The sequence below is a fragment of the Streptomyces sp. NPDC048277 genome (assembly GCF_040652235.1).
In the GTDB taxonomy this organism is placed as follows: domain Bacteria; phylum Actinomycetota; class Actinomycetes; order Streptomycetales; family Streptomycetaceae; genus Streptomyces.
Genome location: NZ_JBEZLQ010000037.1, coordinates 57,540 through 100,041 on the forward strand (window position 1 = coordinate 57,540; position 42,502 = coordinate 100,041).

The following is a 42,502-nucleotide window of genomic DNA, read 5'->3' on the forward strand; positions in this document are numbered from 1 at the left end:
AGCGCCTGCTGCTTGAGCCGTCACTGGTCGTGCGCGACAGCGTCTGCGGGCCGGGCGGCGGCGCTCCGGAGATCGCCTTAGTCAAGTAGCCGCGTCCCAGGCCGATTGCGGGCGCCTCGGTCCCGCCGGGGATGTCTCCGCCCGGGGTGCCGCCGCCGGGCAGCCGTCACCACAGCGGCCGAGCCGAACAGGGACCGGCGGGCTCTCCGCCTCTCTCCGCAGGGCCCTGCCTGCGAAGGGTCCCTCGAAAAGCCCCTCGAAAGAGCCCTTTCTCCCTTTCCTCTCCTTCTCCTCCTCCCCCGCCCCGGCCCGGCGTCCCCGCCGGGCCGGGTGGAGCCGCACGTCACACCCGTAACCCTCGGAGGATTTCCATGGTCAACCGAACGGCCGCCGCGGCCCTCGCCACCTGCGCGACGCTGATGGTCGCCACAGGCTGCTCGTCGGGCTTCGGCAGCAGCACGAAGACAGAGCAGGACTCCAGCTCCAAGCAGCACCTGACCGTGCTGATCGCCAGCTCGGGCGACGCGGAGACCAAGGCCGTCAAGGACGCGGCGGCGGCTTACGCGAAGGAGTCCGGCACCACGGTGACCGTGGACGTCGCCAAGGACATCAACCAACAGCTCGCCCAGTCCTTCGCCGGGCACAAGCCGCCGGACGCCTTCTACGTCAACTCCGACCAGTTCGCCAACTACGCCAAGGGCGGCTCCCTCTACGCCTACGGCGACCAGGTCGAGGACGCGAGCGACTTCTCCCAGCAGCTGCGCACCTCCTTCACCTACGACGGCAAGCTGATGTGCCTGCCGAAGGACACCTCCACCCTCGCCCTCGCGATCAACACGGACCTGTGGAAGAAGGCCGGGCTGACCGACAAGGACTACCCGACCACCTGGGCCCAGCTGAAGACGGTCGCCGCGAAGCTGACCGGGGGCAAGGTCACCGGGCTGGTCACCAACGGCGAATGGGCACGGCTCGGCGTCTTCATGAAGCAGGCCGGCGGCTGGATCACCGACGCCGGCCAGACGAAGATGACCGCCGACAGCACGCAGAACGCCGAAGCGCTCACGTACGTGCAGTCGCTGCTGAAGTCCGGCGTCATGAAGTACGCCAACCAGGTCGACGCCAACTGGGGCGGCGAGGCCCTCGGCACCGGCAAGGCCGCGATGACCATCGAGGGCAACTGGCTCACCGGCGGCATGAAGGCCGACTACCCGAGCGTGAAGTACACGGTGGTCCCACTGCCCGCGGGGCCGACCGGCAAGGGCACGCTCGCCTTCAGCCAGTGCTGGGGTGTGGCCGAGGAGAGCGCCCACCAGGCCGCCGCCGTGGACCTGGTCAAGTACCTGACCTCCAGCGCGCAGCAGGTGAAGAACGCCGCCGCCTTCGGCGTGATGCCCTCTCGTACCAGCGCGCAGGCCGAGTACGCGAAGCAGAATCCTTCCGCCAAGGCGTGGGTCGACGCCAGCGCCTATGCGCAGGGGCCGGTCACCATAGCCGGCTTCGACAAGGTCCTCACCCAGTTCAACACCGACCTCGCGGCACTGAACACCGCCGACCCGAAGAAGATCCTCGCCGACCTGCAGAGCAACGGCGAACAGGCCCTCACGAAGGGCGAATGAGCCGCCATGTCCCCCCGTGACACCACATCCGCGGTGGCAGACGGTAGCTCCCAGACGGCCGACTCGCCGGGCGCACCTGACGCGCCCGGCGGGCCCGGCCCGGCCGCGGCGCCCCACGCCAAGCCCGCCCCGCGCGTGGGGCGCCGCGCCGAAGGAGCCTGGGGCTGGCTGTTCGTCAGCCCCATGGTCGTCGTCCTCGGTCTCTTCCTGGTGCTGCCGACCCTGATGGCGCTGTGGGTGAGCCTGCTGCACTGGGACGGCCAGTCCAACCCCTTCAGCGGGCAGGCGAAGTTCGTCGGGCTCGACAACTACCGGGCCCTGCTCACCCAGGACGGCCTCGACCGCACCCTCTTCGCGACCTCGCTGCGCAACAACTTCTACTACGTGCTGCTGACCGTTCCGTTGCAGACCGTCCTCGCGCTGGCACTGGCGCTCATCGTCAACCAGCGGATGCTGCGCGGTCGCGGCGCCCTGCGCACCGCGTTCTTCTTCCCTTCCGTGACCAGCTCGATCGCGGTCTCCACCATCTTCCTCTTCCTGTTCCAGGGCAGCGGCGCCGTCAACACCCTGCTGTCCTGGCTGGGGGTGAAGGGCCCGAACTGGTTCAACGACCCGCGCGGGGTCCTCTCCCTCCTACTCGGCGGCCTGGGCATGGTCGACGCCGGCCACCCCTCGGGCGCCCTCGCCGACCACTCCTTCATGGGACTGTCCTGGTTCGAGTGGCTGTCCGGACCGTCCGTCGCCATGTGCACGATCATCATGCTCGCCGTGTGGACGACCTCCGGCACCTTCATGCTGATCTTCCTCGCCGCCCTTCAGGGCATCCCCCGGGAGCTGGAGGAATCGGCCGCCATCGAGGGCGTGAACCGCTTCCAGATGCTGCGCCACGTCACACTGCCCGCGCTGCGGCCCGTCCTCTTCCTCGTCCTCGCCCTGGGCACGATCAGCACCTGGCAGGTCTTCGACCAGGTCTACGTCATGAGTCAGGGTGCCCCCGGCAACACCACCCTCACCCCCGCCTTCCTGTCCTACTCGACCGCTTTCGGCGACGCCGACTTCGGGCAGGGCGCGGCCATCGCGTTCCTCCTGCTCGCGCTGATCCTCACCATGACCGGCCTGCAGCGGTACGCGCTGCGCGAGCGTGCCGTCCGCCCCGGGAGGAAACGATGACCTCAAAGTCCGCGACCGACAGGTCCGTGCCGTCTGTCCGGTCGCAAGGGGTTCCCGTGCTCGGCCGCTTCCCGGTGCCGCTGCGGGTCCTCGGATACACCGCGGTGGCCGCGATCGGGCTGCTGTACCTCATGCCGTTCGTGATCCAACTGGTGACCGGGTTCAAGACCGACCCCGACGCGGCCGCGCACCCCCTCGGCCTGATCCCCACCACCCCCACCACCGCGGCCTACCAGCGGCTGTTCGGCCTCAGCCGGGCCGGCGACGGCGTGCCTTTCCTGCGCTGGCTGGGCAACTCGGCGTTCATCACCGTCGTCGTCACCGTCGGACGCGTGCTGTTCGACTCGATGGCCGGTTATGCCCTCGCCCGCCTGCGCTTCCCCGGCCGCACCCTGCTGTTCGGCTTCGTCCTCGCCGTCATGGCGGTGCCCGGCGTCGCCCTGCTGATCCCGCGCTTCCTGGTACTCAACACCTTCGGGCTGTTCGACACCTACACCGGCATGATCCTGCCGCTGCTGGTGGACGCGGCGGGCATCTTCATCATGAAGCAGTTCTTCGAGTCGGTCCCCCGCGAGGTGGAGGAGGCGGCACGCGTCGACGGCGCGGGCGTCTTCCGCGTCTTCTGGTCGGTGGTCCTGCCGATGGCCCGACCCGCCCTGATCACCCTCACGATCCTCTCGTTCCAAGGCTCGTGGAACGAGTTCACCCACTTCCTCGTGGCCACCCAGTCCAGCCAGTACGAGACCCTCACCACCGGCCTCGCCCGGCTCGTCTCCGGCGGCCTCGGCGGCGGCAAGCAGTACCCCCTGAAACTGGCGGCTGCCCTGCTGTCCACCCTGCCCGTCGCAGCCCTCTTCTTCTGCTTCCAGCGCTACTTCGTACAGGACGCCAACGCCGGGGCCGTCAAGGAATAGCGGTAGGGGCAGGGGGCCGGGCAGGGTGCGGTTTCCCCCAGTCCCCTGGCGTACAACGGATCCGGATTGCGGGGTCAGCCCGCTGTGAACCCCATGACCTCGCTCTCGCTCGCCACCCACAGTCGGCTGCCGGACGTCACCGCGCTCCACGGCTGCGACAGCGTGTCCACGGTGTAGGGGAGCTTCCAGACCCGCTTGCCGTCGTCGAGTGCGTAGCCGTACACACCCGGAGCGGAACCGCCGTTGAGGCCGACGAGGACGAGTCCCGAGAACGTGCCCAGGACGGCGTACAGGGCCTTGCCGAGGTCGGCGGTCTGCCAGTGGCGGGTGCCGGAGGTGAGGTCGTAGGAGGTGAGCGGGCCGTGGGCGGCGGTGATGTCGGTGCCGGCCGGGGGCTCGGGAACGGTGAAGAGGGTCGAGCCCAGGGGGACGAGCTGCTGCCGGTCCTTGGGGCTCTGCCGCCATCGGGTGCTGCCGTCGGAGGTGTCGAGGGCGGCGAAGGAACCGCTCGCGAGGCTGTTCTGGAAGAGCGCGGTGCGACCGTCGGGGCCGAGCCGGGCGGTCGCGGTGAGAGAGACGTTCTGGATGGCCTCGCCCGGGTCCAGGCCCGTGGGGACCGTCCAGAGCGCCCGGCCGTCGGACACGCGCAGGCCGACCAGCCGGGCCGTGTCCGCGCGCAGGGTGAGCGCCAGGCGGGGGCCGGGGTTCACGCCGAGACCGTAGACGGCGGGGGTGTATTTCCACACCTGGTCACCGGTGCGGGCGTGCAGTGCGCGGACGGTGCGGGTGCTCTCCGTGCCTCCCGGCTCCCGTGCCACGCACAGCAGGACGTCGCCCAGCGGATGGACGACGGTGCGCGCCGCCGCGTGCTGCCAGCGGACCTTGCCGGAGGAGTCGAGGGCGTACAGGCGGCCGGTCTGCTCGGAGGTGACGTACACCCAGCCCCGCGTACCGGGGTAGGCGGTGAGATCGCCGGCGTCGGGCTGGGTGTCTCCGGGCGGGGCGAAGTGCCAGCGCTCCTTGCCGGTCGTCAACTCGCGTGCGTGCAGGGCCCCGTCGATCTCGATGACGTACACGGTGTCACCGGCCGTCGCGGTGCCCGCGTTCCCGTACGGCGCGCTCTGCCAGGCCGCCTTGCCGGTGTCCGGGGCGAGCACGGCCGCGCCGGCGCCGTCCTTGCCGGTGGCGAGGAGCCGGCCCCCGGCCGTCTTCCGCACCTGGGTGAAACCGTCGGGGAGCGCCTTGCTCCACAGCTGCCTGGGTGCCGCGGGGGTGTCGCCCGAGCCCTCGCGCGCCAGATACCAGCCCCCGGCCAGCGCCGCCGCCAGTGTGCCGCCTGCCGTGGTGAGCACGCGGCGCCGCCCCCACCGTGGGCCCGCACCATGGGTGGCCAGGTCCGTGCGCACTTTCTCCTCGCGGTACCGCACCTCCCGCTCCACGTCCTGCGGGAGCCAGCCCGCACCGGGCAGGTGCGGGGCGCCGAACAGCCGTGCCAGATCCGCCACTTGGGGTCGCTGCCGCGGGTCCTTCGCAAGGCAGGCGGCAAGCGCCGGGCGCAGCCCCGCGGGAACGGCGGACAGGTCGGGTTCCTCGTAGGCGGTCCGGTAGAGGAGGATGTGCAGCCCGCTCGCCCCGAAGGCTCCCCGGCCGCAGGCGGCGAAGACCAGGGTGGCGCCGAGGGAGAAGACGTCGCCCGCCGCCGTGGGGGTTCGCCCGGCGATCTGCTCGGGCGGCACATAGCCCGCGGTGCCCAGGACCTGACCGGTCTCGGTGAGCCGCTCGCCGTCCACCGCGCGGGCGATCCCGAAGTCGATGACCCTGGGGCCGTCCTCGGTCAGCAGGATGTTGGACGGCTTCAGATCGCGGTGCACCAGCCCGGCCGCGTGGATGGCGGCCAGTGCCTCCGCGAGTCCGGCGGCCAACCTGCGGACCGTCTCCTCCGGCATCGGCCCATGGGTGCTCACCGCCTCGGTCAGGGACGGCGCGGGCAGATAAGCGGTCGCCAGCCAGGGCTGGGGGCTGTCCGGGTCGGCGGCCAGCACCGGCGCGGTGAACGCGCCGCTGACCTTCAGCGCCGCCTCGGCCTCGACCCTGAACCGCTCGCGGAAGCGCGGATCCTGGACGTAGCTGTCCCGTACGACCTTGACGGCCACCGGCCGTCCGGCCCGGGTCGCCGCGAGGTACACCCGTCCCATGCCGCCCGAGCCGAGCAGCCGCAGCACCTTGAACGGGCCTACCGTGGACGGGAGTCCGGTGTCCGCCTCGGGCGGTGCGGTCACGCTCCGGCCGCCGCTCCGTAGACCCGGACCAGACCGCCGCCGGCGAGGAACACCATGTCCTCCCGCACCGCTACGGCCCAGATGTCGACCCCCTTGGCGATCGCGCTGCCGATACCGGACGACCCGGAGGACGAAGCGGAGGACGACGCGGACCCGGCCTTCTCCTGCAGCGCCCACAACTCCTTGCCGTCCGAGGTGCGCAGGACCAGCGCCCCGGCCGGACCGTCCGAGCCGGCGCCGCTCGTCGCGGTGTACGACAGGGGCGTGAACAGCACCGCGGTGACGTCCGCGGAGGCGGCCAGGGTGGGGCCGAACTCCAGCCCGGGTGACAGCGTCAGCGGACTGGTGATGCTCCAGCGCACTTTCCCGGTACGGAGTTCGACGGCGTGGACCTGGGTGAGATCGTTGGTGAGCACCAGGTCCCCGACGACGGAGGGCTGCGTGGCCGCGGTCATCGGAACCGACCAGCGCCGGGTCCCGGTCTTCGCGTCGTACGCCGCGAGCCCGCCCTTGACGTTCACCGTGAGCAGCAGGTCACCGGCCGCGGTGAGCGCGGAGGTGAGCTGTCCGCCGGCGGACTGCATGTACGCCGGGAGGTCGCTGTCCGGGTCGGCGGGCACCTTCACGGACCACCGGGACCTGCCGCTCGCCGCGTCCAGCGCGTGGATGGTCAGACCCGTGTCCGTGTCCTCGGTGTAGTAGAAGCCGTAGCCGTCGGCGGCGTAGCGCACGCCGTACAGGGAGGTGGTGGTGAGGGGCTGCCGCCACAGGATGCGTCCGGTCTTCACGTCCACGGCGATGACGTGCTGCGCGTAGTTGTAGTCCGGCGTCGCGCTCGGCGAGGCCAGGTCGAAGCCGCCCGACAGTGCCTGGGAGAGGCAGTACGCATTGCTCCCGTGTGTCGCGAGGATCGAGACCAGGTACTCGGAGGCGCCCAGGGCGGCCTTCGACTTCACCCGTGCGGTGGCCGGGCCGACGATCGAGACGTAGTACTTGCCGGCGGAGCCGAGGGCGGTGCTCATGGCGGAGACGAGGATGCCGCCCTCCACCGGGCCGAGGACCCATCCGCCCACCCCGATGGGATCGTTTCCCCGGGCGGTCCCGCCCTGTGACTGGAGCGAGCCGTGCTGCCAGCGGACGGCGCCGTCGGCGGCGGCGAACGCTGCGGCGGCGTAGCCGCCTTCGTACAGCAGCAGGGTCTGCCCGTAGCTGTACAGCCTGGGCGTGGTGATCGTGAGCGGCGGTGCTTGTGCCCACAGCGGCTTCGGCGGGTCGGTCAGCTTGACCGTGCGTACGTCGCTGCCCAGCGGTTTCCCGGCCCCCTTGGCCTTCGGGGTGCCGTCGGAGCGGCCCGCGAGGTACGCCGCCAGTCCCGAACCCGCTGCCACGACACCCAGCGCGGCGAGCGAACCGATGAGCAGCTTGCGGCGGCCGGGGTTCGCGACGGCCGTGTCGGCCGTGTCACCGGGCGGTCTCGCGGGCGGCGGTGGCGCCACCGCCAGGAGCTCGGCCTCCTGGGATCTGCGTGTCCACTCCTCGCGCAGCGCCGGGAGGTGCAGATGGCGGGGGTCGGCCGGCGCGAGCCCGGCCAGGACCTCCTCCAGACCCGGCCGCCGTGACGGCGACTTGTCCAGGCAGCGCGTCAGTAGTGCGTGCAACGTGCGCGGTACGCCGTGCAGATCGTGCTCGGCGGTCATGATCCGGTGCAGCGAGCTCTCGTCTCCCGGCCCGAACGGCCCCTCCCCGCAGGCCGCGTACACCAGCAGACCGGCCAGTGCGAAGACGTCCGCCTCCGGGCCCGCGTCATGCGAGGAGGCGATCTGCTCGGGCGCCATGAAGGCGGGGGAACCGATCGCGGTTCCGGTGCCGGTCAACCGGGTCTCGCCCGACTCCAGTGCCCTGCTGATGCCGAAGTCGATCACCAGGGGGCCGTCCGGGGAGACCAGTACGTTGCCCGGTTTGATGTCGCGGTGCACCACGCCGGCGGCATGGATGACCTGGAGCGCCTCGGCGAGCGCCGTGCCCAGGGCCCGTAACGCCTGCTCCTGAAAGCTTCCGCACAGCCGGACGGCCTGGTCGAGGGTGGGAGCCGGCACGTAGGAGGTCGCGATCCAGGGCCGCGGCCCCTCGGTGTCGGCGTCCACCACCGGCACCGTGTACACCCCGCTCACCCGCCGGGCCGCGGCCACCTCCCGCCGGAACCGGCTGCGGAAGGCCGGGTCGTCCGCGTACTCCTCGCGCACTCGCTTGACCGCCACCAGCCGGCCCGACGTCATCCGGCACAGCGACACCACCCCCATCCCGCCGCCGCCGAGTTCCCGCATCACGACGTACGGGCCGATGGTGGCCGGCAGGACGGCCGTCGGCTCCTCCCCGCCCGGCAGCTGGACGGTCGCGTACTCCGAACCCGGAACCCCGGCACCGCCACCCGGTTGCTGCACTGTCATCCCCGTTTCCCCCGTGGATCTCATTACCGCACTACGGACCCGGACGTCCAGCTTTCCACTCCCGGTTCCCGACAGGACGGTCTCCCCCGGACCGACCGGTCACAACCCTCCACAACCCGCGCCCCGCGCGGATCCGGTCGCGGTGCGGGTGCCGTACAGCCACCGCGCAGTGGTCGGCCGTGAACGCGCTTGTACGGTCCCGCTCAGAACCGCGAAGCTCGGTCGGCGGTCGTTCCGGAGCCCCGGCTCAAGTCCTGGCGAGCCGTCAGCGCGGCCCTCTAGTGGCGCAACAGCCAACGCCAGCGCGGCTGTTCGAGCACGACCGACGCCACGGCCAGCGCGGTAGCGGCGACCGCCGCCCACGTGGGCCACGCGAACCACGGCGCCACCGCTGCGGCGGCCACTTCGAGGAGCACGAGCAGGAGCATCGCCGCGCCGGGGATCGCCACCGGCGGGTCGAAGGGGCGGTCGCCGGGTGTTCCGACGACGGCCGGCAGTCCGATCAGCACGACGAGCGCGGCGGCCGCGACCGCCCAGTCGACCCGGTGCAGCGCCCACGCGGTGGCCGTCCAGCCGATCAGTTCGGTCAGGAACCGCAGCCCGGAGGCGGCGTTGACGCGGTTCGGGGAGCCGGCGGCCTGGGTCATGATTCCTCCCCGCCCTGGAGCGGCGCGGGGGCGGCGCCCCCGCCGATGGCGGCCTCGGCCCGCATGCCGTTGATGAGCGTGTCGACGACGAACCGGTAGCTGTCGGCGGGGTCGCGCCCCATCTGGAAGGCATCGTCGCTCTCGAGGCCGACGAAGCCGTGGATGACGGTGCGCAGGGCCCGGACCGCGTCGATGGCCCGCTCGTCGGTCAGCCCGAAGCCGGCAACCGCGTCGAACAGGATCTGCACCGCTTCGTGGGCCACGGCCTGGTATTCCTCGTCCTCGGCACGCGGGGCGCGAACACTGGCGGCGTACCGGCCCGGGTGGTCAAGGGCCCACTTCCGGTACGCCTCGGCGATCGCGCGGACCGCGTCCGGACCGGACCGGCCGACGGCGGCCCGGGTCAGGACGGCGCCGATGTCGCGGACGGCCTGGAGGCCGACGCCCCGCTGGAGGGCGTCCAGCGAATCGATGTGCTTATACAGCGACGGTGTCCGCACCCCGACCCGCTCGGCAAGCAGGCCCATGGTCAGGCCAGCGAAGCCGACCTCGTCGGCGAGTTCCGACGCGGCCGCGATGACCGTGGCCCGGTCGAGTCCGGCCCTAGGCACGGGCCGTCTCCAGGAACGAACGCACCAGGCCGACCACTGCCGACGGGAACTGGACCTGCGGGTAGTGCCCCGCCCCCGGGAGCATCTCGAGGCGGCCGACGCCCTGCGGCAGCGCGGCCACGATGGCCTCGCCCTCGGCCTTCGGGTCACCCCAGTCGGGATCGAGGGTGCCCATGACGACCAGAACCGGGCAGTGCACGTTGCCGAGTTGGGCACCGGCGTCGGCGGCGCTGTTCATCTGCTTCTGCAGGGCCTTCATGCGGCCCGGCTCGTGCAGCATCGCGTCGGTGCGCTCCAGGCTCGCGGCCCAGTCCGCCGGGCGCGGCTCCGGGGTCGCGATCTCCAGGTACCTGAGCCACTGCTTGTGGCTGCCGAGCACCGCGACGGCCGAGATCGCCGCCGCGCCCTTACGGTAGCGGGACACGCCCAGCGCACTCAGCGAGTACTCCACCTTGCGGGTGAACGGCGCCAGTTCGACGACGGCACTCACCAGAGCCGGCGCCTTGGCCGCGGCGATCGTCGCGGCACCGCCGGAGATGGAGTGGCCGACCAGCACCGCGGGACCGCCGAGGTGCTCGATCAGCGCGATCAGGTCGCCGGCGATGTCGGTACGGGTGTAGGACGGCCACGTCGCGGTCGATTCGCCGCTGCCTCGCAGGTCCACGGACACGACCCGGTAACCGGCGGCCACCAGCTCCGGGACCATGAACCGATAGGCGTCGCGGCTCTGGCCGATCCCGTGCGCCAGCACCATCAGCGGCCCGGAGCCGGTCACCTCGTAGGCGAGGGTGCCGCCTTCCACGTTCAGGAACTCAGTCATGCCGACCTCCGCAGCTAATTCCAATAGCCAAAAAGCTACTCTCATTAGCCAAGGGGGTCAAGGCCGGTCCGCGAGGATCCGTGATCCGTGGAAAGCCCGGCGCGACGGGAACGGCGGGGGCAGTGCGGGCGGGGCCCGCTGGAGGCACACGAACTGCGCCGTCTGCGCGGCGCAGACCTGGACGCGTACATCGAGCACATGCGGCCGCCGAACGGCAAGATGCCGCTGCCGTGACCGTCGTGGCTGTCGGCGCCGTTCGGACAGGTGAGCGACGCACCGGCCGACGATGCGCACCCGGCACGGCCGGCCGGACACCCGTAGGGCCGGCCACTGGACCCCGCCCGTGAATCCCCTACTCTCACCGGACCATTGATTAGTCCGATCGGTCGATCTATGATTCCAGGGATTGAGCCGCTTCAACCAGGCGCTGCCGCCGCTCGGCGCCCGGTACTGTCCGACGCCGGGCCGGCATGAGCAGTCCGGCGAGAGAACACAACCCCTTCCGGGTCACAGCCGGTTGTGAGAGCTGTGAGCCCCCAGGCAGGAGACATCTGTGTCTGAAGCCGAAAACAAGCCCGTGAATCCCTCGGCCGTCGGGACCGGATTCCGGGTGACGATGATGTATCACCCGAGCCACCACGTATCGGATCTCGGTGAGGCCGAACGCTGGTTCCAGCGGGTGTTCGGACGCCCCAGCACAAATCTGTCGGCCACGCTGGGCGGCGCCACACCGCCACCGGGGAGGCGCATGGACTACTCCACGTTCACCTCGATCAACGACGTGCTGTTCGACACCATCGACCCCAAGCTCTACATCGTCGACGGCGTGCAGCGCTATCCGACGGTCGACAGGCCGCACCTGAAGGGATTCGGGTGGTACGTCGACGAGGTCGCGGAACTCTACCGTGCGCTGAAGCACCACGGTTTCCGGCTGATCGGCCAGAACGACAAGGTCGCCGAGGGCGACGATCCGCCCACCGCCGGCGGGATGCCGTTGTTCTTCACCGTGCCCGAAGACGCCGGTCTGCGCTACGAGTTCCTGCCCCGGATTCCCTTTCCGCTGGATCCGCGGATCAAGCCGGACTGGGTGCTCCCGGCGGTGTCGGACCAGGACCCCCTCGGTATCGAACGGTGCTCCCACCACACCGTGCTCACCGACGCCCCGGAACGCCAACTCCGGCTGTTCGTGGACGTCCTAGGCGGCAAGGTCGTCCACCACGGACGCAACGAGACCATCGCGACGACGAGTACCTACGTGCATCTCGCGGATGCGGTCTACGAGTTCGCCGTGCCCGACACAGGCACCGCGGCGCACGACGACTGGTCGTCGAACGCTCCCAAGGACACCTACCACGCGATCACCTTCAAGGTCGCCGATCTCGGACGCGTCGAACGTCACCTCAAGGCCGAAGGCATCGGAATTCGAACCCGCACGGACCACGTCATCGTGACCGATCCGGCGACGAGCCTCGGCGTGCCCTGGGGCTTCGCCGACGCGCTGGTACCGGGGGATCCCAGAGGGGAGTAAGCCCCCGCTTCGGTTCGGGTCGTCAGGAATTTCCGAGAAACGAGAGCATCTGTGAACGGAACGCATATCAACGACCGCGCCCTCCTCAAGGGCAAGACCGCGCTGATCACTGCCGCCGCTTCGGGCATGGGCCGGGCCGGGGCCCGGCTGTTCGCGGCCGAGGGCGCGCACGTCATCCTCGTGGACCTGAACACGGCGGGTGCCGAGGAGGTCGCCGCCGAGATCGTGGCAGGAGGGGGCTCCGCCGAGGCACACGGGGTCGATCTGCGCGACCAGACGGAGCTGGACCGGTTCCTCGACACGGTCAGGTCGCAGCACGACGTCATCGACGTACTGCACAATCACGCCGGCATCACCGGCCCCCGCGAACTCGAATTCGACGCCGCGAGCTGGAACGAGTGCATGACGCTCAACGCCTGGGTGCCGGCTTATCTGACCCAGCAGTTCCTGCCCCTGCTGCGCAGGTCGGACGCCGCTTCGGTCATCTTCACCGCTTCCACGGCAGGAGTGCGGGGCGTCGCCGGGCTTCCGGTCTATGCGGCGACCAAGGGCGCCGTCATCCAGTTCATGAAGTCGCTCTCCCTCCTTCTCGCACCCGAGGGAATCCGCGCCAACGCGATCTGTCCCGGTGGCACGGACACGGCCGGAATGCGGGCGGCCTTCCAGGAGGGCGCCGTCGACGCCTCGTTGTCGGCCATCGCCACCACCATCCCGCTCGGCCGGGTGGGACAGCCGGAGGACATCGCGACCGTCGCCCTGTTTCTCGCCTCGGACGCGTCGAAGTACATGACAGGCACCGTGATCCCGGTGGACGGCGGGGCAACGGTCTAGGCACAGGAGAAGAAAAATGACCGACAGCAGGACATGGCCGCACCACGAACTCGGCAAGGAACTGAGCAACTGGGGGCGCTGGGGTGACGACGACGAGATCGGGACGCTGAACTTCGTCACGCCTGAGAAGCGCGTCGCCGCGGCTCAACTGGTCAGAACCGGCAAGAACTTCGACCTCGGGATGCCGTTCGACAAGGACGGCCCGTTCGGGCCCGGCGGGTTCCGCACCAACCCCCAGCACGTGATGACGTTGCTGCCCTCGGACACCGCCGCCTGCCCGGACGGCATGATCTCCGCCGACGACATGGTCGTACTCGGGCTGCAGGCAGCCACTCAGTGGGACAGCCTCGCCCACGTCGGATACGGCGGGCTCTTCTACAACAACGTGCCCGCCGCCGCGGTGAACAGCTTCGTGGGCGCCGCCAAGAACTCCTTCGCGAAGGCGGTGGAGCACCTGATCTCCCGCGGTGTGCTGCTCGACATCGCCGCGCTCAAGGGCGTCGACCGGCTCCCGGACTCGTACGAGATCACCGCGGCGGACCTCTCGGCGGCAGAGGAGCGCCAGGGCGTACGCGTGGAATCCGGTGACATCCTGTGCATCCGCACCGGATCGTACAAGTGGTTCCTGGAGGGCGACCGGGAGCACTTCATGGGGGACGAGCCCGGTCCCGGCCTCGACACCTGCCGGTGGCTGTACGAACGCGAGGTCGCCGCGCTCGCCCTGGACAACTGGGCCTGCGAGGTCTACCCGTGTCCCATCGAGGGCGCGATCATCCCGTTCCACCAGGTCACCATCCGCGACATGGGCCTGACCCTCGGCGAGATGTTCAACTTCGAGGGCCTCGCCGCGGACTGCGAGCAGGACGGCGTCTGGGAGTTCCTCTTCTGCGCCCCCGGGCTCAAAGTGACCGGCTCGGTCGGCTCCCCGATCACGCCCATGGCACTGAAGTAGGCTCTCCCCGAGAGGCTGCAGGGAAGGGGACCGCCGGCCCGCCCGATAGGGGATGCGGACGGGCCGGCGGCGTGCGGTGCGGTCAGGTCAGCTGACCGTGCGGTAGGCGTCGATCAGCGTCTGGGTGACGCGGTTGCCCCCGGTGTCGGTCGCGGTGGCCTTGAAGGAGACGGTGCCGGGTGTGGCCGGCTGCGTAAGGGTCACGGACCGCCTGCCGTCGGACGCTGTGTGGACTGCTGAGCCCTTCCAGGTGTGCCCGCCGTCGTACGACACCTGGACGGTGAGGGTGCGCAACGCGCCGGGGGCGGCGGCCGCGCCCCGGATCACCAGGGGAACGGTGATCCGGCTGCCCGCCCTGGCCGTGCTGTCCAGGCCGAGCCGGGGAGTGAACCGGACGACGGACAGGGGCATGGTGCCGGATCCGGGACTGGCGACGGGCCTGACGGCGAAGTCCCAGACGACGGAGACGCGGGTGCCGACGTGGTACACCGAGGCACTGCGGGAGGCGTCGACGGCCAGCCGGTAGCGGGCGGGACGGTCCGGGAACCCACTGCCGTTGAAGCAGTCCTCCTTGCGGTCCGCGACCACGGTGCCACCCGTGGAAAGCCGTGCGTGGACGGTGATCTCGGAAGCCTCGGGGTAACCGGCATGCCCGGCGCCGTCGTCGAACATCCCCAGGCAGATCCAGTACGCCTTGCCCTCGTAGGTGCCCGCGCCGTCGGCGCTGCCGAAGGACGGACCGAAGACGGCGGTGTTGAAGGTCTCCCGGTAGGTGTGGTCGGCCCGGTAGCGCCGGACCTGGGTCTGCCACGAGCCCAGGTCCCGGTGGGTCGCCGTGTCCAGGTAGTTGTCCAGCTCCCAGCGCAGGTCGGCCCCGGTGGACAGGTAGTGGATCCCGGAGACGGGCGCCTTCCGGGTGGCTCCTTCCACGGGACCGACGGCGAGGGCGAGCGCGTCCCAGCCGGGCACCTCCCAGCGGGTGTACGGCGTAGCCCGGGTGCCCGCGGCGACGGAGCCGACGGACATGACGACCTTGGCGAGTCCGTGTGCGGAAACCCTGCGGTCCAGGCCGGTGAACATGGTGCCCCTGCGGGTGACGACCAGGTCGTACTGCGGATCGGCGGCCCCGCGCTGCCAGATACCGCCGAACTGGACGATGAAGTCCTTCGGCGGGGCGCCGGGACCCGCCTGGGCCGCGAAGACATGCGTGTAGTCGTCCGTGAGGAGTGCGCCTGCGTAGTCGGTCGCGCCGCGGGCGGAGAAGGCCATCTGCGCTCCGCGCAACCGAGCCCCGGCGTCGGGGGCCCTGACGTGAACGGGCTTGGCGGTGCGGGCGTCCAGTGTCAGGGTGCGGTCACGGTCCATGACCAGCTTCGGGGTCACCAGCCAGGACACCGCGCCGCCCTGGGCGGACGGCAGGATCTGCGCGTCCAGTGTGTAGCGCCCCTTGGGCAGCCGGACCGTCACCACGCCGTCTTGGTCCTTGTCACCAGCGTCGTACGGGCGGTAGAGACGACCGCTGTCCAGGCCGCCGATGGTCAGGTCGGTGTCTGGGGCGGGCTTCCCGTCGCGGCCGGTGGCCCTGATCGTCAGGGTGTACGACTCCGCCTCGCGCACCACCCCGACCGGGGTGCGGACCGACTGGCCGTCGCCGGTCGCCGTGACGGCGGCGGACCAGGGCCCGTCAGCGAGCCCGTCCGCACGCGTGTCGGCGGTGACGGTGGCGTCGGCGGTGCCGTCGGCCGGGACGGTCAGCCGTGCGGGCGACAGGGTGAACACCCCCGTGGTGACGGCCCTGCCGCCCGGGGCGACCCGGTCGGTGAGAGCAAGGTCGAGGGTGACCGGACGGTCGCCGGTGTTGCGGTAGGTGACGGTACGACGGACTGGCTGGTCGTCGCCGTGCGGCCACAGCTGGACTCCAAGGTCGGCGGAGGCCGGCTCGGTGGTCACTGTCTGCCTGATCGCCCGGGCAAGATCGACGCGTCCCGCTCCCACCGCGTAGGCACCCTGGCCGGGCAGCGGTTTCGCGGAGGCCAGCAGAGCCGCCTTGATGCGCTGCCCGTTCCAATCAGGGTGTTCCTGGGCGACTATGGCGGCGGCACCCGCGGTCGCCGGGGTGGCCATCGAGGTGCCGGAGTAGGTGACGTAGCCCGGGGTCGCCTCGTCCTCGTCACTGCTGTGGGCGGCCTTGGCGGCGGTGATGTCGACGCCCGGCGCGGAGATGTCGGGCTTCAGGGCGGAGTCGGCCGTCGGCCCGCGGCTGGAGAAGTCGGCGAGCTTGTCATCGTGATCGACGGCGGCCACGGCCAGCGCCTGCTCCGCGGAGCCGGGTGAACCCATGGTCGCGTCGCCAGGGCCGTCGTTGCCCGCGGCGATGGTGAACAGGGCGCCCGAGGACTTCGACAGGTCGTTCACCGCCTGCTCGATGGGGTCCGCTCCGGCGAAGTCGGTGCTGCCCAGGCTCATGCTGACGATCTTCGCCCGCTGCTGTACCGCCCACTCCATGCCGGCCAGGACCCCCGGAGTCGCTGCCGCCTCCGTCATCGCCCAGCACCTTGCCCGCCAGCAGTCGCACGCCGGGAGCGACACCGACGTACTTCCCGTCGCTCCTGGCCCCGGATCCGGCCAGAGTGGAGGCGACGTGCGTGCCGTGCCCGTCCTTGTCGTCCGTGCTGCCGCTGCCGGAGAAGTCCTTCGTACCGGCGATGACGTGCTTCAGGTCAGGGTGGGTGGCGTCGATTCCGGTATCCAGGACCGCCACGTTGACGCCCTTGCCGTCGTAGCCCGCTTTCCATGCCTCGGGCGCCCCGATCTGGACGGGGCCGCCCTTCGGGTCCGGCGGCTGGACGGCCGTCGATGCCTTCGCCGTCGAATGCCGGACGGCTGCCAAGTGCAGGGCGGCCTGCGGCTTCCAGCGAGCGTCGAGCCAGATCCGCCCGATTCCGGGGGCGGTCGTCAGGCCCGGCGTCCCTCCGGTGAGCGGACCGGTCAGCGCCTCGAACACCCGCGCCGACCGCGCCTTGGACACGGTCATCGACTCCCCGCCGATGACGGGCAGTTGGCGTCGTATGTCGACGTCGGCAGCCCGCAGCGCCCGCTGCGCGCCGCGCCGCGCCTAATCCCGCGTGTACGACACGATCAGCGGCACATCGTGCCGGTGAGCGTCGTCGTAGCCGGCCGCCGCAAGGCCCGTCACATCAAACAACCGCCGGTCCAGACGGCCGTCCGCAAGCAGCCGGCCCACGTCGACCGGGACGACGTAGGTGTGCCCGGCGAAGCGCCGCACGGAGACCGGCACGCCAGCGCGTCCGGTGCCACGCTCGACCTTCGTCACCCGGCCCCGCGCGTCCAGGGCCACCCGATCGCCAGTGATCAGCGTGATCCGCTCGACGCTGCGGTCCGCGCCGATCCCCGCGTGCCACAAAGCCGATGGTGCCGCCGCGGTCGCCATCGGTGTCCATCCCCCGGTCAGGCTCACCAGAGCGACCGCCATGGCGCCCGCGAGCGCCGCCCTACTCCTCAAGCCGTTCCTGCGCGCTGTCCGCAATGTGGATTCCTTCCGAACGGGTCTGTGCCGTCACGACATCTGTCGATGCCACAACTGATGCTGAGGAGGCGGGAGTTGAATGGCAGCCCCGTTCATCAGGTCATTCAATCGAGCGGAGATCCGCAGGGTTGTCCGACGCGGTGGCTCATCACCTCTGTCATCAATGCCACATCTGTGTAGGAGAAGTGACGCCGGATCAGCGCGAGCCATACGTTGGCGAGGACCGGAACATTGACTTCAGCCATGAGGGGGTGATCGGATCCGTGGGGCGTCCGGAGAGACCGCTGGACCCGTCGGCCGGTCCCGTGCAGCGCCTCGCGCACGAGCTGCGGGAACTGCGCAAGGCCGCCGGCAGCCCGTCGTACCGGGCCATGGCCCAGGCGGTGGACTTCTCGGCCGCCACGTTGTCCCAGGCGGCGGGGGGAGAACGGCTGCCGTCGTCAGCCGTCGTCCAGGCGTATGCGCGGGCCTGCGGCGCGGATCCCGCGGAGTGGGAGCCACGGTGGAAGGCGGCGGAGGCCGAGACCGCGCTAGCCCGCGGAGCCGATGGTCTGGCACCGTACCGGGGGCTGGCGCCGTTCGGGCCGGACGACCACGAACTGTTCTTCGGCCGGGACCGGCTGATCGGAGAAGTACGAGAGCTGGTGCGCGGGCACCGCTTCGCCGTGGTGTTCGGCCCGTCCGGCAGCGGCAAGTCCTCCCTGCTGCGCGCCGGACTCGTCCCCCGTCTACGGGACGAGATCGAGAACCTGGATCACCCGGCGACGCTGCGGATCGTCACCCCTGGAGCCCAGCCGGCCACTACGCATGGACGGCTGCTGGCCCCGGCGGCTGGCGAGCCGGAGACCTGGTTGGTGGTGGACCAGTTCGAGGAGGTCTTCACCCTCTGCCGGGACCGTGCGGAGCGGGTCCGATTCATCGACCTGCTCCTCAGCGCGCGCGAGCCGGACTCCCGGCTGCGGGTGATCGTCGCGGTACGGGCGGACTTCTACGCCCGGTGCGCCGAGCACCGCGGACTGGCGGACGCACTACGCGGCTCGGGGCTGCTGGTCGGCGCGATGACGGCGGACGAACTCCGCGAGACGGTGGTCAAACCGGCGCAGGCCGCCGGACTCCTGGTGGAGCGGGAGCTGACCGCACGGATCGTGGCAGAGGTCCTGGACCGGCCCGGCGCCCTGCCGATGCTCTCCCACGCACTGCTGGAAACCTGGCGGCGGCGCTGGGGCCGACTGCTGACACAGGGCGCGTACGACTCGGCCGGCGGAGTGTCCGGAGCGATCGCGGCGAGCGCCGAGGAGGCCTACGGGCGGCTGTCCGCGGAACAAAAGTGCGCCGCCCGGCAGCTGTTGCTACGGCTCATCGCCCCCGGAGAGAACACATCCGACACCCGGCGCCCGCTCCTTGGGCCCGAGCTTCAGGACTGGACAGACCCTTCGGTGCCGTCCGTGGTCGAACGGCTGGCCGAGGCCAGGCTGTTGACCGTCGACGACGCGGGTGTGCAGCTCGCCCACGAGGCCCTGATCACCTGCTGGCCGCGGCTTCGGGACTGGCTGGAGGAGGACCGCGAGCGGCTGCGCCACCACCGGCGCCTGACCGGAGACACCCGCGCCTGGCTGGAGACCGGCCGTGACCCCGGGAGCCTGTACCGGGGCGCCAGGCTCGCCCGCGCACAGGAGATCTTCGCGGACGACGAGCGGGCCGACGGGCTGAACAGCGCACTGACCACCTCGGAGAAGGCATTCCTCACCGCCGCGGCCGAGGCCCGCTCAGCGGAACGCCGGACCGTCACCCGCACCACCCGCGGGGCTCGGCTGCTCGTCACCGCGCTCTGCGCAGTCGTGGCCGTGGCGCTGATCGTCGGCCAGAGCGCCTGGCACGATCGGCGGGACTCCGAGCGGCAGCGCACGGACACCACCGCCCGCGGCGTCGCCGCGACCGCCGACGGGATGCGCACCACCGACCCGCGAACCGCGATGCTGCTCGGCGTCGCCGCTTGGCGGATCTCCGCGCTGCCCGAGACCCGCCGCGCCCTGCTCGGCTCGCTCAGCCAGCCCGAACTGGACGTATTCACCGACCCCGCGCCCGGAGACCAGCCTCAGCGCGTCCTCACCGACTCCGGCCGCACCCTGTTCAGCGCGGACGGCCGCACCTGGCGGACCTGGGACATCGCCACGCACCGCCTCACCGCCTCGGGAAGGCAGCCGGACGGGGAAGTGACCGCCGTCGGTCCGGACGGACGGGTGCTCGCCGTCTCCACGGACGCCGGTGTCCGGTTGTGGGACACCCGTGAGAGACGGTGGACCGGCGCCCCGCGCCCGCTGCCGAGTTCCTCCCGTACGGCCTTCGGGGCCGACGGCCGTACGTACCTCACGAGCGACGCGACCGACGATCTGGTCCGGCTGCGCTCCGTCGCGGACGGCCGCGTGCTCTTCGAGACCAGGGCCACCGGTCCGTGGAACGCGACTCCCAGCGCGGACGGCCGGTTGCTGGCCGTCTGTGCCGCCGGACGGGCACCGCAGGTATGGCAGACGGACAGTCGCCGCGCCCTACCGGGTTCCTGGGCACAGGCCCATGGAGTCTGCCGTGGCTACGACGGGGGGCTCGTCCTCGGAGGCGGGACCGCCGGACGTACGGGCGGGGCACATGCCACGGTGCCGGAGACTCCCCCGGACGGGCGCCTCGCCGCCGTCACGGAGACCGGGATCCGGGTCTGGGACCTCCGGACCAATCGCCGGATCGCGGACATCGACGACCCCGGCACCCAGTACACCGCCTTCAGCCCGGACGGGGCCTTCCTGGCCACGCTCGGCCAGGAGATCAGGGTGTGGCGGCTGTCCGCCCCCGGCACCCCGGTGTTCCGGCACCCCCTGCCCAGCCAGCACCTCTCCGGCGACCTGGTCTGGGACCCCGCCCGCCCGGTCCTGCGCTACCGCGACGACAGCACCGTCCACTCCCTCGACCTCGAGGCCGCCGTCACCTCCCCATGGCGCGAACGCCCCCTGGACGGCACACTGCTGAGCCCGGACGGCCGTACCCTCGCCACCGCCGAACGTTCTGGAACCCGCTACCGCTTCCAGCTGCACGACACCCGCGACGGACACCTGTCACGGACCCTGCCGACCGTACCCCTGCCCGTCCTCCGGCACTCCGCACGCCCGCTCAAGCCGCAGGACACCGTGCCCCTGATGGCATTCAGCCCCGACGGCACCGCTCTCGCCTACGGCGTCTCCGCCCCCGACGGCAAGCCCGCCTCCCAGCGGTTCACGGTCTGGGACCTGGTCCGCGGCCGTACCCGGTCCGAACTGGACCTGGCGGCGCCCGAGTCCTTCGCGCCGGTCGTCCCCCTCGCCCTGGGCCCAGGCGGCCGGACCCTGTACACCGCCCGCGCCTCGGACAACACCCCCCTGGGCAACGAGGTCTGGGACACCCTGCGCCACCGCAGGACCAAGATCCTGGCCGCGCTGGCCAGCACCGACCTGGCCGTCCGCCCCGACGGCGGTCTCCTCGTCGGTGACGACCGTGCCGCCCGGCTGCCCGCCGGCGCCGTGACGGCCCACGCCCTGGGGCAGGGCGGCACGACCGGCGCCCTCGCCTTCAGTCCCGACGGCTCCCGCCTGGCGGTGGGCGACTGGACCGGACGCGTCGCCCTGTGGGACAGCGACCTCCGCCACTCACCAGGATTACTGCGGAACGTCTTTCCCTCCCCCTTCGTCGACGGCCCGGAAACCGTCAGCGCCCTCGCCTTCAGTCCCGACGGCCACACCCTGGCCGTCGGCGGCGACTCCGGCACCCTCCAGCTGTGGGACACCGCCACCCGGCAACCTCTCGGTGGCCCCCTGACCACACCGGGCGAGCCCGTCGACACCCTCGCCTTCAGCCCCGACAGCGGCACCCTTTACACAGGCAGCGCGCACGTCCCGCTCCAGCGGTACACCGTCGCCCCCTCCGACGCCGTAGCCCGGATCTGCGCCCGCGCCAACGCCGCCCTGAGCAGAGCGCAGTGGCGCACCCGGATACCCGACGAGCCCTACCGCGTCCTCTGCGCTCCGCCGCACACCGGCTGACCCGGGTACGGACACCGCGTCCAGGCGCTCGGACGAGCCAGGCGAGACAGCTGCAGGGGGTTCACCTGGCCGCAGCGCCCTGAGCGGACCGCACGAGTTCGTCGGCGATCCCCCTGAGTGACTCCAGTACGACGGAGACGCCGCTCCGGATCGCGTGTTCGGGACGCATGAGCACATCGATGTTCGGTACGGCCCGGACACCGCTGAGCGGGCGCAGGACCACCCCGGAGCCGACCGACGGCGCGGCCGTGTATCTCGGCAGCAGCGCGACCAGGTTCCCCTGAGCGACCATCGCCGCCGCGGTCGCGAAGTCGTTGATCCGGTGCACGACGCGCATCGGCCGACCGGCGGAGGCCGCGATCACCTCTAGGAGGTCGTCCGGGGAGAATCCGGGGTGCGTGGACACGAAGGGCTCGTCGACGAGGTCGTCCACCGGCACCCGTTCGCACCGGGCCAGCGGGTGGTCGGCGCGCACGGCCACATCCATGGGTTCGCGCAGTAGCGGCACGACCGACAGCCGGTCCGCCGACCAGGGTTGAGTGTGACTCATCCGGTGCGCGATGACCAGGTCGTACGACGCTGTCAGAACGGGGAAGGCGTCCCGTACCACGTCCTCGTCGACGCATTCGACCGGTGGGTGACCGACCTGGGACGACATGGCCACGAGAGCGGGGAAGAACGTAACTCCTGCACTGTGGAAGCCGGAGACCCTGACAACCGCCGACAGATCCCCGAGATAGTCGTCAACGCAGGCCTCGGCACACGGCAGGGCAGAGGCCTATTGGGCATCGACCCGTCAGCCCTTCGCCGTCTGGCCGACACGGGCGGGATTCCCGTGACCTGGGTCGGCCGCGAGCGCCGCTTCTCCCCGGCCGACGTCGCAGCGCTGACCGCCGGTTCGGCCTCACGGCACGGTGCTCCCACGACCGGTGATCAGGACCGTTTTCCCGCCCGTCCACTGCTGTGCCGTCCGCCGAACAGTGAACATGTCGACGTCGCCGGTGTCGCACACTTCTTCCAGCGCACCGCCGAGCACGCAGGCGGCCACTTCGCCGTCGAGGAGTTCGCCCTCGCGCCGGGCGTCACAGGTGCCACACCGCACGTGCACGAGGGGCACGACGAGTATCTCTACATTCTCGAGGGCCAGTTGACGCTCCACACCAGGGACGGGAGGCATCCGTCGGCCCCGGACATCTGCTGGCTGCGACCCGCGGTACCCCGCACGGCTTCCGCAACGCAGGGCCGGTCGTCGCACGCACCCTGTGCCTCTACACCCCGGCCGGCCACGAACATTACTTCCGTGATGTTCATGCTGCCGTGAGCCCTGGGGCCGTCTGACCGTGGGCAAGTCACGTCTCGACAAGCCTTGCCCCTCGCCGGGCGTGTCGCGGGCCGACCGTCACCTCACACCTCCGGCTCCAGCGGTGTCCGCCACAGGCTGACGATCGCGTCGATGAGCGCGGTGGAGGAGTCGTCCCAGGAAAGGCGGTAGGTAGGAGTGGCGTCCGCGAGGGCGCGTTCCCGCTCGACGCACATCTGCACCGTCAGATGACGTGCCATGACAGCGCGTTCGACGATCACCTCGGTGGGCAGGCCGGGCAGGCACCGGGCCAGTCCGTCCTCGTAGTACCGCAGCGAGGGGGCCATCGCGAGGGACTCTTCGACCACGATCGCGTAGAGGGTCGGGTCGGCCATGATCTGGGCGGCGAAACGCGCGTACCAGGTAGGACTGCCCAGCGCGTCCAAGTGCTCGGTGACCGGGCGGACCAGACAGGCGACCCATGACCGCAGTTCGGTGGAGTCGCCGAGGGCGGCCACCATGCCGACGCGCCTGCGCTCAATCTGCTCACCGTGCCGGTGGGCGATCGCGCGAACCAGGTCGGCCTTGGTACCGAAGTGGTAGTTGACCGCGGCGATGTTCCCCTGTCCGGCGGCCTCGCTGATCTGCCGGTGAGTGACTGCGTGCACCCCGCGCTCGGCGAACAGACGCTCGGCCTCCGTCAGCAGCACCTCCCGTGTGCTGCTGGCCCGTTCGTCGCGTCGCCGCGTCCTGCCTGCCATCGTCACCTCATCACGACCGTGCACCGCCCGCGCCGACAAAGTCGGCACCGCCGGGCCCACAAAAAGGACAGCGTAAGCCCAACTCGAAGCCCCGGCCGCACGGGCGGCTCACGCGACCGTGTAAGCCCTTGCCCCCTACTTCCTGTTCCCCTGAGCCGCCTTGAACGGACGCCTTCACTTCGCTAGTTTAATACAAACGTTTGCATTAAGTGTCGTGCGATCACGGCCCACATCCGAGTCCTACTCCTGCCCCCACCTGGAGGTTCCCCATGACAGCCACCACTCCACTGCCCCTCGCCCGTACCTGCCCGTTCGCCCCCGTGCCGGAGCACGTCCGCTTACGCCAGGAAGAACCCGTCGCCCGGGTCACGCTGCCCAGCGGCTCCCAGGTGTGGGCGATCACCCGGCACGAGGACGTCCGGGCGATGCTGGCGAGCCCGCACTTCAGCGCCAACCGCACCCGCCCCGGCATCCCGCACATGTCCACCGCTCGCACGCACGCGGAGCCCTGAGCCCCGCTGACCACCGTGGACGGGGCCGAGCACCTCAGCCAACGACGCTGGGTGACCGGGGAGTTCACCCTGAAACGCATCGCCGCGCTGGAGCCGCGGCTCCAGCAGATCGTCGACGAGCGCGTCGACGCGCTGCTCGCCGGCCCGCGCCCCGCCGACCTGGTCGAGACGCTCGCGCTCCCGGTCCCGTCGCTGGCCATCTGCGAACTGCTCGGTGTGCCCTACCGCGACCACGGGTTCTTCCAGGAACGGACCAACACCATGCTGCGCCGGACGGCGGCCCGCGCGGAGCAGGGCGCGGCCATGCTCGAACTGAACGCCTACCTCGACGAGCTGCTGGCGCACAAACAGCGAGAGCCCGGCGACGATCTGCTCACCCGGCTGCTGGACAGGACGGGGGACCGCAAGATGTCCGCCGGTTTCGGGGTCCTGCTGCTGGTCGCCGGCCACGAGACCACCGCGAACATGATCTCCCTCGGCACGATGACACTGCTGGAGAACCCACAGTCGCTCGCGGCGTTGCGCGACGACCCGACGAAGACGCCCGGCGCGGTAGAGGAGATGCTGCGGTACTTCACCATCGGCGAATACGCGGTGGTCCGGGTCGCGGTCGAGGACACGGAGATCGGCGGCACGACCATTCGCGCGGGTGAGGGCGTGATCGCGCTCAGCAACACGGCCAACCGGGATCCGGACGCCTTCGATGATCCCGACCTGTTCGACGTCACCCGAGACGCCCGGGCGCACCTGGGCTTCGGCTACGGGTCGCGCTCCTGCCTGGGACAGAACCCCGCCCGGGCGGAACTGCGCATCGTCTTCGACACCCTGCTCCGCCGGATACCCGGACTGCGTCTGGCTCAGCCGGTCGACAAGCTGTCGTTCAAGGAGGAGGGCGTGGTGTACCGCCTGCACGAACTGCCAGTGGCCTGGTAGCACGCGCCCGAACGTCCGGAAACGGCTCGTACCCGAGCCACCGCCCTGGGCGTCCAGCCATTCACAGGCGCCGGATCAGGCGCCGGTAACGGGCTGCGCGGTAGGGCCAGTTGGTGGTGACTCTGCCGGTGGCGGTCTTGTACCAGCTGTTGCAGCCCGCCTCCCAGACGGTGGTGCGCAGTGCGTCGTCCAGGTCGCGCTGGAAGATCTCGAAGGCGCGTGCCGGCACCTCGGTCTCCTGACGACCCTCGCGAGTCATCGCGGTCAGGGTGTCGAGCACGTGGCGCACCTGGGTCTCGATCATGAAGACGACGGAGTTGTTGCCGAGGTTGGTGTTCGGGCCGTAGAGCAGGAAGAGGTTGGGGAAGCCGGGTACGGTCATGCCGAGATGGGCGGCCGCGCCGTCGGCCCAGGCCTGTTCGCGCAGCAGTTGCCCGCTGCGGCCTGTGATGGTCATCGGGGCGAGGAATTCGGTGGCGGTGAATCCGGTGCCGTGGATCAGCGTGTCGAGGACGTGCTCCGTTCCGTCGGCGGTTTGTACGCCGCGGGGGGTGATCCGGACGATCTTCTCGGTGACCACTTCGACGTTGTCCCTGGCGAGTGCGGGGTAGTACTCGTCGGAGATCAGGATGCGCTTGCAGCCGAGCGGGAAGTCGGGGGTCAGGGCGGTACGCAGGGCCGGGTCCGGGATCTGGGTGCGCAGTTGGCGGCGGCACAGGTACTCCACCAGTCGGCCCAGACGGCCCCCGCGCACGGCGGAGTACAGCACCGTGTCGCCGAAGGCGAACCACCCGCCGCGGAAGGCCAGCCGGCCGACCGCCGTTCTGAACAGGGTCCGGTGGACCGGGCCGTAGCCGTAGTCCCATTTGGGCATGACCCAGTTCGGGGACCGTTGGAAGACCGTGAGGGTGCGTGCCTGCGGGGCGATCCGCGGGATGAACTGGACGGCACTGGGGCCGGTGCCGATCACGCCGACCCGCTCGCCGGTGAGGTCGTGGCCGTGGTCCCAGCGGGCCGAGTGGAAGGAGGTGCCGGCGAACTCGGCGAGGCCCTCGTAGTCGGGGAACTTGGGCCGGTTCAGCTGGCCGACCGCGGTCACCAGGATCCGGGCGCGGCGGCAGCCGCCGTCGGCGGTGCGCAGCTCCCACTCATGAGCGGCTTCGTCGTAGTGCGCGGTGGTGATCTCGGTGCCGAACCGGATGTGCAGCCGGATGGCGTAGGTGTCCGCGCACTCCTCCAGATACCGCAGGAGTTCCGGCTGGAGCGGATAGGCGCGGCTCCAGTCGGCGCGTGGTGCGAAGGAATAGGAGTAGAGGTGGGACGGTACGTCGCAGCCCGCGCCGGGGTAGGTGTTGTCCCGCCACACTCCGCCGAGGCTGTCGCCTTTCTCGTACACGGTGAAGGAGGTGACGCCAGCCTGCCGAAGGCGGATGGCCATGCACAGGCCGGCGAACCCCGCGCCGATGACGGCGACATGATCTGTCATCCGGTCGATTCCGTTCGGTGTGCAGGAGCGGGCCGGGTCACGGCCACAGGGGGTCGATGACGTCGAACGCATTGGGCAACCGGAAGGTGTAGTCAAGGTCGTCCTTGGCCCAGAACGTCTGCATCTCGGGTGGCTCGAACAGCGCCTGGATCGTGGCCCGGGCAGCCGTGGAGCCCGAGGCGTCGAGGATCGCGTTGGCCGCGGCCCGGCCCGCCTCGTTGGCGCCTTCCATCGTCGCGAGGTTGATCTTGCTCCGCACGTAGTCCGCGGCGAGGAACAGGTTGGGGATCGCGGTGGCGGCCTCGGGTCGGTTGGCCCAGGAGCCCGCGGTGTTGACCAGCAGCGGCTCGTCGTTGGCCACCGCGGAGGTGCCCTCTCCGGTGATGGCGGTGTCGACGAACCAGGAGTGGATGATCGAGTCGGGCAGGACTGTGTCACCGTTGGGCAGGGATGCGCGGATCTGGGCGAGGATCTCGTCGACGATCTGCTGGCGGGTGCACTGCCGGGCGGACTTGCCGTACAAGATGCCGGCGTTGTCCCAGTTGGACAGGTCCACCGACAGGCAGTCCACGACCGAGCCGTCACCGAAGGCCGAGGCGAAGTCGTCCTTCCAAAACTGTGCCTGACTGATCGACGTGAGTGCCCAGGGCTGACCGACGTAGCCGACGTGACCGTCCGAGATGGGCACCGGGCTGGTCGTGTAGATCATGACGCCGTTCATCCAGTCGGTCTGCAGCGCCGAGAGCTTCTTCAGATCCGGAGCGGCGGCCAGGATCTGGGAGTTGAGCAGCGGAACCGCCCGCTCCACGGGGACGGCCAGGACATACCAGTCGGCGTTGATCGCGGCCGAGGCGCCGGTGGGGTCGGTGGCGGTGGCCCCGGTGATCTGACCGCCGCTGTAGGTGAGGCCGGTGACGGTGTAGCCCACCGAGAAGGTCACGCCGAGGCTCTTGAGATAGGTGATCCACGGGTTGATGAAGACCTCGTTGGTCGGCCCGTCGAGTAACTGGTCGGGGTTGCTGTAGTTGCCGCGTTTGAAGGTGGCGTTGAGCCATGCCTCCAGCATCAGCCCCATGGTGCGGGAGTTGGCCTTGTCCGGTTTGGCGGCGACGAGCGTCGAGGTGAACAGGTTCACGAGGAGTTCCTTGCCGGACTCCGACATCCTGCTCATGCCGACGAAGTCGGAGTAGCCGGTGTTCTCCCACTGGCCCATGCGCCGTTTGGGCCCGCTGGTGAGGAAGGTGACGACCTTGCTGGCGAAGAGCAGGATGTCGTTGAGCGGTACGTTCGCGATCCCCTGGATGGCCGTCTTGAGGTAGTCCAGCAGGGCCTGGGGTGTGTAGGTGCTCGGGCTGTCCAGCGCGGTGGGCAGGTAGTAGGCGTCCCCTTTCCAGGCGCCCATCTCCTTCGACGCCGCGACGAGGTTGCCCTTGACGCCGTTGGCGTTGCCGGAGAACGGGATCCTGCTCATGGTCTCGGGGATGTTCTGGTAGAAGCCCGGGAAGAAACGGAACCCGTGCTCCCCCGGCAGGTCCGCCCGTCCCCCGGTGCCGGTTCCGCTGACGGGGATGCTGCGGGCCTTGCCGCCCAGTTCCTTGCGTTCGTAGACGCTGACCTGAAAGCCCCGTTCGGCCAGCTCGTGCGCCACGGTGAGGCCTCCGATGCCGCCCCCGATCACCGCCACGCGCCGGCCGGTGGCGGCTGCGGCCGTCGCCGTCCGGGTCTGTGCTCTGGCCGGCACTGCGCCCACCACGGACATCGTCGCGGCGACCGCGGCCGCCCCGGCGATGCCTGTGACGAGAGTGCGGCGCGGTATGACGCCGTGGCCGTCGTCTCTGCCGCTTGGTGCCAAGGATTGGTTCATCACGGCTCCCAACTTCCGACACAACTGTCGGTTACGGGGGCTCACTATGGGCGCGCCCATACGAACGGTCAACCCCCCGCGCAGAGTTGACGTTGCATCACTGAAAGTCGGAAAGTGCGAAGGCGGCCCGGGCCGGCCGTCCGCGCCTGCGGATCGGCATGGCCGTGCGACCGCAGGCAGGACCATCGTCGCGCCGGCCCCGAGACCCGTCGGCAGGCCGCCGTCAGTGCAGTTGGTCGGGCTGTTCGCCGAAACGGGCCATGCCGTTCCACAGCAGCCGCTCGGCAGTGCTCACCAGCGTGTCGCGACTGGTCTCCGGGTGCCGCAGCCACCAACGGGCCAGCCCGTTGAGCCCGTTGACCAGCAGTTCGACGGTCAGTTCCGCCTCGGCCGAGAGGGGGTCCAGACCGATGCGTCGCAGGTCCTCGCCCAGCATCGAGGTCACGACCTTGATCCGGGCATCCCAGTAGCCGATCCGGACGGCCTCGATCTCGGGATCGCCGTCGTCGGTGAGGTCATAGAGCACCGTGCGGGCCGCCGGAGAGCGTTCGGCGAAAGCGAAGAACGCGCCGATCGTGGCGCGCATACGCTCCCGAGGGTCGCCGCTGCCCGTGATGCCGGCCCCCACCTGCGCGATGAGCAGCGAGTTCAGTTCCGCCAGCACGTTCAGGTACAGCACCTGCTTGGAGGGAAAGTGATCGTAGAGCACGGGCCTGGCCACCCCTGCGGCGTCGCTGATGTCCCCCATCGACGCCGCGCCGTACCCCTTGTGGGCGAACACCTCGACCGCCGCGGCCAGGATGCCCGCGCGCCGGGCAGGGCCGCGCATCCGCTTCTTCGGGCTCACATCCGAGGTCTCCGCCATCGTTTCCCCCCCATCGTCCCGGGTGCCCGCCGCCCAGGTTAGCCCATTCAACCGACAATGCTGTCAGGTATTGGGTGAACCACTCGCCCACTGCTCGCATTCAGCCGTTGGCCCTGAGATAGCCGAGGGCCAGCAGGGTGAGCTCGTCGAGGAAGCGGTCACGCGGAATCGGCGGCCGGTCGAGGAGATAGCGCACGGTGAGGTGTTCGACTGCCTGCACCATCACCCAGACCGCGGCGTCCAGCGGTGCGCCGGCGCGCAGGGTTTCGCGGCGTGTCGTCAGATAGGCAAGCGCCAGCTCGCCTATTCGCTGTTCGAAAGCCCGCAGTCGGTGGCCACCGTCGAGCCTCGGACCGTGTTCGAAGACAGTGCGCAGGAACCCCGGCTCGACATCGAGCCCGCCCAGCAGCACTTCGATCGTGGTCCGTACGACGACCGGCGCGGGCTGGTCGAACTGGCCCACCAGACAAGCCGCGACACGGGACAGCAGTTGATCACTGTAACGCTCGACGACCGCGAGCACGACGGCGTCCTTGTTCGGGAAGTACTGGTACAGCGAGCCGGGGCTGACGCCGGCCGCTGCCGCGATCCGGTTGGTCGACGCGCCGTCGTAGCCGTGTTCCGCGAGAGTCCGACGGGTCGCGTCGAAAATGCGCTCGACCATCGCCTTGGACCGGTCCTGGCGCGGTGTCTTCCGTGGTGACGTGCGAGCACTCGTGGCACGTGGCGGGGTGCGGCGGGGCGATGGCATCGCGGTCAGAACGCGAATTGAACGCGAGTACGAACCGGTGTCAGCATCCGCTCATGCTCCCACAACAGTCACCGCCGCGATCCCGGTATCCGCGGCGATTCCGTGAGACCGAGAGCGTCAACCGGCGTCTGGGTAGGCCGTTACGGCTACTGCTGCGGCAGGGCGAGCCTGATCCCGCGCTGCTGGACACCATCGGCCACCGGCTGACGGAACGCGACGAGGCCGGGGCGGCGTTGGTCCGGGCGATGCGGATCACCGACGCGACGCATCCGGACCGGGTGACGATGCGGCAGTTCCAGCAGGCGCTCGCCGATGGCGTCGACGCCCTCGGTGATCCCCCCGCGCCCCTGCGGGACTTCTTCGCGCTGGTGGACCACGTTCCCGACTGGGTGGACTTCGACCTGGTCAACGAGGGCGGCCGGGTGGTCCGCCGGTTCGGCCGGAACTCGGCGGACGTGCTCCTCCAGTTGGCGCTGATCGGCTCGTACCGGTTCGGCGGTGCGGCGGATCTGCTGGTCGAGACCGGAGGCCTGGCCGGAGCCGCGGCCCTGCGCAGGCTCGCCGAGACCCAGCACTGGACGGTCACGGTCGCCGGGGACGACGCGCTGCGGCGCGGCGGAGAGGGCTTCCGGCTCACGGTGCAGGTCCGTCTCATGCACGCCCTGATCAATCATGAGTTCGAGACCAACGGCCGCTGGGACGCGGAGCGCTGGGGACTGCCGGTCAACCGGTCCGACCTGGCTTCCACCCTCGGCCTGTTCAGCGCCGTACAGCTCCTCGGTGTGCGCATGCTCGGCGTCCGCGTGACACGCGCCGAGTCGCGTGCGGTCATGCACCTGTGGAAGTACATCGGCTGGCTCATCGGCGTCGACGAGGACTGGCTGAACGACTCCGAACGCGATCAGCACCGGCTCAACTACCACCTGCTCCTTACCCAGAGCTACGGCAGCCTCGCGAGCCCCACTTTGGCGAACGCGGCCGTCGAGGCACAGAGAGCTCTGCACTTCCGTCGGCTGGCCGGGCTTCGGCGTGCATACGCCCGCGCGCGGCTGCTCAGCATGCTCGGCTACTTCCTCGGCCGCCAGGGCATGCGGGACCTAGGGCTGCCTCCCGCCCTGCCCTGGGCCGTGCCGCCCCTGGTCGCGGCCAACCTGCTGCGCTACGGGACACTCGGCCGGACCGCCGTCGGCCGCCGGGTCCTGCTGCGCAGCGGCGATCGGTTCATACGTCGGCATCTGCGCCACTACTTCGGCGAACATGCTGCCGAGATCGGGCCGTCCGGCCGGTGAAGCCCTGCTCGGGGGCTGACGCGTCAGTCGCCACGAGGCAGTGCCAGTATCCGGCGGACCAGGACCCCCACGGGTTCCTCGGCGTCCGTCGACTCTCCCGAACGGGCCAGGTCCGTCACCATGTTCAGCGCCGCGTGCACCCGGAACCGCAACACTGCCGCCGGTTGATCGGCGTCGAGCTCCGCCAGCAGCGCGACCCAGGTGTCGATGTGCCGGCGCTGCGCGACCCGCAGCCGATGGCGGTCGGCAGACGGCAGGCTCCCATTCTGCTCGACGTAGACTGCGGGCAGCTCCGGATGCCTGAAGTTGAGGCGCACGTAGGCCTCGACGAGCCGACGGACCCCTTTCTCGGGGGTGTCCGCGCCCTCCAGCGCCTCGGCGGTGGCGAGTTCGAGGCGGCTGCTGGCCCGGTAGTACGCGGCGGCGAGCAGTTCGGCCTTGCCCGCGAAGTGCCGGTAGACGCTGGAGGCGTTGATGCCCGCCGCCGCACCGATGTCGGAGATGCTCACCTCGTGGTAGCCGCGCTCGTGGAACAGCCGGACGGCCTCGGCCAGCAGCCGCTCCCGGCGCGGCAGCAGCGCACCGGGATCCGTCCGGTACTCCCCGGGCGCGGAGCCGACACGTGCGGGCAGCTCGGTGGTCAGCACGGCTGTGGCGCAGTCCAGCACGACTCGTTCGGCCTTGATCCTGGTGAGTGACGCGCGGTGCGTGGCGGGGCTGCGGATCACGCTGAGTGCGGCGGCCACCAGGGTGGCGGCGTCCTGCTCGGCCAGTTCCGGCCGCGCGCCGATGAGCAGGCCCCGGAGTTCTCGTACGGCCTCGTCGAACCGCTCGGCCAGCAGCGCTCGCCGCCCCGGTTCGAGATGGCGGCCCTGCCCCTGGTAGAGCCGGGCCACTGTCCGGCATTCGAAGGTCTGTCGCACCAGGGCCGGAACCAGGATCCGCAGCCGCTCCCCTGGCGCCGCCGTCGTGTCCGCCGACTTCACCACTGCGCTGAAGCTCGCGACGAGTTCGTCCAGCGCGGCCGCAAGGACGGCCTGCTTGGTGGGGAAGTGCCGGTAGAGCGCCGGGCCGGTGATGCCCAGCTGTTGCGCGATGTCCTCGATGCCGACGTCGTGGTAACCCCGCGTGCAGAACATCTCGGCCGCGGTGCGCACGATCGTCGCCTTGCGGTCCTTGGGCCGTCGCTGCTGAGAAGTCGGCATGCGGAGAGTGTAACCAGCCCTGCGAAGTGACCCGCTGATCGCTCACACAGTCCGTCTCCCATGCTTCTCAACTGCTCAGAAGACCTTCTAAGTTAGTTTCCATTCGCATCCATTGACACCTCGTCATCGATGGGACTGTCATAGGGAAGAGCACCACCGCAAGCCCACGACACTCGACGAAGGGAGCGGCCCATGGTCACCGCGTCCGAGGTCAGTCACGCGGTCGGACACTGGACCGTGCCGCGCCTGCTGCGACGCAATGCCACCGAGTTCGCGGATCTGCCCGCACTCACCGGGCCGCACGGGCCGGGGCAATTGAACTGGACCTGGCGCGAGTTGCACGCGGAGGTGCTGGCGCTCGCCCATGGGCTGCATGCGACGGGAGTGCGCCGCGGCGACCGGTTACTCATCGCGATGTCGAGCCGGCCGGAACACTGGGCGGTCGACTTCGCGGCGACGTACCTGGAGGCCATACCGTGCACCGTCTATGCCACCCTGAGTCCGCGTCAGATCCGGCAGGTGGCCCTGCACAGCGGTGCGACGGTGGTGGTGCTCGAAGGAGCCACCGAGCTGGAACGCTGGCGCGCGACGCTCGCCGCCATGCCTTCGCTGCACACCGCCGTCGTGCTGGACCCGCGGGCGACGCTGCCGGAGCCTCAGGAGGCGGGCCCGCGGTACGTGCGCTACACCGACCTCACGGAACAGGGCCACGAACTCCACCGTCTCGCCCCTGACTTCGCGCAGCGCTGGACCGAGGCGGTCGGGCAGGACGACCCCGTCTGCATGGTCTACACCTCGGGTACGACGGGAGAACCGAAGGGTGTGGTGCTCTCCCACCGCAATGTCCTGCATCAGTGTGCCGCCCAGGAACTCATCCACGGCGGGCCCGCGCATCCTCGGCTGGTCGCCTACCTGCCGCTCGCGCACATCGCGGAGCGTGCCCTCGGCATGTACCTCCCTGTCTACACCGCCGGCCATGTGACGGTCTGCCCGGATCCCGCGCTGCTTGCCGCCACCTTGACGGCGGTGCGCCCCGAAGGCTTCTTCGGGGTGCCGCGGGTGTGGGAGAAGTTCGCCTCCGCCGCGCAGGCGGCGCTGTCCGGGCTCGACGAGCCGACCCGCCGGACGGTGGACGCCGCGCGGCAGCTGGCCGCCCGCGCGTACCGCATCCGCTCCACCGGCGATGCTCTCCCGCCCGCACTGGCCGACGAACTGGCCCGGGCCGACCAGGCCGTGCTGCGGCCGTTGCGCGAGCGGCTGGGGCTGGCCGACGCGGTCCGGCTGGGCAGCGGCGCCGCTCCCGTCCCGGCCGCGGTGCTGGAGTTCTTCGGCGAGCTGAGACTGACGATCATGGAGGTGTGGGGTCTGTCCGAGACCGCCGGCGCCGCCACCAGCGCCCTCCCGACGAGGTACCGGGCCGGCACGGTCGGACTGCCCGTGCCCGGCATGGAGGTCCGTCTTGCCGCGGACGGCGAGATCGTGGTCCGCGGTCCGCTCGTGTTCCTCGGCTATCTCCAGGCGCACGGCGGGATCGAACCGGCGACGGACGCGAAGGGCTGGCTGGCCACCGGCGACGTCGGCACCTTCGACCCGGACGGCATGCTGCGGATCACCGACCGCAAGAAGGAACTCATCATCACCGCGAGTGGCAAGAACATCGCCCCCAGCCGCGTGGAGTCCCTGCTGCGGGCTCACCCGTTGATCGGCTACGCCGCGGTGACGGGTGATCGCCGCCCCTATCTGACCGCCCTGCTGGTGCTCGATGAAGAGACCACCCCGGCATGGGCGAAGGCCAACGGCCTGACCGGCACCTGCATCAAGGAGTTGGCGGCCGAGCCACGCATCAGGGCGGAGCTGTCCGCCGCGGTCGAGCGGGCCAACGCCGAACTGTCCAGGCCCGAGCAGGTCAAGGCCTTCCATGTGCTGGACCGGTCCTGGGGACCGGACACCGGAGAGCTCACCCCCAAGCTCTCGCTCAAGCGTCGCGTGATCGAGCAGCGGTACGCGGCCGAGATCGACGCCTTGTACGCACCCCGCTGACGCACCTGTGAAGTGCGGCAGGAGGCCGCCGCACCCCCACGCACGGCCGTCTTCCCCCCTGCAACAACCCGACAAGAGGTGCCGTAGTGAACGACTCACCGACCCTTGAGCAGCGGGACTTCACCGCAGCGCTCACCGACTTCTGCCGACGCGAGTGCGGCACCCGCGAGCAACGGGACGAACTCACCGACGGTGGCAGCCATCAGCACAATCCCGAGTTGTACCGGAGGATGGCCGAGCTGGGCTGGCTGGGCATCGCGATCCCCGAGGAGTACGGCGGCGGGGGCCGGGGCATGGCCGAGCTGGCGCTGTTCCTGGAGACCACCGCCTACTGGCAGGCCCCGATCGGCGGGTTCGCCACGTCGGCGATCGCTGCCGCCTCGTACCAGAAGTTCGGTACCGAGGAGCAGAAGCAGCGCGTGCTCGGTGACTTCCTCAAGGGCGGGGTCCTCGCCATCTCGATGTCCGAGCCCGGCGCGGGCTCGGACGTGGCCGCGCTGTCCTGCAAGGCCGAGCGCCGTCGCGGCGGCTGGGTGGTCAACGGCCAGAAGACGTGGTGCTCCAATGCCCATCTGGCGGAGCACATCCTGCTGGTCGCCCGCACCTCGGCCACCGGTACCAAGCACGAGGGCCTGACCATGTTCTCGGTGCCGCCGACGGCCGAAGGACTGGACATCCACGGCATCCGGACCCTGGGCGGCCCCGACGTCAACGACCTCTACTTCACCGACTGTTTCCTGCCCGAGGACGCCGTGGTCGGGGAGGTCGGCCAGGGCTGGCGGCAGCTGATGGCCGGCCTGAACCTGGAACGGATGATCCTGGCCGCGAGCATGCTCGGCGCGGCCCGGCGCGCCTTCGATGACACCCTGGAGTACGTCAAGGGGCGCCACCAGTTCGGCCGTCCTGTTGGCACCTTCCAGGCGCTGCGGCACCGGATCGCCGACCACGCCACGGAGCTGGAGTGCACCCGCCTGCTCGTCCATGACGTGGCGCGCCGCATCGACGCCGAGCCGGGGCGCATGCTGCCGCGCGAGGCGTCGATGGCCAAGCTCAAAGCCACGGAACTCGCCAAGGCGATGGCCCTGGAGGGCATGCAGATGATGGGCGGCTACGGCTACGCGCTGGAGTACGGCATGGAGCGCATGCTCCGCACGACGGTGGTGTCCACCGTGTATGGCGGGACCAGCGAGATCCAGCGCGACATCATCGGCAAGAGCTACGGGCTGTGACAGCGATGGGAGAAGCGGATACCACTGCCGCCCCCGACCGTCGGCTGCGTTCGCTCGACCCGGCCACCGGGAACCTCGTCGCCGAACTGCCCCTGCACGCGCCCGCCGAGGTGGGCGAGGCTGTGCACCGGGCCCGCCGGGCAGCGGAGTACTGGAGCGAGCTGCCCTGGCAGGAGCGGCGCCGGGCCCTGCTGCGCTGGGCCGCCCACCTGGTCCGCGACGCCGACGCGCTGTGCGCGCTGGTGCACGCCGAGAACGGCAAACCGGCCGACGACGCCTATCTGGAACTGGCGCTCGCTCTCGGGCACATCCGCTGGGCCGCCCGGCACGCGGGGCGGGCGGTCGCCGCGCGCCGGGTGGCTCCTGGGACGCTGATGGCCAACTTCCAGGCCCGTGTCGAACGTCGTCCGCTCGGCGTGGTCGGGGTGATCGGCCCGTGGAACTATCCGGTCAACACGCCGATCGGCTCGATCGCCTATGCCCTGGCCGCCGGCAACACCGTGGTGTTCAAACCGAGTGAGCACACCCCGGCGGTCGGGAGATTCTGCGTCGAGGCCTTCACGGCAGCCAACCCGGGGCTGCCCGTAGGGGTACTCGGTGCCGTCTTCGGCGAGGGCGGCACGGGCGCGGCTCTGGTGGCTTCCGCGGTCGACCTGATCGCCTTCACCGGCTCCGCCGCGACCGGCAGGAAGGTGATGGCGTCCGCGGCCGAGCGGCTCACCCCGGTGCTGCTGGAACTCGGCGGCAAGGACCCGGTCATCGTCGCGGCCGACGCCGACGTGGAGTCCGCGGCCGAAGCGGTCGCGTGGGGGGCGATGAGCAACGCCGGCCAGACCTGCATCGGCGTGGAACGGGTATATGTGGAGCGCTCGGTGGCCGGTCGGTTCCACGCCGCGCTCCGCGACGAGCTGCGGGACATCCGAGCGGGCGGCGCCTATGGACCGATGACGGTGCCCGAACAGGTAGACGTGGTACGCCGCCATCTCGTCGGCGCGCTCGAGGCAGGCGGCACCGCCCTGGTCGGCGGGCCGGACGCGCTACGCCCGCCGTACATCGATCCGATCGTCCTCGTCGACGTGCCCGAATCCCATCCGGCGATGCAGGAGGAGACGTTCGGCCCACTGGTCGTGGTCCGCACGGTGGACGACGTCGAGCAGGCCGTGCAGCTTGCCAACGGCACCCGCTTCGGCCTGGGAGCCACCGTGTTCTCCCGGCGCCACGGCTTGGCCATCGCCCGACGGCTGCGCTGCGGAACCGTCTCTGTCAACGCGATGCTCGCGTACGCGGCGATCCCCGCCCTGCCCTTCGGCGGCATGGGTGACTCGGGTTTCGGCCGTATCCACGGCCTGGAAGGGCTCCATGCGTTCACCCGCACCCAGGCCCTGGCACGCCGGCGATTCCCCATACCGGGCATGACCCTGCCGACCTTCCGGCGCGGCCCCGGCACCATGCGGCTGCTGCGCGCCGCCCTCAACCGCCTCCACGGCCATGCGCGGTGAATCCGACCTCGCCCGGAAGGGACCACCCGCGTCCATGCTGACGACCCGTTTCACCGAGACCTTCGGAGTAGAACACCCCCTCGTCCAGGGCGGCATGCAGTGGGTGGGGCGCGCGGAACTCGTGGCCGCCGTCGCCGACGCGGGCGCCCTGGGCTTCCTCACCGCCCTGACCCAGCCCACCCCGGAAGCCCTGGCCGAAGAGATTCGACGATGCCGCGATCTCACCGACAAGCCGTTCGGGGTGAACCTGACCATCCTGCCCGCCATCACCCCCCGCCGTACGATGAGTACCGGCAAGCGATCATCGAGGCCGGCATCACGGTCGTCGAGACGGCGGGATCCAACCCCGCCGACCACATCCCCTCGTTCCATGCCGCCGGGACCAAGGTCGTGCACAAGTGCACCAGCGTCCGGCATGCCGTCAGGGCACAGGCCCTCGGCGTGGACGCGGTCAGCATCGACGGCTTCGAATGCGCCGGTCATCCGGGCGAGGACGACATTCCCGGCCTCGTGCTCATCCCGGCGGCCACCAGCCGGCTCACTGTCCCGGTCCTCGCCTCCGGCGGCATCGCGGACGCCCGCGGCCTGGTGGCGGCCCTCGCCCTGGGCGCCGACGGCGTCAGCATGGGCACACGATTCCTGTGCACCGTCGAGGCACCTGTGCACGAGCGGGTGAAGCGGCAGATCGTCGCGAACACCGAACACGACACCGAACTGATCTTCCGGCCTCTGCGCAACACCGCCCGCGTGGCCGCCAACGAAGTCAGCCGGCGTGTCGTGGAGATCCTCGACGGCGGCGGACGCTTCGACGACGTACGGGAGCTGGTGGCCGGGGCCCGCGGGCGCAAGGTGTTCGAGGAGGGCGACCTCGAAGCCGGAATCTGGACCTCGGGCACAGTGCAGGGGATCATCCATGACATTCTGAGCGTGGCTGACCTCGTGACCCGCATCGTCACCGAGGCAGCGGTGTTGATCGAGGAACGGCTCGGGACCCTGATCACCGCCGGGCGGACAACGCACCATAGGGCCATGGCCGACGGAGTCGAACGGTGACCGGCCGACCGTACCTCCTCGTCGACGAGGCCGATGGGGTGCTGAGGATCGTCTTCAACCGGCCGCAGAAGCTCAACGCCCTGACGCCGGCCGTGCTCCGGGCCACGGCGGACTCCGTCGAGAAGGCCTCCGCGGACCCACGCGTCCGGGTGATCACGCTGACCGGCATCGGCCGGGCCTTCTGCACCGGCGCGGACCTCACCGGCGGAGCCCCTGACGTGGAACCGTCGGACAGTCGCGAGGCGGGCGCGGCAGGCTCGAGCAGGCGCGAGGGCGGAGGCATGAGGGACGGCATCGACGCCGCCAACCGCCTGGTCCGCGCCCTCGCAGAGGCTCCGAAGCCCGTACTCGCGGTAGTAAACGGCCCTGCGGCCGGGGTCGGTTGTGCGATCGCCACCGCCTGTGACCTCATCTGGGCGGCGGAGTCCGCGTACTTCCTTCTGGCGTTCGCGAACGTCGGGCTCATGCCGGACGGCGGAGCCACGGCGACCATCCCTGCCGCCATCGGGCGGGCGCGTGCGGCGCGCATGGCCTTGCTGGCGGAGCGCATTCCCGCGCAACAGGCATTCGACTGGGGCTTGATATCCGCAGTCGTCCCCGACGACCAACTGGCCGCCGAGGCGAAAGAGATCGTATCCGCCCTGGCCACGGGACCGACCGCTGCCTACGCGGAGACGAAGCGCGCGCTGCGCGCAAGTTCTCTCGCCGGACTCGACCACGCCCTGACGCAGGAACGGGCCGGACAATCACGGCTGTTCGCCGGCTCCGACTTCGCCGAAGGCGTCCGGGCCTTCCACGAGCGCAGACCGCCGCGCTTCACCGGCACATGAGGGAAGGGCCCCATGAACCGATACCACTGGCTGACCCGTATCGCCGCCCTGGACCCCGTGACCGACGCCCAGGAGATCTACCGCATCTCGTCAGGCCACGAGTTTCCCTGGGACTACCTGCGAGCCCTGGAGTTCGCCCTGCTGCGTACTTTCTGTGTACCCAGCATCTCCGTGCTCCTCGCGGCCACCGGGGAATTCGAGCACCGGCCGCAGAAGCGGTACGACGACACGGCCCTGCTGATGGCGGAGATCGCCGAGCACGGATACGACTCGCCACGCGGGAAGGAGGCTCTCCGCGTAATCAACCGGCTGCACCGGCCGTACTCGATCAGCAATGACGACATGCTCTACGTCCTGTCCACGTTCGTCTACGAACCCATCAACTGGATCGACGCGTTCGGCTGGCGCCGCCTCCACCCGCACGAGCGGCTGGCCGCGTTCCACTATTATTTCGAAGTCGGCCGCCGGATGGGCATACGGGAGATACCACCCGACTACGACGAATTCCACGACTTCAAACAGCGCTTCGAGCGTGAGCGGTTCGGCTGCTGCCCCACAGGCCGGGCGATCGGCCACTACACCATGGCTCTGTTCCGCTCCTGGTACCCACGGCCGCTGCGCCCGCTGGTCGAGGCGGCGGCACGCGGCTGCCTCGACCAGCCCATGCTCGACGCCCTGGGCTTGGCCTCTGCACCGCCTTGGACCAAGCGAACGGTGCGGGCCGCCCTGCGCGGCCGCGCGATGGTGGAACGCCTGCTGCCGCCACGCCGACACGCAGCCCTCACCCGCTCGGTCCGTGCCCGCGGCTATCCCGGCTACCCCGCGGGCTACTGCCCCGCCGACCTCGGCGCCGACCGGCCTCCGGCGGACAACGGCAAGTGACATCCGTTCGCGCAAGCAAACCAAGGGAGCACCTCTGCCGGCGCCCCGCGCCACCCTGGTGGCCGCCGTCGAAGGCACCCACGTCGACTTCGACACGGCCTCGCCGTTCGAGACCCGGTCCTGGTCAACCTCATCAGCGGCCAGATCACCAAGAACATGATCAAGGCGTTCTTCTTCGACCCGCAGCACATCAACTTGGGCGCGAGCCGACCGGAAGGCATCGACCGCTTCACCGTGCGCAAGCCCACCGATACATGCGACGGCCAGGCGACGTCCGTCTCTCCCGGAGCGGATTTAGCACAGGAAAAGATACTGAGAGACACCGGGGGGTACGACCGAGGCATTCAGCTCTGCGGGCGGGTTCGTCGGCGGCGGGGTTTCACGGCCGAGGCCACGGTCGGCCTTCGAGACGCTCGATTCCGCTGTTGAAACGCCTCAGATAGCTGGCGAACGCCGCGATGTCGTCTTCCGGCCAGTCCTCCATGACACGTTCCAGTGCCGCGATCGTGTACTCGCGTTCCTCGTCGAGCAGTTGCCTGCCGTTCTCGGTGAGACAGAACTTGCGGGCCAGGCCTCCCTCCGGGTCGGGAATGCGTTCCACGAGTCCGTCGTGCTGGGCCGCGGCGGTCTGGCGGTTGAGGGTCGAGGCGTCGAGCCCGAAGGCCTCGCTGAGCTCGCCGATCGACATGGGTCCCTGGATCCGCAGACGGCTGAGAATGACGTAGGCGCTGTGCTCCATGAGCCCGTCCTTGCGCCGTCCGCGGCGCCGCCGCAGGCCGTGCCGGCTCAGGAGCATTTGCTCGTACTCGACTTCGTGTACGGGGTCTGTCACGCGAATGCTACCTCCGCTCCCCGGTCCGCTCTGTCGAGCCTGCCTGTCATGTGTATCACCCACGGCTGATGCACCATGCACATGGTATGCGTGATACACATCATGTGCACAATACACATTCCCGGAACTGTAGGAGTCCTTGAATGGACACCCCCGAGCCGACCGGCCATGCCAGCCGCGTGGTCGCCACCCTGGCATTCGCGGGCACGGTGGCAGCGATCATGCAAACGCTCGTCACCCCGCTCATCGCGGAGCTGCCAACCATCTTTCGCACCTCGTCCTCGAACGCCGCCTGGGTCATCACCGTCACCCTGCTGGTGTCCGCCGTGTGCGTACCGGTCACCGGACGCCTCGGCGACATGATCGGGAAGCGGCGCATGATCCTCGTCTGCACCGTGCCCCTCATGGCCGGATCCGCGGTGTGCGCAGTCTCCTCGTCCGTCGCGCCGATGATCGTCGGACGCGGCCTCCAGGGGATGGGTATGGGCATGGTCCCGCTGGGCGTCGCACTGCTGCGCGACGTGGTCCCGGCGGAGCGGCTCAGCTCCTCCATCGCGCTGGTCAGCGCTTCCATGGGCATCGGCGGCGGCCTGGGCTTGCCCATCGCGTCCGCCGTCGCCCAGTACGCCAGTTGGCGCGTCCTGTTCTGGGGCGCGGCGGCGCTGGCCGCAGTGATCGCCGTTCTGGTCTGGAGGTTCGTCCCGGACGTACCCGTCGTGGCTCGACGCGAACGCTTCGACACAGTCGGCTCACTCGGCTTCGCCGCCGGACTGGTCTGTCTCCTGCTGGCGGTGTCGAAGGGTGCCGACTGGGGCTGGACCTCCGGCACGATCCTCGGGCTTTTTGCGGCCGCCGTGGTGCTGCTGCTCGGCTGGGGCATCTGGGAACTGCGCATCCCCAGCCCGCTCGTGGACCTGCGCACGACGGCCCGGCCACGCGTCCTGGTGACCAACCTCGCATCGGTGTTCGTCGGCTTCGCCATGTACGCGAGCCTGCTGATTCTGCCGCAGTTGCTGCAGTTCCCGAAGGCCACCGGTTACGGTCTCGGACAGACGATGCTCGCGGCCGGCCTGTGGATGGCGCCCGGCGGACTCATGATGATGATCGTCTCCCCCTGGGGCGGCAAGCTCACCAACGCCCGCGGGCCGAAGTTCACGCTCATCTCCGGTGTCCTGGTCATCGCGCTGGGCTACGGGCTCTCGCTTGCGCTCATGAGCCAGGCGTGGGGCTGCATGCTGGTCAGCATGGTGATCAACAGTGGGGTCGGTCTGGCGTACGGAGCGATGCCCGCCCTGATCATGGGCTCGGTACCGCCCGCCGAGACCGGGGCCGCGAACGCCTTCAACACGCTCATGCGTTCCCTCGGCACCTCTATCGGCTCAGCGGTCGTCGGCGTCGTACTCGCCCAGATGACCTCCACAGTGGGCAGCTACACCTTCACCTCCGAAGGCGGATTCCGCACGGGTCTGCTCGTCGGTTGCGGTGTCGCGGTGGCCGCCGCGCTGGTCGCCGCCTGCATTCCCGCCGTCCGGGCCGAGGCCGGCGACCGGCACAGCGACGAAAAGGCCGAGGAGCAAGTGGCGACCGCCTGATCCGTGCCACCCCGGCAGCGACAGTCCTGGCGAAAAGGATGACGGCATCCCCTCGCTCGAAGGCCGCCACCGTACGGACCCGTGCCGTCAGGCCCCGCAAGGGCAATACCGCAAGTGTCCGGACGGTGGCCGACGACCCCGGTGAGGATACCT

The 42,502-nt window shown here is 70.2% G+C and carries 36 protein-coding genes and 3 pseudogenes (1 of these 39 running past the window's edge); 22 read left to right on the forward strand and 17 right to left on the reverse strand.

What is annotated here, in order from left to right:
* From AB0D85_RS47125 to AB0D85_RS47140, 4 genes are all read left to right on the forward strand, one after another.
* On the forward strand, nucleotides 1-89 hold the 3' portion of the coding sequence (locus AB0D85_RS47125; protein WP_362336012.1) for a LacI family DNA-binding transcriptional regulator. Its footprint begins 985 nt before the window's first position; only the last 89 of its 1,074 coding nucleotides appear in the window; the start codon falls outside the window, past its left edge; it ends in the stop codon at nucleotides 87-89.
* A gap of 282 nt (nucleotides 90-371) precedes the next feature.
* A complete protein-coding gene (locus AB0D85_RS47130; protein WP_362336014.1) occupies nucleotides 372-1,616 on the forward strand; it encodes an extracellular solute-binding protein in 1,245 nt (414 codons plus the stop codon).
* Between the two features lie 33 nt (nucleotides 1,617-1,649).
* The gene (locus tag AB0D85_RS47135) at nucleotides 1,650-2,786 is read left to right on the forward strand and encodes a sugar ABC transporter permease (protein WP_362336017.1); all 1,137 of its coding nucleotides are present in this window, start codon (nucleotides 1,650-1,652) and stop codon (nucleotides 2,784-2,786) included.
* 56 nt (nucleotides 2,787-2,842) lie between these two features.
* Nucleotides 2,843-3,700 (forward strand): carbohydrate ABC transporter permease, encoded by an 858-nt coding sequence (locus AB0D85_RS47140; protein ID WP_362336019.1) that lies wholly within the window; start codon nucleotides 2,843-2,845, stop codon nucleotides 3,698-3,700.
* Between the two features lie 74 nt (nucleotides 3,701-3,774).
* Here AB0D85_RS47140 and AB0D85_RS47145 read toward each other — a convergent pair whose 3' ends face one another.
* The 5 genes from AB0D85_RS47145 to AB0D85_RS47165 all read right to left on the reverse strand — a co-directional run bounded on the left by AB0D85_RS47145 (nucleotide 3,775) and on the right by AB0D85_RS47165 (nucleotide 10,504).
* A complete protein-coding gene (locus AB0D85_RS47145) occupies nucleotides 3,775-5,979 on the reverse strand; it encodes a PQQ-binding-like beta-propeller repeat protein (RefSeq protein ID WP_362336022.1) in 2,205 nt (734 codons plus the stop codon).
* Entirely contained in the window at nucleotides 5,976-8,426 is a 2,451-nt protein-coding gene (locus AB0D85_RS47150; RefSeq protein ID WP_362336025.1) for a protein kinase, read from the reverse strand. The genes AB0D85_RS47145 and AB0D85_RS47150 overlap by 4 nt, the downstream gene beginning before the upstream one ends.
* 278 nt (nucleotides 8,427-8,704) lie before the next feature.
* Nucleotides 8,705-9,073, reverse strand: a complete 369-nt coding sequence (locus AB0D85_RS47155; protein WP_362336028.1) for a hypothetical protein — start codon at nucleotides 9,071-9,073, stop codon at nucleotides 8,705-8,707.
* Complete coding sequence (locus AB0D85_RS47160) at nucleotides 9,070-9,684, reverse strand: WHG domain-containing protein (protein ID WP_362336031.1); 615 nt, start codon at nucleotides 9,682-9,684, stop codon at nucleotides 9,070-9,072. Before AB0D85_RS47160 ends, AB0D85_RS47155 begins: the two co-directional genes overlap by 4 nt.
* Nucleotides 9,677-10,504: an alpha/beta hydrolase gene (locus AB0D85_RS47165; RefSeq protein WP_362336034.1), complete on the reverse strand. Its 828-nt coding sequence runs from the start codon at nucleotides 10,502-10,504 to the stop codon at nucleotides 9,677-9,679. Before AB0D85_RS47165 ends, AB0D85_RS47160 begins: the two co-directional genes overlap by 8 nt.
* 87 nt (nucleotides 10,505-10,591) lie before the next feature.
* Here AB0D85_RS47165 and AB0D85_RS47170 point away from each other — a divergent pair, with 87 nt between their 5' ends.
* The 4 genes from AB0D85_RS47170 to AB0D85_RS47185 all read left to right on the forward strand — a co-directional run bounded on the left by AB0D85_RS47170 (nucleotide 10,592) and on the right by AB0D85_RS47185 (nucleotide 13,815).
* The gene (locus AB0D85_RS47170) at nucleotides 10,592-10,738 is read left to right on the forward strand and encodes a hypothetical protein (RefSeq protein WP_362336038.1); all 147 of its coding nucleotides are present in this window, start codon (nucleotides 10,592-10,594) and stop codon (nucleotides 10,736-10,738) included.
* 514 nt (nucleotides 10,739-11,252) lie between these two features.
* Nucleotides 11,253-12,032, forward strand: coding sequence for a hypothetical protein (locus AB0D85_RS47175; protein ID WP_362336041.1), 780 nt, complete (start codon nucleotides 11,253-11,255; stop codon nucleotides 12,030-12,032).
* 51 nt (nucleotides 12,033-12,083) lie between these two features.
* On the forward strand, nucleotides 12,084-12,863 hold the full coding sequence (locus AB0D85_RS47180; protein ID WP_362336044.1) for an SDR family oxidoreductase: 780 nt from the start codon (nucleotides 12,084-12,086) through the stop codon (nucleotides 12,861-12,863).
* 16 nt (nucleotides 12,864-12,879) lie between these two features.
* The gene (locus AB0D85_RS47185; RefSeq protein WP_362336047.1) at nucleotides 12,880-13,815 is read left to right on the forward strand and encodes a cyclase family protein; all 936 of its coding nucleotides are present in this window, start codon (nucleotides 12,880-12,882) and stop codon (nucleotides 13,813-13,815) included.
* An 87-nt stretch (nucleotides 13,816-13,902) separates the two neighbouring features.
* Here the strand turns inward: AB0D85_RS47185 and AB0D85_RS47190 are convergent, their stop codons facing one another.
* Both AB0D85_RS47190 and AB0D85_RS47195 read right to left on the reverse strand, forming a co-directional pair.
* Entirely contained in the window at nucleotides 13,903-16,359 is a 2,457-nt protein-coding gene (locus AB0D85_RS47190; protein WP_362336050.1) for a S8 family serine peptidase, read from the reverse strand.
* Nucleotides 16,360-16,399: 40 nt separating this feature from the next.
* Nucleotides 16,400-16,849, reverse strand: a pseudogene (locus AB0D85_RS47195) (S8 family serine peptidase); the annotation flags it as partial.
* Here AB0D85_RS47195 and AB0D85_RS47200 point away from each other — a divergent pair.
* A complete protein-coding gene (locus tag AB0D85_RS47200; RefSeq protein ID WP_362336119.1) occupies nucleotides 16,791-16,934 on the forward strand; it encodes a hypothetical protein in 144 nt (47 codons plus the stop codon). The pseudogene AB0D85_RS47195 and the gene AB0D85_RS47200 sit on opposite strands and share 59 nt — an antisense overlap.
* Here the strand turns inward: AB0D85_RS47200 and AB0D85_RS47205 are convergent.
* Nucleotides 16,931-17,266 carry a hypothetical protein gene (locus AB0D85_RS47205; protein ID WP_362336052.1) on the reverse strand — a complete coding sequence of 112 codons (336 nt, stop codon included), beginning with the start codon at nucleotides 17,264-17,266 and terminating at the stop codon, nucleotides 16,931-16,933. The two genes, AB0D85_RS47200 and AB0D85_RS47205, sit on opposite strands and share 4 nt — an antisense overlap.
* 359 nt (nucleotides 17,267-17,625) lie before the next feature.
* Here AB0D85_RS47205 and AB0D85_RS47210 point away from each other — a divergent pair, with 359 nt between their 5' ends.
* Complete coding sequence (locus AB0D85_RS47210) at nucleotides 17,626-21,426, forward strand: helix-turn-helix domain-containing protein (protein WP_362336055.1); 3,801 nt, start codon at nucleotides 17,626-17,628, stop codon at nucleotides 21,424-21,426.
* Between the two features lie 61 nt (nucleotides 21,427-21,487).
* Here AB0D85_RS47210 and AB0D85_RS47215 read toward each other — a convergent pair whose 3' ends face one another.
* Complete coding sequence (locus tag AB0D85_RS47215) at nucleotides 21,488-22,195, reverse strand: LysR substrate-binding domain-containing protein (RefSeq protein WP_362336110.1); 708 nt, start codon at nucleotides 22,193-22,195, stop codon at nucleotides 21,488-21,490.
* 135 nt (nucleotides 22,196-22,330) lie between these two features.
* Complete coding sequence (locus AB0D85_RS47220; RefSeq protein WP_362336122.1) at nucleotides 22,331-22,585, reverse strand: hypothetical protein; 255 nt, start codon at nucleotides 22,583-22,585, stop codon at nucleotides 22,331-22,333.
* Between AB0D85_RS47220 and AB0D85_RS47225 the strand changes: the two genes are divergently transcribed.
* On the forward strand, nucleotides 22,529-22,747 hold the full coding sequence (locus AB0D85_RS47225; RefSeq protein WP_362336113.1) for a hypothetical protein: 219 nt from the start codon (nucleotides 22,529-22,531) through the stop codon (nucleotides 22,745-22,747). The two genes, AB0D85_RS47220 and AB0D85_RS47225, sit on opposite strands and share 57 nt — an antisense overlap.
* Nucleotides 22,748-22,830: 83 nt before the next feature.
* Here the strand turns inward: AB0D85_RS47225 and AB0D85_RS47230 are convergent, their stop codons facing one another.
* Complete coding sequence (locus tag AB0D85_RS47230; protein WP_362336058.1) at nucleotides 22,831-23,487, reverse strand: TetR family transcriptional regulator; 657 nt, start codon at nucleotides 23,485-23,487, stop codon at nucleotides 22,831-22,833.
* A 269-nt stretch (nucleotides 23,488-23,756) separates the two neighbouring features.
* On the opposite strand from AB0D85_RS47230, the gene AB0D85_RS47235 reads away from it, so the two are divergent.
* Both AB0D85_RS47235 and AB0D85_RS47240 read left to right on the forward strand, forming a co-directional pair.
* A complete protein-coding gene (locus AB0D85_RS47235; protein WP_362336061.1) occupies nucleotides 23,757-23,999 on the forward strand; it encodes a hypothetical protein in 243 nt (80 codons plus the stop codon).
* A gap of 15 nt (nucleotides 24,000-24,014) precedes the next feature.
* A complete protein-coding gene (locus tag AB0D85_RS47240) occupies nucleotides 24,015-24,932 on the forward strand; it encodes a cytochrome P450 (protein WP_362336064.1) in 918 nt (305 codons plus the stop codon).
* A 61-nt stretch (nucleotides 24,933-24,993) separates the two neighbouring features.
* Here AB0D85_RS47240 and AB0D85_RS47245 read toward each other — a convergent pair whose 3' ends face one another.
* The 4 genes from AB0D85_RS47245 to AB0D85_RS47260 all read right to left on the reverse strand — a co-directional run bounded on the left by AB0D85_RS47245 (nucleotide 24,994) and on the right by AB0D85_RS47260 (nucleotide 29,811).
* Nucleotides 24,994-26,418, reverse strand: coding sequence for an NAD(P)/FAD-dependent oxidoreductase (locus AB0D85_RS47245; protein ID WP_362336067.1), 1,425 nt, complete (start codon nucleotides 26,416-26,418; stop codon nucleotides 24,994-24,996).
* Nucleotides 26,419-26,455: 37 nt separating this feature from the next.
* Nucleotides 26,456-28,282: an FAD-dependent oxidoreductase gene (locus AB0D85_RS47250; RefSeq protein WP_362336070.1), complete on the reverse strand. Its 1,827-nt coding sequence runs from the start codon at nucleotides 28,280-28,282 to the stop codon at nucleotides 26,456-26,458.
* A gap of 223 nt (nucleotides 28,283-28,505) precedes the next feature.
* On the reverse strand, nucleotides 28,506-29,147 hold the full coding sequence (locus AB0D85_RS47255) for a TetR/AcrR family transcriptional regulator (RefSeq protein WP_362336073.1): 642 nt from the start codon (nucleotides 29,145-29,147) through the stop codon (nucleotides 28,506-28,508).
* Between the two features lie 100 nt (nucleotides 29,148-29,247).
* Nucleotides 29,248-29,811, reverse strand: coding sequence for a TetR/AcrR family transcriptional regulator (locus AB0D85_RS47260; protein WP_362336076.1), 564 nt, complete (start codon nucleotides 29,809-29,811; stop codon nucleotides 29,248-29,250).
* A 140-nt stretch (nucleotides 29,812-29,951) separates the two neighbouring features.
* On the opposite strand from AB0D85_RS47260, the gene AB0D85_RS47265 reads away from it, so the two are divergent.
* A complete protein-coding gene (locus AB0D85_RS47265) occupies nucleotides 29,952-31,187 on the forward strand; it encodes an oxygenase MpaB family protein (RefSeq protein WP_362336079.1) in 1,236 nt (411 codons plus the stop codon).
* Nucleotides 31,188-31,210: 23 nt separating this feature from the next.
* Here the strand turns inward: AB0D85_RS47265 and AB0D85_RS47270 are convergent, their stop codons facing one another.
* Nucleotides 31,211-32,392 carry a TetR/AcrR family transcriptional regulator gene (locus tag AB0D85_RS47270; RefSeq protein WP_362336082.1) on the reverse strand — a complete coding sequence of 394 codons (1,182 nt, stop codon included), beginning with the start codon at nucleotides 32,390-32,392 and terminating at the stop codon, nucleotides 31,211-31,213.
* Between the two features lie 192 nt (nucleotides 32,393-32,584).
* On the opposite strand from AB0D85_RS47270, the gene AB0D85_RS47275 reads away from it, so the two are divergent.
* From AB0D85_RS47275 to AB0D85_RS47305, 7 genes and pseudogenes are all read left to right on the forward strand, one after another.
* On the forward strand, nucleotides 32,585-34,432 hold the full coding sequence (locus AB0D85_RS47275) for an AMP-dependent synthetase/ligase (protein ID WP_362336085.1): 1,848 nt from the start codon (nucleotides 32,585-32,587) through the stop codon (nucleotides 34,430-34,432).
* 86 nt (nucleotides 34,433-34,518) lie between these two features.
* Entirely contained in the window at nucleotides 34,519-35,661 is a 1,143-nt protein-coding gene (locus tag AB0D85_RS47280) for an acyl-CoA dehydrogenase family protein (RefSeq protein WP_362336088.1), read from the forward strand.
* 5 nt (nucleotides 35,662-35,666) lie between these two features.
* A complete protein-coding gene (locus tag AB0D85_RS47285) occupies nucleotides 35,667-37,160 on the forward strand; it encodes an aldehyde dehydrogenase family protein (RefSeq protein ID WP_362336091.1) in 1,494 nt (497 codons plus the stop codon).
* Between the two features lie 34 nt (nucleotides 37,161-37,194).
* Nucleotides 37,195-38,213 (forward strand): annotated as a pseudogene (locus AB0D85_RS47290) (nitronate monooxygenase).
* Nucleotides 38,210-39,043, forward strand: a complete 834-nt coding sequence (locus AB0D85_RS47295) for an enoyl-CoA hydratase (RefSeq protein ID WP_362336094.1) — start codon at nucleotides 38,210-38,212, stop codon at nucleotides 39,041-39,043. The pseudogene AB0D85_RS47290 and the gene AB0D85_RS47295 overlap by 4 nt, the downstream one beginning before the upstream one ends.
* 12 nt (nucleotides 39,044-39,055) lie before the next feature.
* Entirely contained in the window at nucleotides 39,056-39,925 is an 870-nt protein-coding gene (locus AB0D85_RS47300) for an oxygenase MpaB family protein (RefSeq protein WP_362336098.1), read from the forward strand.
* A gap of 10 nt (nucleotides 39,926-39,935) precedes the next feature.
* Nucleotides 39,936-40,168: pseudogene (locus AB0D85_RS47305) on the forward strand (3-hydroxyacyl-CoA dehydrogenase); the annotation flags it as partial.
* A gap of 136 nt (nucleotides 40,169-40,304) precedes the next feature.
* Here AB0D85_RS47305 and AB0D85_RS47310 read toward each other — a convergent pair.
* A complete protein-coding gene (locus AB0D85_RS47310; protein ID WP_362336116.1) occupies nucleotides 40,305-40,721 on the reverse strand; it encodes a MarR family transcriptional regulator in 417 nt (138 codons plus the stop codon).
* A gap of 179 nt (nucleotides 40,722-40,900) precedes the next feature.
* Between AB0D85_RS47310 and AB0D85_RS47315 the strand changes: the two genes are divergently transcribed.
* A complete protein-coding gene (locus AB0D85_RS47315) occupies nucleotides 40,901-42,349 on the forward strand; it encodes an MFS transporter (protein ID WP_362336101.1) in 1,449 nt (482 codons plus the stop codon).
* Nucleotides 42,350-42,502: the final 153 nt, after the last annotated feature.

What these genes read in the sequence shown, in the direction of transcription:
- AB0D85_RS47130 (WP_362336014.1), top strand. Translation starts at nt 372, where the DNA reads ATGGTCAACCGAACGGCCGCCGCGGCCCTCGCCACCTGCGCGACGCTG.
- AB0D85_RS47150 (WP_362336025.1), bottom strand. Translation starts at nt 8,426, where the DNA reads ATGACAGTGCAGCAACCGGGTGGCGGTGCCGGGGTTCCGGGTTCGGAG.
- AB0D85_RS47155 (WP_362336028.1), bottom strand. Translation starts at nt 9,073, where the DNA reads ATGACCCAGGCCGCCGGCTCCCCGAACCGCGTCAACGCCGCCTCCGGG.
- AB0D85_RS47165 (WP_362336034.1), bottom strand. Translation starts at nt 10,504, where the DNA reads ATGACTGAGTTCCTGAACGTGGAAGGCGGCACCCTCGCCTACGAGGTG.
- AB0D85_RS47175 (WP_362336041.1), top strand. Translation starts at nt 11,253, where the DNA reads ATGGACTACTCCACGTTCACCTCGATCAACGACGTGCTGTTCGACACC.
- AB0D85_RS47185 (WP_362336047.1), top strand. Translation starts at nt 12,880, where the DNA reads ATGACCGACAGCAGGACATGGCCGCACCACGAACTCGGCAAGGAACTG.
- AB0D85_RS47190 (WP_362336050.1), bottom strand. Translation starts at nt 16,359, where the DNA reads ATGACGGAGGCGGCAGCGACTCCGGGGGTCCTGGCCGGCATGGAGTGG.
- AB0D85_RS47205 (WP_362336052.1), bottom strand. Translation starts at nt 17,266, where the DNA reads ATGGCGACCGCGGCGGCACCATCGGCTTTGTGGCACGCGGGGATCGGC.
- AB0D85_RS47230 (WP_362336058.1), bottom strand. Translation starts at nt 23,487, where the DNA reads ATGGCAGGCAGGACGCGGCGACGCGACGAACGGGCCAGCAGCACACGG.
- AB0D85_RS47235 (WP_362336061.1), top strand. Translation starts at nt 23,757, where the DNA reads ATGACAGCCACCACTCCACTGCCCCTCGCCCGTACCTGCCCGTTCGCC.
- AB0D85_RS47245 (WP_362336067.1), bottom strand. Translation starts at nt 26,418, where the DNA reads ATGACAGATCATGTCGCCGTCATCGGCGCGGGGTTCGCCGGCCTGTGC.
- AB0D85_RS47250 (WP_362336070.1), bottom strand. Translation starts at nt 28,282, where the DNA reads ATGAACCAATCCTTGGCACCAAGCGGCAGAGACGACGGCCACGGCGTC.
- AB0D85_RS47255 (WP_362336073.1), bottom strand. Translation starts at nt 29,147, where the DNA reads ATGGCGGAGACCTCGGATGTGAGCCCGAAGAAGCGGATGCGCGGCCCT.
- AB0D85_RS47260 (WP_362336076.1), bottom strand. Translation starts at nt 29,811, where the DNA reads ATGGTCGAGCGCATTTTCGACGCGACCCGTCGGACTCTCGCGGAACAC.
- AB0D85_RS47265 (WP_362336079.1), top strand. Translation starts at nt 29,952, where the DNA reads ATGCTCCCACAACAGTCACCGCCGCGATCCCGGTATCCGCGGCGATTC.
- AB0D85_RS47270 (WP_362336082.1), bottom strand. Translation starts at nt 32,392, where the DNA reads ATGCCGACTTCTCAGCAGCGACGGCCCAAGGACCGCAAGGCGACGATC.
- AB0D85_RS47275 (WP_362336085.1), top strand. Translation starts at nt 32,585, where the DNA reads ATGGTCACCGCGTCCGAGGTCAGTCACGCGGTCGGACACTGGACCGTG.
- AB0D85_RS47285 (WP_362336091.1), top strand. Translation starts at nt 35,667, where the DNA reads ATGGGAGAAGCGGATACCACTGCCGCCCCCGACCGTCGGCTGCGTTCG.
- AB0D85_RS47300 (WP_362336098.1), top strand. Translation starts at nt 39,056, where the DNA reads ATGAACCGATACCACTGGCTGACCCGTATCGCCGCCCTGGACCCCGTG.
- AB0D85_RS47310 (WP_362336116.1), bottom strand. Translation starts at nt 40,721, where the DNA reads ATGCTCCTGAGCCGGCACGGCCTGCGGCGGCGCCGCGGACGGCGCAAG.
- AB0D85_RS47315 (WP_362336101.1), top strand. Translation starts at nt 40,901, where the DNA reads ATGGACACCCCCGAGCCGACCGGCCATGCCAGCCGCGTGGTCGCCACC.